General features: G+C 65.1%; 43 protein-coding genes (1 of these 43 cut by a window edge). 26 read left to right on the forward strand and 17 right to left on the reverse strand.

Annotated features, from left to right (window positions below; all coding sequences use genetic code 11):
• The 4 genes from JNM03_RS03985 to JNM03_RS04000 form a co-directional block, all read right to left on the reverse strand.
• A protein-coding gene (locus JNM03_RS03985; RefSeq protein WP_294034575.1) for an alpha/beta fold hydrolase crosses the window boundary here: on the reverse strand, positions 1-319 show its beginning. The gene continues 422 nt to the left of window position 1, outside the view; the window shows 319 of its 741 coding nt (coding positions 1-319); the start codon lies at positions 317-319; its stop codon lies beyond the left edge, outside the window.
• Positions 320-349: 30 nt separating this feature from the next.
• On the reverse strand, positions 350-1,525 hold the full coding sequence (locus JNM03_RS03990; protein ID WP_294034577.1) for a PQQ-dependent sugar dehydrogenase: 1,176 nt from the start codon (positions 1,523-1,525) through the stop codon (positions 350-352).
• 70 nt (positions 1,526-1,595) lie between these two features.
• Positions 1,596-2,246 carry a sigma-70 family RNA polymerase sigma factor gene (locus tag JNM03_RS03995; RefSeq protein WP_294034579.1) on the reverse strand — a complete coding sequence of 217 codons (651 nt, stop codon included), beginning with the start codon at positions 2,244-2,246 and terminating at the stop codon, positions 1,596-1,598.
• On the reverse strand, positions 2,246-2,512 hold the full coding sequence (locus tag JNM03_RS04000) for a NepR family anti-sigma factor (protein WP_294034581.1): 267 nt from the start codon (positions 2,510-2,512) through the stop codon (positions 2,246-2,248). The genes JNM03_RS03995 and JNM03_RS04000 overlap by 1 nt, the downstream gene beginning before the upstream one ends.
• 173 nt (positions 2,513-2,685) lie before the next feature.
• Here JNM03_RS04000 and JNM03_RS04005 point away from each other — a divergent pair, with 173 nt between their 5' ends.
• Entirely contained in the window at positions 2,686-3,090 is a 405-nt protein-coding gene (locus JNM03_RS04005; protein WP_294034582.1) for a BLUF domain-containing protein, read from the forward strand.
• Between the two features lie 76 nt (positions 3,091-3,166).
• Positions 3,167-3,787: a sigma-70 family RNA polymerase sigma factor gene (locus tag JNM03_RS04010; protein ID WP_294034644.1), complete on the forward strand. Its 621-nt coding sequence runs from the start codon at positions 3,167-3,169 to the stop codon at positions 3,785-3,787.
• 16 nt (positions 3,788-3,803) lie between these two features.
• Here JNM03_RS04010 and JNM03_RS04015 read toward each other — a convergent pair whose 3' ends face one another.
• The gene (locus tag JNM03_RS04015; protein ID WP_294034583.1) at positions 3,804-4,595 is read right to left on the reverse strand and encodes a response regulator; all 792 of its coding nucleotides are present in this window, start codon (positions 4,593-4,595) and stop codon (positions 3,804-3,806) included.
• A 206-nt stretch (positions 4,596-4,801) separates the two neighbouring features.
• Here JNM03_RS04015 and JNM03_RS04020 point away from each other — a divergent pair, with 206 nt between their 5' ends.
• The 7 genes from JNM03_RS04020 (at position 4,802) to JNM03_RS04050 (ending at position 13,945) form a co-directional block, all read left to right on the forward strand.
• Positions 4,802-6,340, forward strand: coding sequence for a GAF domain-containing protein (locus JNM03_RS04020; RefSeq protein WP_294034584.1), 1,539 nt, complete (start codon positions 4,802-4,804; stop codon positions 6,338-6,340).
• A gap of 50 nt (positions 6,341-6,390) precedes the next feature.
• The gene (locus tag JNM03_RS04025; RefSeq protein ID WP_294034585.1) at positions 6,391-7,641 is read left to right on the forward strand and encodes a putative DNA modification/repair radical SAM protein; all 1,251 of its coding nucleotides are present in this window, start codon (positions 6,391-6,393) and stop codon (positions 7,639-7,641) included.
• Positions 7,638-9,065 carry a UdgX family uracil-DNA binding protein gene (locus tag JNM03_RS04030; RefSeq protein WP_294034587.1) on the forward strand — a complete coding sequence of 476 codons (1,428 nt, stop codon included), beginning with the start codon at positions 7,638-7,640 and terminating at the stop codon, positions 9,063-9,065. Before JNM03_RS04025 ends, JNM03_RS04030 begins: the two co-directional genes overlap by 4 nt.
• On the forward strand, positions 9,065-10,078 hold the full coding sequence (locus JNM03_RS04035) for a ligase-associated DNA damage response exonuclease (RefSeq protein WP_294034589.1): 1,014 nt from the start codon (positions 9,065-9,067) through the stop codon (positions 10,076-10,078). Before JNM03_RS04030 ends, JNM03_RS04035 begins: the two co-directional genes overlap by 1 nt.
• Complete coding sequence (locus tag JNM03_RS04040) at positions 10,075-11,643, forward strand: cisplatin damage response ATP-dependent DNA ligase (RefSeq protein WP_294034591.1); 1,569 nt, start codon at positions 10,075-10,077, stop codon at positions 11,641-11,643. The genes JNM03_RS04035 and JNM03_RS04040 overlap by 4 nt, the downstream gene beginning before the upstream one ends.
• Positions 11,644-11,742: 99 nt before the next feature.
• Complete coding sequence (locus tag JNM03_RS04045) at positions 11,743-12,357, forward strand: superoxide dismutase (RefSeq protein WP_294034593.1); 615 nt, start codon at positions 11,743-11,745, stop codon at positions 12,355-12,357.
• 208 nt (positions 12,358-12,565) lie between these two features.
• Positions 12,566-13,945, forward strand: a complete 1,380-nt coding sequence (locus tag JNM03_RS04050) for an L-serine ammonia-lyase (RefSeq protein ID WP_294034594.1) — start codon at positions 12,566-12,568, stop codon at positions 13,943-13,945.
• Between the two features lie 20 nt (positions 13,946-13,965).
• Here the strand turns inward: JNM03_RS04050 and JNM03_RS04055 are convergent, their stop codons facing one another.
• Together JNM03_RS04055 and JNM03_RS04060 are read right to left on the reverse strand one after the other, a co-directional pair.
• Entirely contained in the window at positions 13,966-14,169 is a 204-nt protein-coding gene (locus tag JNM03_RS04055; RefSeq protein ID WP_294034596.1) for a hypothetical protein, read from the reverse strand.
• Positions 14,170-14,559: 390 nt separating this feature from the next.
• Entirely contained in the window at positions 14,560-15,450 is an 891-nt protein-coding gene (locus tag JNM03_RS04060) for a LysR family transcriptional regulator (RefSeq protein WP_367235634.1), read from the reverse strand.
• Between the two features lie 99 nt (positions 15,451-15,549).
• Here JNM03_RS04060 and JNM03_RS04065 point away from each other — a divergent pair, with 99 nt between their 5' ends.
• The 5 genes from JNM03_RS04065 to fghA all read left to right on the forward strand — a co-directional run bounded on the left by JNM03_RS04065 (position 15,550) and on the right by fghA (position 19,409).
• Entirely contained in the window at positions 15,550-16,662 is a 1,113-nt protein-coding gene (locus JNM03_RS04065) for an S-(hydroxymethyl)glutathione dehydrogenase/class III alcohol dehydrogenase (protein WP_294034598.1), read from the forward strand.
• 89 nt (positions 16,663-16,751) lie between these two features.
• Positions 16,752-17,615, forward strand: a complete 864-nt coding sequence (gene purU / locus JNM03_RS04070; protein WP_294034600.1) for a formyltetrahydrofolate deformylase — start codon at positions 16,752-16,754, stop codon at positions 17,613-17,615.
• 55 nt (positions 17,616-17,670) lie between these two features.
• The gene (locus JNM03_RS04075; RefSeq protein ID WP_294034601.1) at positions 17,671-18,051 is read left to right on the forward strand and encodes a VOC family protein; all 381 of its coding nucleotides are present in this window, start codon (positions 17,671-17,673) and stop codon (positions 18,049-18,051) included.
• Between the two features lie 9 nt (positions 18,052-18,060).
• Complete coding sequence (locus tag JNM03_RS04080; protein ID WP_294034602.1) at positions 18,061-18,564, forward strand: prolyl-tRNA synthetase associated domain-containing protein; 504 nt, start codon at positions 18,061-18,063, stop codon at positions 18,562-18,564.
• Positions 18,561-19,409, forward strand: a complete 849-nt coding sequence (gene fghA / locus JNM03_RS04085; protein WP_294034604.1) for an S-formylglutathione hydrolase — start codon at positions 18,561-18,563, stop codon at positions 19,407-19,409. Before JNM03_RS04080 ends, fghA begins: the two co-directional genes overlap by 4 nt.
• Before the next feature lie 29 nt (positions 19,410-19,438).
• Here fghA and JNM03_RS04090 read toward each other — a convergent pair whose 3' ends face one another.
• From JNM03_RS04090 to JNM03_RS04110, 5 genes are all read right to left on the reverse strand, one after another.
• Positions 19,439-20,425 (reverse strand): quinone oxidoreductase, encoded by a 987-nt coding sequence (locus JNM03_RS04090; RefSeq protein WP_294034606.1) that lies wholly within the window; start codon positions 20,423-20,425, stop codon positions 19,439-19,441.
• A gap of 96 nt (positions 20,426-20,521) precedes the next feature.
• A complete protein-coding gene (locus tag JNM03_RS04095) occupies positions 20,522-22,390 on the reverse strand; it encodes a DEAD/DEAH box helicase (protein ID WP_294034608.1) in 1,869 nt (622 codons plus the stop codon).
• A 146-nt stretch (positions 22,391-22,536) separates the two neighbouring features.
• The gene (locus JNM03_RS04100; RefSeq protein WP_294034610.1) at positions 22,537-23,709 is read right to left on the reverse strand and encodes an NAD(P)/FAD-dependent oxidoreductase; all 1,173 of its coding nucleotides are present in this window, start codon (positions 23,707-23,709) and stop codon (positions 22,537-22,539) included.
• Between the two features lie 6 nt (positions 23,710-23,715).
• Positions 23,716-23,895: a hypothetical protein gene (locus JNM03_RS04105; protein ID WP_054724496.1), complete on the reverse strand. Its 180-nt coding sequence runs from the start codon at positions 23,893-23,895 to the stop codon at positions 23,716-23,718.
• Positions 23,892-24,368 (reverse strand): GreA/GreB family elongation factor, encoded by a 477-nt coding sequence (locus JNM03_RS04110; protein WP_294034616.1) that lies wholly within the window; start codon positions 24,366-24,368, stop codon positions 23,892-23,894. Before JNM03_RS04110 ends, JNM03_RS04105 begins: the two co-directional genes overlap by 4 nt.
• Positions 24,369-24,490: 122 nt before the next feature.
• Here JNM03_RS04110 and JNM03_RS04115 point away from each other — a divergent pair, with 122 nt between their 5' ends.
• Both JNM03_RS04115 and JNM03_RS04120 read left to right on the forward strand, forming a co-directional pair.
• Positions 24,491-25,234, forward strand: coding sequence for a head GIN domain-containing protein (locus JNM03_RS04115; RefSeq protein WP_294034618.1), 744 nt, complete (start codon positions 24,491-24,493; stop codon positions 25,232-25,234).
• A gap of 43 nt (positions 25,235-25,277) precedes the next feature.
• The gene (locus JNM03_RS04120) at positions 25,278-25,991 is read left to right on the forward strand and encodes a head GIN domain-containing protein (protein ID WP_294034620.1); all 714 of its coding nucleotides are present in this window, start codon (positions 25,278-25,280) and stop codon (positions 25,989-25,991) included.
• A 37-nt stretch (positions 25,992-26,028) separates the two neighbouring features.
• Here the strand turns inward: JNM03_RS04120 and JNM03_RS04125 are convergent, their stop codons facing one another.
• A complete protein-coding gene (locus JNM03_RS04125; protein ID WP_294034622.1) occupies positions 26,029-26,832 on the reverse strand; it encodes an SDR family oxidoreductase in 804 nt (267 codons plus the stop codon).
• A gap of 92 nt (positions 26,833-26,924) precedes the next feature.
• Between JNM03_RS04125 and JNM03_RS04130 the strand changes: the two genes are divergently transcribed.
• From JNM03_RS04130 to JNM03_RS04170, 9 genes are all read left to right on the forward strand, one after another.
• On the forward strand, positions 26,925-27,455 hold the full coding sequence (locus JNM03_RS04130; protein WP_294034624.1) for a hypothetical protein: 531 nt from the start codon (positions 26,925-26,927) through the stop codon (positions 27,453-27,455).
• A 9-nt stretch (positions 27,456-27,464) separates the two neighbouring features.
• Complete coding sequence (locus JNM03_RS04135) at positions 27,465-28,469, forward strand: energy transducer TonB (protein WP_294034625.1); 1,005 nt, start codon at positions 27,465-27,467, stop codon at positions 28,467-28,469.
• Positions 28,470-28,558: 89 nt separating this feature from the next.
• A complete protein-coding gene (locus JNM03_RS04140; protein WP_294034627.1) occupies positions 28,559-28,828 on the forward strand; it encodes a hypothetical protein in 270 nt (89 codons plus the stop codon).
• Between the two features lie 115 nt (positions 28,829-28,943).
• The gene (secA, locus tag JNM03_RS04145) at positions 28,944-31,679 is read left to right on the forward strand and encodes a preprotein translocase subunit SecA (RefSeq protein WP_294034628.1); all 2,736 of its coding nucleotides are present in this window, start codon (positions 28,944-28,946) and stop codon (positions 31,677-31,679) included.
• A gap of 115 nt (positions 31,680-31,794) precedes the next feature.
• Positions 31,795-32,529 (forward strand): sulfite exporter TauE/SafE family protein, encoded by a 735-nt coding sequence (locus tag JNM03_RS04150; protein ID WP_294034629.1) that lies wholly within the window; start codon positions 31,795-31,797, stop codon positions 32,527-32,529.
• A gap of 146 nt (positions 32,530-32,675) precedes the next feature.
• On the forward strand, positions 32,676-34,115 hold the full coding sequence (locus JNM03_RS04155; RefSeq protein ID WP_294034631.1) for a circularly permuted type 2 ATP-grasp protein: 1,440 nt from the start codon (positions 32,676-32,678) through the stop codon (positions 34,113-34,115).
• Between the two features lie 13 nt (positions 34,116-34,128).
• Positions 34,129-35,073: an alpha-E domain-containing protein gene (locus JNM03_RS04160; RefSeq protein ID WP_294034633.1), complete on the forward strand. Its 945-nt coding sequence runs from the start codon at positions 34,129-34,131 to the stop codon at positions 35,071-35,073.
• Positions 35,074-35,081: 8 nt separating this feature from the next.
• Positions 35,082-35,885, forward strand: coding sequence for a transglutaminase family protein (locus tag JNM03_RS04165; protein WP_294034634.1), 804 nt, complete (start codon positions 35,082-35,084; stop codon positions 35,883-35,885).
• A gap of 58 nt (positions 35,886-35,943) precedes the next feature.
• Positions 35,944-36,675, forward strand: coding sequence for a peptidase (locus JNM03_RS04170; RefSeq protein WP_294034636.1), 732 nt, complete (start codon positions 35,944-35,946; stop codon positions 36,673-36,675).
• Positions 36,676-36,736: 61 nt separating this feature from the next.
• Here the strand turns inward: JNM03_RS04170 and acs are convergent, their stop codons facing one another.
• Positions 36,737-38,671, reverse strand: a complete 1,935-nt coding sequence (gene acs, locus JNM03_RS04175; protein ID WP_294034648.1) for an acetate--CoA ligase — start codon at positions 38,669-38,671, stop codon at positions 36,737-36,739.
• A 129-nt stretch (positions 38,672-38,800) separates the two neighbouring features.
• On the opposite strand from acs, the gene JNM03_RS04180 reads away from it, so the two are divergent.
• Positions 38,801-40,303 (forward strand): aldehyde dehydrogenase family protein, encoded by a 1,503-nt coding sequence (locus JNM03_RS04180; protein WP_294034638.1) that lies wholly within the window; start codon positions 38,801-38,803, stop codon positions 40,301-40,303.
• Positions 40,304-40,414: 111 nt separating this feature from the next.
• Here JNM03_RS04180 and JNM03_RS04185 read toward each other — a convergent pair whose 3' ends face one another.
• The 3 genes from JNM03_RS04185 to JNM03_RS04195 form a co-directional block, all read right to left on the reverse strand.
• On the reverse strand, positions 40,415-41,911 hold the full coding sequence (locus JNM03_RS04185; RefSeq protein ID WP_294034650.1) for an acetyl-CoA acetyltransferase: 1,497 nt from the start codon (positions 41,909-41,911) through the stop codon (positions 40,415-40,417).
• 4 nt (positions 41,912-41,915) lie between these two features.
• Positions 41,916-42,713, reverse strand: coding sequence for an enoyl-CoA hydratase-related protein (locus tag JNM03_RS04190; protein WP_294034640.1), 798 nt, complete (start codon positions 42,711-42,713; stop codon positions 41,916-41,918).
• Positions 42,714-42,847: 134 nt separating this feature from the next.
• Positions 42,848-43,251: transaldolase family protein (locus tag JNM03_RS04195; protein ID WP_294034642.1), on the reverse strand; the 404-nt coding region annotated here is incomplete at its 5' end.

Below are 43,251 nucleotides of genomic sequence, written 5' to 3' on the forward strand. Positions count from 1 at the left end.
CATCGATCCGATCGATGATATCGGCGGTCGCGCCACGATTGAAGCCGAGGCCCCAGGCGTAACAGCGGAATCCCGAGCGGCGGAGGTCGGCGCGCAGGGCCTTCGTCGCCCAGTCGCCCGACAGGAAGCCGGGAAGCACCATGACCGGCGGATGTGCGCTGTCGGGATTGGGTTCGGGCGGCATCGCGCGGATGCGGCCGGCCATCGCGCGCGCGAGCGCCCCGATCTCGCGCCACAACAACGAGAGCGGCGGCGGTGCGTCCGGATCGGGTATGCGCGCCGGCCATTCGGCCCGCCGGGCGAGGAAGCCGCGGATCATGAAAGGGTCAGCCCCATAAACGTCCCGACCCTAGCCCTTCGGTACGAGCTTCAGCAGCTTGCCGCCCGCGCCATCGGTGAGCAGCCAGACGGTGCCGTCCTCGCGTACTTCCACCTCGCGGATGCGCTGGCCGAAATCCCAGCGATCCGCCTTGTGCAAGGTGTCGCCGTCGATGGCCATGCGGATGAGCCCCTGGCCCGAGAGCGCGCCCATCAGCAGGCTGTTCTTCCAGCCGGGATAGGCATCGCCGCCGTACCAGACGAGTCCGGCGGGCGAAACCGAGGGGTTCCACCACAGTTTCGGCGCGGCGAATTCGGGGCGGGTCGGGTGGTCCGGGATATCCCGGCCGTCATAATGGTCGCCGTTCGACACGATCGGGTAGCCATAATTGGCCTTTGGTGCGACGAGATTGACCTCGTCGCCGCCCTTCGGCCCCATTTCCTGCTGCCAGAGCCGGCCACCGCCATCGAAGGCGAGGCCGAGGATGTTGCGGTGTCCGAGCGACCAGATTTGTGCAGTGACGCCGCCTTGCGACGCAAAGGGATTGTCGGCGGGGATGCTGCCGTCGGGTTTCAGGCGAAGGACTTTGCCCAGATTGGCCTTCATGTCCTGCGCGGGGTCGAACTTCTGCCGCTCGCCCGATCCGATGAAGAGATACTGGCCGTCGGGCGAGAAGGCGAGGCGGTGCGAGAAATGGCCGCGCCCGGGGACCTTGGGGTCCTGTTTCCAGATCGTCTGCAGGCCTTCGATCCGCGGGCTGGCGCCATTCACGAATCTGGCCTTGCCGACGACGGCGCCGAAGGTATCGCCGCTGCCGGCTTCGACCCAGCTCAGGTAGATCGTGCCGCTGGTCGCGAAATCGGGCGCCAGGATCACGTCGCCGAAGCCGCCTTGACCGCCATAGGCAACCGCGGGAACGCCCGCGACATCGAGCGTCGGGCTGTCTTCTCGCCACAGTTTGAGCTTGCCCGCTCGTTCGGTGACCAGCGCCTGCCTGCCGCCCGGCAGAAAGGTCATCGCCCATGGCTCGTTGAAGCTTGCGATCTCCCGCACGGTGAACGGAGCGCTGGCGAGCGGGGCGGCGGGCTGGGCGCCCGAGGCGTCCAATCCGGCACCATCGGTGGGCGCCGCGCCGCTGGGCGAACCGGCCGAACAGGCGGCAACGATCATCGCCGTCGACAGGGCGAGGGTTGGTATCTTTCTCATTGGAAGCTCGCTTTGCTGGGGGGAATACCGATCATACTGACAACCCCTCTCGGCAAAGTCGAGAGGGCGATCAATGGTCGGGCGCCTCGCGGCGGGCCGTGATTTCCTCGACGCTGTCCATGATCGCGTCGATCGCTTCGCTGGCGGGTGGGGCGTCGGCGCGTTTCTGGACAAACTGGCCGCTGTTCATGATCTCTTCCAGCGCGGCGCGCGCGCGAGAGACGCGGCTTTTCATGGTGCCGAGGGCGCAGTCGCAGATGTTAGCGGCTTCTTCGTAGGAAAGGCCACCGGCGCCAACAAGAATCAGGGCTTCGCGCTGGTCCTGCGGCAGTTCCATCAGCGCACGCTGGAGGTCGGCCATCTCGCCGCTTTCTTCCTGCGACGCCGGGGTCGAGAGCGTGCGTTCGACCGTCACTTCGTCATATTCGCCGTGAAACTTGTTGCGGCGCATCTGCGACAGGAACGTGTTGCGCAGGATGACGAATGTCCACGCCTTGATAGACGTGCCGCGTTCGAAGCGGTCGCGCGACGCCCATGCCTTGACCATCGTGTCCTGCGTCAGGTCGTCGGCGAGATCGGGGTTACCCGACAGGCTGCGGCCATAGGCGCGCAGATGGGGGATGACGCCCGCCAGCAGCGCCTTGAACTCGTCGTCCGGCAAGGCTTTGTCCGATCGAATCTGTTCGGCCTGCGACCGCGGCGCAGCTTGGGTATCCGCCATTATTGCTTCGGGCTTTTCGATGGCGTCTTCCGGTCGAGTTCCGACAAGAGGTCGAGCATGGTGTCGGGAAGCTGTTCCGCGACGATATTGCCATAGATCATGCGCAGCTTCGCACTCACGGGTTCGGGCGACTGACGCCCGGTCAGCGTCCGGTGCCACTGGTCGCTGCCGGTGCCGGGAAAGGTTCCCTGCCGCCGCCGAGCGCCATCGCTTTCGGCGAAGGGCCGATCCTTTCCGTTGAGCCTGTTGTTGCCGTGCGTAGCCATGTCCTGAGCAACGAGGAAAGACGGCTGCGGTTCCACGGCTCATCGCTTTTTGCGCGGAATGCGTTGCCAAGAAACCACAGTCTTCCTAACCTGATCCCGGCGCGGACCGTCCGGCACGCGGCGAGGGGTCTGGGAGATGTCCGCCGCAAGGTGGAGCCGGGAGGGCGTGCCACTTGCTGTCCGTCATCTATGTCAGTGTCGCCGACCCGCTGATCCGCGACGAGGATATCGCCGCGATCCTGCTTGCCGCGCGGCGGAACAATCGACGCGACGACCTGACCGGCGCGTTGATCTATAACGGCCATAATTTCATGCAATTGCTGGAGGGGCCGGCGAAGAAGATCGAAGCTTGCCTCGATGCGATCCGCCGCGACCCGCGGCACAGCGGCATGACCGAAGTGCGCCGGCGTAACGTCGAGACGCGCGACTTCGCCGATTGGTCGATGCTGTATAACCCCGATTTCGACGGCCACGCCGAGGATCTGGCGCGGCTTGCCGCCGACGGGCGGATCGACGCGCAGGACGAACGGATGATCGGCAATTTCATCGCCCTTGGCCGGCACCGTCCTTCCCGCTGATCCGGCCGGCGCTTGCATTGAGATTTCAAGGCGCTAAGCCTGATGTAAGCTTATCGTCCGACGCCGCAGCAAAGGCATATTTATCAGCGAAGACACACCTCAACCGCTCGACGATGCCAGCTTCAAGCAGGAATTGGCGACGATGCTCCCGCACCTGCGCGCGTTCGGGCGCAGCCTTACGGGCAATGCCGATCTGGCCGACGATCTGGTCCAGGAAACGATGTTGAAGGCCTGGAAGGCGCGCGCGAGCTATATTCCCGGCCCGGCGAGCATGAAAAGCTGGGCGTTCGTTATCTTGCGCAACTGCTTCCTGTCGCAGATGCGGCGCAAGAAGTTTACCGCCGAATATGACGAACTCGCCGCCGAGCGGCTGCTCGTCGCGCCCGACGACCAGACCGACAGCCTGCACCTCGCCGATGTCCAGCGCGCGCTGCTGATGCTGCCCGTCGACCAGCGCGAGGCGTTGATCCTGATCGGCGCGGGGCAGCTTTCCTATGAAGAGGGCGCCGAGATTTGCGGCTGCGCCGTCGGCACGATGAAAAGCCGCGTGTCGCGTGCGCGGGCGGCGCTGCATGCGATCCTCGACGGCAGCGACATGCCGCTGCGGAGCACCGACCCGCTGGCGCCGAGCGATGCGTTCGCGTCGATCATGGGCAATGTCGATCGGCTGACCGGCGGCGGGCCTTCGCCCGACTGACGGAGTCCGGCCCCGTTCAGGCGGCCAGTTGCGGGGTGAACAACAGGCTCTGGCTGATCGCCGCGCGGACGGTATTTTCGCCGAAGGGCTTTGAGATCAGGAAAGTCGGTTCAACGCGATTGCCGGTGAGCAATCGTTCGGGAAACGCGGTGATGAAGATGACCGGCACCGGCGCGATCGCCAATATGTCCTGCACGGCGTCTATTCCCGATGACCCGTCGGCAAGCTGGATGTCGGCGAGGACAAGCCCGGCATCGGTGTCGCGGAACGCCGCCACGGCATCGTCGTGCGTCGTCGCGACGCCGGCGACCTCATGCCCGAGGCTGCGGACGATCTGTTCGAGATCTATCGCGATCAGCGGCTCGTCCTCGATGATCAACACCGACGTACGCGCTTCGCGATCCATCTCGCCGACGGCTTCGGCAAGCAATGTTTCGACCATGTCGCAGTGGGTACCGGTGATCGTTGCGGTTTCGGAAACCGAAAAGCCTTCGAGCGCGGTGAGCAGCAATATCTGGCGACCCAGCGGCGTGATGCGCGCGAGGCGGCGGTTGGCGGCGCGGACGAGCGGGTCGCTCTCGTCGTCGCCCTCGCCGTCGGACAGGAAGGCGCTTTCCCAGATGCGGTGGAAATTGCGGTAAAGATCGATGCGCGTGTCGGGGCCGGTGCGGAATTCGTCGGGGGCGGCGACGATGACTTCCAGCGTCGTGTGAACGAAATTGTCGCCATGTTGCTGGCTGCCCGTCAAGGCGCGCGCATAGCGGCGCAGGAACGGCAAATGCCCGCGGATTTCTTCACCCAAGCTCATGCGCGCTCTCCCTCTTTCAAGCTGTCATACGCGGCGACGGGCGGTCGGTTCCGGTTCCGGTCCGAAAAAGCGGGGTTTCGGATTGCAACTGTTGTCGCCGCAGTGCGTAGAGTCAGCCGGGACGCGATCGGGCTTGCGCATAGGGGACGGATTTTATCCATTTTCCTTCGCTGCCGGGCCACCACGCTTTTGTAGGGACCATTTTCATGGCAGAGCGGCCCGCAATGAAGATCGATGCGTCGGCATCGGCAGGAGGCGAGGGGCGGATCTTGCAGGAAGGTGGCGAACGCGATCCGGTGCAGCGCGAACGCTGGCGACTGGATACGCTGCACGAATACCGGATCATGGATACGGAGCCCGAAGCAGGGTTCGACCGCGTGACCAAGCTGGTCGCCGACCTGTTCGACGTCCCCATCGCGCTTGTCTCGCTCATCGACGATTGCCGCCAGTGGTTCAAATCGGCGCACGGGCTGGATGTTCCCGAAACGACGCGCGATATCAGTTTCTGCCAGTTCGTCGTCACCGAGGAAAAGCCGATGGTGGTGGCCGACGTCCTGGGCGACGCGCGGTTCGCCGACAATCCGCTCGTCACCGGAGATCCCTTCATCCGCTTTTATGCCGGGGTTCCCCTGCGCGCCTATAATGGAGCGATCCTGGGCACGCTGTGCATCATCGACCGCAAGGAGCGCCAGTCGCCCGACGTCCGCGAGATGGAGCGGCTGGAAGACTTTGCCGCGATCATCATGGCCGAGGCGGAGCTGCGCCGGACGAGCGCCGAGCGCGATCATGCGCGCCGCGCGCTTGAACGCGCGCTGGATTTCGCGGGCATCGCCACGTGGCAATATGATCCGCGGACCGATCGGCTGCGCACGCAGGGCGCCGGCGCCGAGCTGTGGGGGTCGGAGTTCGGGGCGACGCTTGCGACAGGCGACGGCTTTTTCGACCTGGTCCATCCCGACGACCGGGCGACGGTGCGCGCTGTCCTTCAGGAATCGGTCGCGAATGGCACGCCCTATATGGCGGAATATCGGGTTCTGAACCCCGAACGCGGCGTCCGCTGGAACGCGGTCCGCGGGGACTGGGACGTGCGGTCGAACGACGCCATGCTGACCGGCGTCAGTATCGACATCACCGAACAGAAAAGCCGGCAGGAAAATGCCAATCTGTTGATGCGCGAGTTGCATCACCGGATGCGCAACCTTTTTGCGACGGTGAGTGCGATCATCTCGCTGACGCGCCATGCGGCGGTCGACGTCGACGATTATGTCGAGCGGATCGGCAGCCGCCTCGATGCGCTGAACCGCGCGCAGAATGTGCTGCTCAGCGCGAATTTCATGACGGGATCGATGCATGCGCTGATGCGCGAGGTCGAAGCGGCCTTTCCCCGTGTCCACTGGTCGGGTCCCGACCTTCTGCTGCCCGAGAATGCACTCGTCGCGATGGCGCTGTTTTTCAACGAGCTCGCGACCAACGCGGCGAAACACGGGGCGCTGACCGGCGACAAGGGCCGTGTCGAGGTAAGCTGGACGCAAGAGACCGAAGGCGCGGACGATCGCATGTTCCGTCTGACCTGGACCGAAAGCGGCGGCGACCGGACGGTGATCGCGCCCGAACGGACGAGCTTCGGCACCTTGCTGATGGAACGCAGCGTCCGCAACAATCTGGGCGGCACGATCGAACGGCATTGGGAGCCGGCGGGATTGATCGTCGAGATTGCCCTTCCGGCGCGCTGGCGCGAGGCTTGATCGCGACGGAAGTATTTGTTCTCTTTATGTTCGCATGATAGGCAGCGGACATGGCAGCCAAACCGATTCTCGAAAAGCTGGCGGTGCTGGCCGACGCGGCCAAATATGATGCGTCATGTGCCTCGTCGGGCACCGTCAAACGCGATTCGGTCGCCAGCAAGGGGATCGGGTCGACCGAGGGAATGGGCATCTGCCACAGCTATGCGCCCGATGGCCGGTGCATCTCGCTGCTCAAGATCCTGCTCACCAATTTCTGTATCTATGACTGCCGGTTCTGCATCAATCGCGCGTCGAGCAATGTGGAGCGGGCACGGTTCAGCCCGCAGGAGGTCGTTCGGCTGACGCTCGATTTCTACAAGCGCAACTACATCGAAGGATTGTTCCTGTCGTCGGGCATCATCCGGTCCGAGGATTATACGATGGAGCAGCTTGTCGAAGTCGCGCGCATCCTGCGCGAAGAGCATCGCTTTGGCGGCTATATTCATTTGAAGACGATTGCGGGCGCCGATCCGGAACTGATCGCGCTGGCGGGTCTGTATGCCGATCGCCTGTCGACCAATGTCGAACTGCCGACCGCAGCGGGATTGGAGAGCTTCGCGCCCGAGAAAAGGCCCGAGACGATCCGCAAGACGATGGCATCGGTGCGCGTCGGTACCGAGGATGCGATCGACGCGGCGAAGAGTCGGCTGATCGGCAAGGCGAAGCCGCCGCGTTTCGCGCCCGCCGGACAATCGACGCAGATGATCGTCGGCGCCGATGCGGCGCGCGACGACGACATTCTGGAATCCGCGACGAGCCTCTATTCGGGGTACCGGCTTCGCCGCGTCTATTATTCGGCGTACAGTCCGATCCCCGACGCGAGCAGCGACCTGCCGCCTGTGCGGCCGCCCCTGATGCGCGAGCACAGATTGTATCAGGCCGACTGGTTGCTGCGCTTCTATGGGTTCGAACGCGCGGAGATCATGGAGGGCGCGCGTGGGGGAATGCTCGATCTTGCGATCGATCCGAAGCTCGCCTGGGCGCTCCAGCGGCGCGAGGTCTTTCCGGTCGATATCAATCGTGCGCCGCGCGAAATGCTGCTGCGCGTGCCGGGGCTCGGGACACGCGCGGTCGACCGTATCATCGCGGCGCGGCGTCTTGGCAGGCTGCGGCTCGGCGATCTGGCGAAGGTGACCGCAACGGTGAAGAAGCTGCTGCCCTTCATCGTCACCCCAGACTGGCGGCCGGGTAACCTGACCGACAGCGCCGGCCTTCGCGCGCGCTTCGCACCGCCGGCCGAACAACTGGCGCTCGCGCTGTGAGGGAGGTGATCCTGAAGGCGCCCGGCGATTTTGCCGAATGGCGGTGCGCGGCGCGCGGGCTGCTCGCGAGCGGCGTGACGCCCGACGAGGTAAGCTGGCGTGGCGGCGTGGAGGGGGCTTCGCTGTTCGGCGATGTAGGGTCGGGAGCGCCCGCGGGGCCGCTCAGCCTGCCGCGCGAATTGGTCGAGATTGCCGAACGGGTGATTTGTCATCGCGACCCCGAGGTGCCAGCGCGACTTTACCGGATCGTCTGGCGCGGGGCGCGCGACCGGCAACTTCTCGCGCGGACGACAGACCGCGAAGTCGCCTGGCTGCGCAGCGCCGACAAGGCGATCCGCCGCGACGTGCATAAGATGCATGCGTTCGTGCGTTTTCGGCGGCTGGGCGAGGAAGCGGGGCGCGAGAGTTTCGCGGCGTGGTTCGAGCCATCGCATCGCATCCTGCGGCTGACCGCGCCTTTCTTCCAGCGGCGCTTCTACGGCATGGACTGGGCGATCGTGACGCCGGATGCACGTGCGATCTGGCAGGACGAAACGCTCAGCTACGGCCCCGGCGGGTCGAAGGACGAGGTGCCCGAGAGCGATATCGTCGAGGACCAGTGGCGGACCTATTACGGCGCGATTTTCAATCCCGCGCGGGTCAAGGTCGATGCGATGCGCGCCGAGATGCCGAAGAAATATTGGAAGAATCTGCCTGAGGCGCGGGATATCGCACCGTTGCTCGCGGGGGCGGAGGCGCGGGTGGAACGCATGCGCGAAGCGGCCGTTTCCATCGCGAACCCTCTGACCGACAAATGGCGGACGCGCGTGCCCGACGAACTGCTGCTCGACGATGATGTGAAGACGCTGGACGATCTCGCGCGCGCCGTCGATCGCTGCACGCGCTGTCCGCTGCACTGCCGTGCGACGCAAGGGGTGTCGGGTGAAGGGCCGGCGGATGCGCGCATCATGGTCGTCGGCGAGCAGCCGGGCGACCAGGAGGATTTGCAGGGGCGGCCCTTTGTCGGCCCCGCCGGGCAGGTGCTGGACGCGGCGCTGGAGGAAGCGGGGATCGACCGGAGCCGGCTGTTCCTGACGAACGCGGTCAAGCATTTCAAGTTCGAGCCGCGCGGCAAACGCCGTCTCCACCAGAACCCGACGACGGGCGAGATCGACGTCTGCCGCTGGTGGCTCGACAAGGAACGGGCGTTCGTCCGGCCCGCACTGATCGTCACGCTGGGCGTGAGCGCGCTGCGCGGGGTAACGGGCAAAAGTGCGCGCATCGCGTCGATGCGTGGCGCGGTGCATGGACTGGAGGGCGGAAGCAAGTTGGTCGCGACGATTCACCCGTCCTTCCTGCTTCGCCTGCCCGACCGCGAACGCGCGGCCGAAGAGCGTAAGGCCTTCGTTGCCGACCTGATCCGCGCACGGCGGCTCGCCGCCTGATGGCGCAGGCGAAAACCTGGATCGAGCCGCATTCGGGCGGCATTTACGTCAAGCCTGCCGACCTGTGGATCGACCCCTCGCGCCCGGTCGAACGCGCCGCGGTGACGCACGGCCATGCCGACCATGCGCGCAGCGGCCATGGCGCGGTGTTCGCGACCCCCGAAACGCTGGCGATCATGGCCCTGCGCTATGGCGTCGATACCGAGGCGAGTCACAATCAGGCCTTCGTCTATGGCGACGGCTTCGAGCGCGGCGGGGTGCGCTTTTCCTTCCACCCCGCCGGGCATGTCCTCGGCAGCGCGCAGATTTTGATGGAATATGCGGGCGAGCGGATCGTCGTGACCGGCGATTACAAGCGGCGTCCCGACCCGACCTGCGCGCCGTTCGAGGTCGTGCCGTGCGACATCTTCGTCACCGAGGCGACCTTTGGCCTGCCGGTGTTCCGCCATCCGCCGACGTCGGGCGAGATCGCCAAGCTGATCGGCGCGGTGCGCGCCGAGCCGGACCGTTCGGTGCTTGTCGGCGCCTATGCGCTGGGCAAGGCGCAGCGGGTTATCGCCGAACTGCGCGGCGCGGGGTGGGACGCGCCGATCTTTATCCACGGCGCGCTTGATCGCATGTGCGCGCTCTATGCGATGCACGGCGTCGACCTTGGCGAGCTGCGGCTGGTGAGCGAGGCCGACAAGGGCGAGATGGCCGGGCAGATCGTGCTGGCGCCGCCCTCCGCGCTGAACGACCGCTGGTCGCGGCGGCTGCCCGATCCGGTCACCGCGATGGCGTCGGGGTGGATGCGCGTGCGCCAGCGCGCGCGGCAGCGGATGGTCGAACTGCCGCTGGTGATTTCCGACCATGCCGACTGGGACGAACTCACCACGACGATCGCCGAGGTGAACCCGGCGGAAAGCTGGATCACCCATGGCAGCGAGGACGGGCTGCTGCGCTGGTGCGAACTCACCCAGCGCAAGGCGCGCGCGCTGCACCTTGTCGGGCGCGATCTGGAGGAAGAGGCGTGAAGCGTTTCGCGGCGCTGATCGACCGGCTGGTCTATACGCGATCGCGCAACAGCAAGCTGGCGCTGATCGTCGATTACCTGCGTCATACGCCCGATCCCGACCGCGGCTGGGCGATCGCCGCGCTGACCGAGAGCCTCGACTTTCCGGCGGTGAAGGCGGGCACGGTGCGGGCGCTGCTGGCGACGCGGATCGACGAACAGTTGTTTCGCCTGTCGCGGCACTTCGTCGGCGATACGGCGGAGACGGCGGCGCTGCTCTGGCCCGATGCGGCCGGGCCGAAAGCCGATCTTGGCGTCACCGAAGCCGTCGAAGCCCTTTCCGCCGCGACCCGCAGCGACGCCCCTGCGATCCTCGCCGCGCTGCTCGACCGGCTCGATGCCGACGGGCGCTATGCGCTGCTCAAACTGGCCCTCGGCGGAATGCGCGTCGGGGTGTCGGCGCGGCTGGCGAAGCAGGCATTCGCGCAGGCGTTCGCCGTGCCGGTCGACGATGTCGAGGAACTGTGGCACGCGATCCCGCCGCCCTATGCGCCGCTGTTCGCGTGGGGCGAGGGGCGGGCGCCGCGGCCCGATCTTGCCGACGTCGCCTTCTTTCGCCCTTTCATGCTCGCGCATCCGCTGGAAGAAGAGAGTATCGACCTCGCCGACTATGCCGCCGAATGGAAATGGGACGGCATCCGCGTGCAAATTGTCCGCGGGGGCAGCGAGACGCGCATCTACAGTCGCGGCGGCGAGGAGATCAGCGGGGCGTTTCCCGAGCTGGTCGCGGCGTTCGATCAGGACGCGGTGATCGACGGCGAACTGCTCGTGCGCGGCGATGTGCAGGGGGGTGAGGCGGCGAGTTTCAACGCGCTCCAGCAACGCCTTGGGCGCAAGACGGTGTCGAAGAAAATGCTCGCCGATTATCCGGCCTTCGTGCGCGTTTATGACCTGCTTGCGGTTGACGGAAACGACCTGCGCGCGCTGCCGTGGACCGACCGGCGGCGGCAACTGGAAGCTTTCGTTCCGCGCCTCGCCGACAGTCATTTCGACCTGTCGCAGGTGATCGACGCGACCGACTTCGACGACCTCGCCGAACGCCGCGCCGGAGCGCGCGATGCCGCGATCGAGGGGGTGATGCTCAAGCGTCGCGACGCGCCCTATGTCGCGGGACGCCGCGCGGGGCTGTGGTACAAGTGGAAACGCGACCCGCTCGTCGCCGATTGCGTGATGATGTATGCCCAGCGCGGCAATGGGCGCCGCGCCAGCTTCTATTCGGATTATACATTTGGTTGCTGGTCGGATGCGGGCGAACTGCTGCCGGTCGGCAAAGCCTATTCGGGCTTCACCGACGAGGAACTGAAATGGCTCGACACATTCGTGCGCGACAACACGCTGAACCGCTTCGGCCCGGTTCGCGAGGTCGAAAAGACGCTCGTGCTCGAAGTCGCGTTCGATTCGATCCATGCGTCGAAGCGCCACAAGTCGGGGCTGGCAATGCGCTTTCCGCGCATATCGCGCATCCGCCGCGACAAGCCCGCCGAAGAGGCCGACCGGATTGCGACGCTGCGCGCGATGGTGACGTGAGTTGAGGGCGAGGAAGGAAAAATTGCCGGCGTGGGGCTTGCAACCATCCGGTAGAGGGCCGAATTAAGGGGCCATCCAAACAGAATAATGGAGACTGCCATGACGATCGCTTTCCCGCCGCTGCCCTACGCCCAGGATGCGCTGGCGCCGCATATTTCGGCCGACACGCTCGCGACTCATCATGGCAAGCATCACAAGGCCTATATCGACAAGACCAATGCCGCGATCGAAGGCACCGAACTTGCCGACAAGAGCCTCGAGGAAATCATCCATCACGCCGAAGGCGCGGGCAACAAGGGGCTGTTCAATAACAGCGCCCAGTCGTGGAACCACGCCTTTTACTGGCACAGCCTGTCGCCAACCAAAACCGCTCCGTCGGGCGACCTGGCCGCCGCGATCGATCGCGATTTCGGCTCGCTCGACGACCTCAAGAAGAAGCTGAAGGAAACCGCGGTCAACCACTTCGCCTCGGGCTGGGCGTGGCTGGTTGCCAAGGACGGCAAGCTGTCGGTCACCGACACGCATGACGCCGGCACCGAAGTGACCGCCGGGATCAAGCCGCTCGTCGTGATCGACGTGTGGGAACATGCCTATTACATCGACCGCAAGAACCTGCGTCCGGCCTATGTCGATGCGGTGGTCGACGAACTGCTCAACTGGGATTTCGCCGCCGAGAATCTCGCGCGCGATGGCGCCTGGACCTATCCTGCGTAACAAGGTGATCCTCCCTGCCGCGCAGCGGTGGGGAGGGGGACCGCCCGCGTAGCGGATGGTGGAGGGGCCGCGCCATGGTCCCTCCGTCAGCCCTTCGGGCCGCCACCTCCCAAGGCTTCGCCGTAGGGAGGATTCTTATTGCGCGCCGTAACGATAATTGGCCCGTCCGGGCCTATCCCGGCGATCGCTATCCGCCTATAGCGCCGACATGACGATCAGCCTCTTCGAACTCTTCAAAATCGGTGTTGGTCCTTCGAGCTCGCATACGGTGGGCCCGATGGTCGCGGCGCGGCGTTTTGCCGTCTGGCTGGAGGAACACGGCCTGTTGACTCAGACCGCGCATGTCGAGGCCGATCTCTATGGCTCACTGGCGCTGACGGGGAAGGGGCACGCCGCCGACACGGCGGTCGTTGCGGGCTTGGCGGGGGAAATCCCGGCCTCGACCAGCTTTGCCGCGATCAAGGCGCATTGGGACCGGGCGGTCGGTGAGGGGTTCCTCTATCTGCTCGGCCGCATCCGCGTGCGGTTCCAGCCGGCGCGCGACCTGCATTTCCAGATGAAGCAGCGTCAACCTTTCCACAGCAACGCACTGTCGTTCACCGCGCGCGACGGTGGGGGAGAAATTCTCGCCAAGCGGATGTATTTCTCGATCGGTGGCGGCTTCGTCGTCGATGAGGATGAGGCGGGCCGCAACAGCCGCGGGGCTGAGGATGAGGTCGAACTGCCTTTCGCCTATACCTCGGGCGCCGATCTGCTGAAAATGGGCGAGGCTTCGGGCAAGAGTTTCGCCGAAATGATGCTCGAGAACGAACTGGCGCATCGCAGCCTCGCGGAAGTCGAGGCGGGGCTGGACGCAGTCGCCGAGGCGATGGATGCATCGATCGAGGCCGGCTGTTCCAGCACCGGAATCCTGCCCGGCGGCCTGAAGGTCAAGCGCCGCGCGCCGCAGATCGCGGCCGACATCCGCGAACGGCACGAGGCGAACCTGTCCGATCCGATGGCGATGATGGACTGGATCAACCTGTGGGCGATGGCGGTGAACGAGGAAAATGCCGCGGGCGGCAAGGTCGTCACCGCGCCGACGAACGGCGCGGCGGGGATCATCCCGGCGGTGATCCGCTATTACAAGCGCAGTTATCGCGGCGATGCTGCGGGCGTGCGGACCTTCCTGCTCGCCGCGGGCGCGGTCGGCGCATTGTACAAGCGCAACGCCAGCATCTCGGGCGCCGAGGTCGGCTGCCAGGGCGAGGTCGGCGTCGCCTGTTCGATGGCGGCGGCGGGGCTGACCGCCGCGCTCGGCGGTACCAACGCGCAGGTCGAGAATGCCGCCGAGATCGGCATGGAGCATAACCTCGGCCTCACCTGCGATCCGATCGGCGGGCTGGTGCAGATCCCGTGCATCGAGCGCAACGCGATGGGCGCGATCAAGGCGATCGACGCGAGCCGTATCGCGATGATCGGCGATGGCACGCATGTCGTCAGCCTCGACACGGTGATCGCGACGATGCTGCAGACCGGCCGCGACATGCGCGACAAATATAAGGAAACGTCGAAGGGCGGGCTGGCGGTGAGCGTGGTGGAGTGTTGAGCTAAGCCGTGGCTGCTTAACTAGCCGAAAGTTACGCCCCGCCGCTGGTAAAAGCCTTCCCAATTGGCCGGCTCGGGGTTTTGTTCGGCATAACGCCGCTTTGCGTCGGCATGTTTGCGAGCGAACCAGCCATTAAATTCGACCATGTACGCTTCGCCGTCCCCCATACGCCAGCCAATAGAGCCAGCTTGAATATTAGGATGAGTTTTCCATGGCGGTATCATGGTATGGGACTAGCCCAAATCAAAGTTAGCTTGCAACTGAGGCGCAGGGAGAGCCCGACCTCACCTTCATCGTCATCCCGGACTTGATCCGGGATCCATTTCAGCGCCGAGGTCATGGACCCCGGGTCAAGCCCGGGGTGACGAAAGGGGCGGGCGGCAAAAGCTGCTTTCCTACATTATCCCGCTGTGCCAGCCTCCAATTTCGCTCTTTGACCAGTTTGATATTCGCGCCTTCGCTTAACGCGACAAAGGAGACAGTTTCACGCTGTCTGTCCGTATCTTTTGTCTCCTTAAGCGCCGACGTCCCATGCCGCTAAAGCCACAAAGGACACAGTGTCGATGCGCGCATGCGGGGCTTTTGTGGCTTTAAGCCCGAAATGACGAGCACAGCTACGCTGCCTCACTCCGCGACAACGCCCCCGGCAATTCCTCGCGCAGCTTGTCGATCAGCAGCCGTACCTTCGGCAGCAGATGCCGGCGCTGCGGATAGACAGCCCAGATCGGTTCCTCCTGCGGGCGGAGCGGGTCGAGGAGCGAGACGAGGGCGCCGCTTTGCAGGTGCGGCATCACGTAGAAATCGGGAAGCTGGCACACGCCATGGCCAGCGAGCGCGGCTTCGGTGACCGCGGTACCGCTGTTGCAGCGCCAGCGGCCGGCGGGGCGGTGGGTGATCTCTTTGCCCTGCGACCGGAAATGCCAGGCGGGGGCGGTGCCGAGCAGGCATTCGTGGCGCGCGAGGTCGTCGATCGACGCCGGCGTTCCGGCGCGCGAAAGATAGGCGGGTGCGGCGCAGAGATAGAGGCTGCGCGAGGCGATGCGCGTCGCGACGAGCCCCGAGTCCGGCAGCGTGCCGGTGCGGATCGCGAGGTCGAACCCTTCCGCGAGCAAATCGACGACGCGGTTGGTGAGTTCAAGCGTCACCGTCACGTCGGGAAAGGCGAAGGCGTAATCGCGCGCGATCTGCGCGACGAAGCGCTCGCCCATCGCGATCGAGCAGGTCATCCGCACCTCGCCGCGTGGCGCGCCGTCGTCGCTGACCGCCGACAGCGCATCGTTGCGCGCGGCGATGAGGCTGCGGAACTGTTCGATCAGCGTGCGGCCTGCCGGGGTCGGGACGACGCGGCGCGTCGTGCGCACGAAAATCTGCGCGCCGATGCTGTTTTCGAGGCGGATGACCGCGCGGCTGATGTGCGAGGTCGAGGTGCCGAGCCGCGCCGCCGCCGCGACGAAGCTGCCCCCGTCGGCGATCGCGACAACCTCTTCGATGCCCTCCCAGCCCATTATCCCTCCAGCGCAATAATATATTCCCGATTGGCCCCTTTATCGTGCTTTGGATCGGTGTACAGCGGGCGCAATCCATTTTCCGTGAGGAGCATTCCCATGAAGACCCGCGCCGCCGTTGCGTTCGAAGCGAAGAAGCCGTTGGAGATCGTCGAACTCGATCTGGAAGGCCCGAAGGCGGGTGAGGTGCTGGTCGAAATCATGGCGACGGGCATCTGCCACACCGACGCCTATACGCTCGACGGTTTCGACAGCGAGGGCATCTTCCCGAGCGTGCTGGGGCATGAGGGCGCGGGCGTCGTGCGCGAGGTCGGCGCGGGCGTCGCCAGTGTGAAGCCGGGCGACCATGTGATCCCGCTCTACACGCCGGAATGCCGCCAGTGTAAGTCGTGTCTCAGCGGCAAGACGAACCTCTGTACCGCGATCCGCGCGACGCAGGGCAAGGGGTTGATGCCCGACGGCACGACGCGGTTCAGCTACAAGGGTCAGCCGATCTTCCATTATATGGGCTGCTCGACCTTCTCGAACTTCACCGTGCTGCCCGAGATCGCGGTCGCGAAAATCCGCGAGGACGCGCCGTTCCAGTCGAGCTGCTACATCGGCTGCGGCGTGACCACGGGGGTGGGAGCCGTCATCAACACCGCCAAGGTGCAGGTCGGCGACAATGTCGTCGTCTTCGGGCTCGGCGGTATCGGGCTCAACGTGATCCAGGGCGCGCGGCTTGCCGGCGCGAACAAGATCATCGGTGTCGACATCAACCCCGACCGCGAGGAATGGGGCCGCAAGTTCGGCATGACCGCCTTCCTGAACTCGAAGGGCATGAGCCGCGAGGATGTCGTCGCGACGATCGTCCAGATGACCGACGGCGGCGCCGACTATACCTTCGACGCGACGGGCAACACCGAAGTGATGCGGATCGCACTCGAAGCCTGCCACCGCGGCTGGGGAACCTCGATCATCATCGGCGTGGCCGAGGCGGGCAAGGAAATCGCGACGCGCCCGTTCCAGCTCGTCACCGGGCGCAACTGGCGCGGCACCGCCTTCGGCGGCGCGAAGGGCCGCACCGACGTGCCGAAGATCGTCGACATGTATATGACCGGCAAGATCGAGATCGACCCGATGATCACCCACGTCATGGGGCTGGAAGAGATCAACAAGGGGTTCGACCTGATGCACGCGGGTGAGAGCATCCGCAGCGTCGTCGTCTTTTGATCTAATACTTTTTTCCCTGCCCCATATGCTTGCCGCGGCGCGTGTCTTCCGCCATGCGAAGCGGCGCCACCATGGGGCGGGGGAGTGATATGTTGACCGGACCATATGTTCTGACCTTCAGCTGTGTCGACGCGGTGGGCATCGTGTCCGCCGTGACGGGGCTGCTGGCCGAACGTGACGGATTCATCCTCGACAGCCAGCAATATGCCGATCTTGGGTCGGGGCGCTTTTTCATGCGGGTCGAGTTTCGCGGCGCGGGTCAGCGCTTTCCTGAGGATTTTGCCGGCGTGCAGGAAGCGTTCGCGCCGATCGTCGCCCGCTTTGCCATGGATGCACGGATCAGCGACGGCGCCGTCAAGCCGCGCTTCGTGATCGCGGTGTCGCAGGGCAGCCATTGCCTCAACGACCTGCTCCATCGCTGGTCCACGGGGAATCTCGCGATCGATATCGTCGGCGTGGTGTCGAACCACGAGGCGCAGCGACGGCTGTCCGAATGGCATGGCGTGCCGTTCCATTATCTGCCCGTGAGCGACGCCAATCGCGCCGAACAGGAAGCGGCGATCCTTGGCGTGATGGACCGCGGCGGCGCCGAATATCTGGTGCTGGCGCGGTACATGCAGGTGCTGTCGCAGGATCTGTCGGCCAGGCTGGCCGGACGCTGCATCAACATCCACCACAGCTTTCTGCCGGGTTTCAAGGGGGCGAAACCCTATCACCGGGCGCACGAGCGCGGGGTCAAGCTGATCGGCGCGACCGCGCATTTCGTCACGAGCGATCTCGACGAAGGGCCGATCATCGAACAGGCGGTCGAGCGCGTCGATCATCGCGATTCGGTGGAAGAACTGATCCGGATCGGACGCGATACCGAGGCCCAGGTTCTGGCGCGCGCGGTGCGCTGGGTCGCCGAACAGCGTGTTTTGATCGACGGGCGCAAGGCCGTGGTCTTCCGCTGATCGAGCGAAGAGTATAGGTAGCGATTCGCAACCAAAACCAGAGGAGCAAAAGGCGATGTACAGTCACAATATGGTCGGGTCGAACGACATCGACGCATCGAAGAAATTCTATGATGCGACGTTCCAGGCCATCGGCGGCAAGCCGGGGATCCAGGACGACAAGGGCCGCCTGATCTATATGCACAACGGCGGGCTGTTTCTGGTGACGGCGCCGATCGATGGCCAGCCGGCGACCGCCGGCAATGGCTGCACGATCGGCTTTGCCATGGAAAATCCCGAGCAGGCGAATGCCTGGCACGCGGCGGGCGTCGAAGCGGGCGGCACCTCGATCGAAGATCCGCCGGGCGTTCGCGAAGGCGGGTTCGGGCAGCTTTACCTTGCCTATCTGCGCGATCCGTCGGGCAACAAGCTCTGCGCGCTGCATCGCGTCGCATAAGGCACGAACATGCGTGGCGAAGAGGGATTGCTTGCCGATCTTGGCGTGCTTGCGATCCCCTTCGCCGCATATGAGCATGTTGCCGTCTTCACAGTCGCCGAGAGCGATGCCGTCAACGCGGCGATCCCCGGCGCGCATACCAAGAACCTGTTCCTCAAGGACAATGGCGGCGCCTTTTGGCTGGTGACGGTGCCGTCCGACGCGCGCGTCGACCTGAAAGCGTTGCCCGCCGCCATCGGCAGCAAGCGCGTGAGCTTTGGCAAGGCCGAGGACATGCAGCGGCTGCTTGGTATCGTGCCGGGTTCGGTGACACCGCTCGCGGCGATCAACGCGCCACCGGGCAGCATAGCGGTGGTGGTCGACGAGGCGCTGGCAGCCGCCGACACCGTGAACGTCCATCCGCTTCGCAACACCGCAACGCTCGGGCTTTCGGGCGCGGCGATCCTCGATCTGTTGCGTCATTGGGGGCATCGCCCCCTTGTCGCGCCCATCCCCATGCAGGACATGCCATGACCTTCGAAACCCTGTCCACGAACCGCAGCCACGGCGGCACGCAGGGCGTGTACAAGCATGCCAGCACGACCACCGGCACCCACATGACCTTTGCGGTTTTCGTCCCCGACCATGCGCCGGGGACGAAGCTGCCCGTCCTCTGGTATCTGTCGGGACTGACCTGCACGCACGCCAATGTGATGGAAAAGGGCGAATATCGGGCGGCCTGCGCCGAACATGGCGTGATCTTCATCGCGCCCGATACCAGCCCGCGCGGGGAGGGCGTCCCCGACGATCCCGACGCAGCCTATGATTTCGGTCTGGGCGCGGGATTCTATGTCGATGCGACGGTCGATCCGTGGGCGAAGAATTATCGGATGCGCAGTTATGTCGAGGATGAACTGCCCTCGCTGGTGCTGCGCAATTTCGCGAGCGCCGACCTGTCGCGGCAGGCGATTACCGGCCATTCGATGGGCGGCCACGGCGCGCTGACGATCGGGCTCCGCAACCCGGACCGGTTCCGTTCGGTATCGGCCTTTTCCCCCATCGTCGCGCCGTCACAATGCCCGTGGGGCGAAAAGGCGCTCGGCAATTATCTGGGCCCCGACCGGGAGGATTGGCACGCCTATGACGCCTGCGCCCTGCTCGATCAGGGGTCGCGCGTGCCCGACCTGCTTGTCGATCAGGGCGATGCCGACAACTTTCTGGACGAACAGCTCAAGACGCACCTGTTGCGGGAGGCGTGCGAGCGCGCTGGGCAGAAGGCCGAAATCCGCATGCAGCCGGGGTACGACCACAGCTATTATTTCATCTCCACCTTCATGGCCGGACATGTCGCCTGGCATGCCGAGCGGTTGAAGGCGTGACCTCCTCCCTCCCGCAGGTGGGAGGGGAGCTATGCGTGTTCGGGAATGAGCAGGCTCGACCCCGTCGTGCGCCCGGCCGCGAGGTCGGCGTGCGCGCGCGCGGCATCTTCCAGCGAGTAGCGCTGGCCGACGGTGATCTTCACGCCGCCGCTTTCGATCATGGCGAACAATCGCTCGGCCCCCGCCGCGCGCTCAGCCGGGGCGAGATAATAGTCGAACAGGGTCGGCCGGGTCACGAACTGCGATCCATGCTGCGCCAGCACGCCCAGATTGACGCCTGACACGGGTCCGCCGGCGTTGCCGTAGCTGACGATCAGGCCCCGGCGCGCCGTGGCCTTGAGCGAGGTTGCCCAGGTGGTCATGCCGATCCCGTCGAACGTCACGGGTACGCCCTGACCGTCGGTAATCTCGCGGACATGCGCGGCGACGTCGGCCTCCCTGTAGCGGATGACATGGTCGGCGCCGGCGTCGCGCGCAGCCTGTTCCTTCGCCTCGGTGCTGACGGTCCCGATCACCGTGGCGCCGATCGCCTTCAGCCACTGGACAAGGATCAGCCCGACGCCACCCGCGGCGGCATGGACGAGCACCGGCCATCCGGCCTCGACCTTTGCGCAGCGTTCGACCAGCATTTCGACTGTCGCCGCCTTGAGCAGCGCGGCGGCCGCCGTTTCGTCGTCGATCGCGGCGGGAAGCTTGAACAGCGACGCAGCCGAAACGAGGCGCGCGCTGGCATAGGCGTTGCGCTGGGGGCCGAAGGTCGCGACGCGGTCGCCGGGCTGGAAGCCGTGGACGTCCGCGCCGACTGCAATCACTTCACCCGCGGCTTCGATCCCGAGGCCGCCGGGAAGGTCGATCGGATAGGTGCCGTCGCGGTGATAGATGTCGATATAGTTGAGGCCAACCGCAGTCTGCCGCACGAGCAACTGGCCCGGACCGGGCGCGCCGAGCGTCACCTCGCGCCAGTCGATGACATCTGGCCCACCCTGTCTTTCGATGAACGCCTCGATCGCCCGCATATGCCTCACTCCTGCTGTCCGGTCCATCTGGTGAACCGGACCGCCGGGCGCAAGGGCACGGCGTTCAACGCCGTTCGTGCGAGAGGCGCGGCGGCATTATTTCGGTCGGCGTGGGCTGCGCTGGCCGTATGGTTTGGGTTTGTAACGATCGGTCTTGCTGGCAGGGCCGCGCGGGCCCGCACGATCGCCGAAACCCCGGTCGCCACCCGGTGCGCGGCTGGGCGTCGCGCGCGATGCGCCCTTGTGCCCGCTCTTGTCGTGTCCGCCCTTGCTGTATCCGCCCTTATCGCGGCGCGGGGGATAGGTCGGGCCGTCAGGGGCGGGGGTGATTGCGACGCCGCTGTCATCCTCGCCATCGGCGTTCGCGCTGCGCATGACCGCCTCGGCAAAGCGATCGGCGATCGCGCGCGGAATGTTGAACATGGTTTCCCGCGGACCGATGCGGATCGCGCCGATCTCCCCCTTCGTCACATGCCCGCGACGGCAGAGCAGCGGCAGGATCCAGCGCGGGTCGGCGTTCTGGTGGCGACCGATATTGAGACGGAACCAGACGCTGTCCTCGAACCCTTCGCGGCGGTCGGCACTGCCGCGTTCGCCCCGGTCGCCAGTCTGACGTTCAAAGCGATCGTCCCGTTCGGGCCGCTCGCGGCCGCGCGGGCTGTTGTCGAGCAGGTCCTCGGGCGGTGGCATCAGCGCGCGGTGTGCCCGCACAAGCGACGCCGCGATATCTTCGGCCGAGCGCTCTGCCATCAGGCGCTGCGCGAGTTCCAGATCTTCGGGTTCATGCTCTACCGGTGCGAGCAGTTTCTCGATCAACCGTTCCTGATCGCGCGCCCGCACGTCGGCGGCGGTCGGGGCGTCCATCCACTCCGCATTGATCCGCGCGCCGCGCAGCATGCCATCGACGCGGCGGCGGCGCGGATAGGGGACGATGAGGACCGCTGTCCCCTTTTTGCCCGCCCGGCCGGTGCGGCCCGACCGGTGCTGGAGCGCCTCCGCATCGCGCGGGATTTCGACATGGATCACGAGGCTGAGCGTCGGCAGGTCAATGCCGCGCGCGGCGACGTCGGTCGCGACGCAGACGCGGGCGCGGCGGTCGCGCAGAGCCTGCAACGCCTGATTGCGCTCATTCTGGCTATGCTCGCCCGACAGCGCGACCGCGGCGAAGCCGCGTTCGACGAGGCTGGCGTGAAGGCGGCGGACATTGTCGCGCGTCGCGCAGAACAGCATCGCCGTCTCTGCCTCGTGAAGGCGCAGCAGGTTGATCACCGCACCTTCGATATCGGCCGGCGCGACGGTGACGGCCTGGTAGGCGATGTCGCCATGGCCGCGGTCTTCCCCGACGGTCGAGATGCGCAGGGCGTCGCGCTGGTAGCGCTTGGCAAGCTGGACGATCGGCTTCGGGATCGTTGCCGAAAACAACAGCGTCCGCCGCGTTTCGGGCGTGCCGTCGAGAATTTCCTCGAGGTCGTCGCGAAAGCCCATGTCGAGCATCTCGTCGGCCTCGTCGAGCACCGCGACGCGCAGCGCGGCAAGGTCGAGCGCGCCGCGTTCGAGATGGTCGCGAAGACGCCCCGGGGTGCCGACGACGATCTGCACGCCCTGGTTCAACGCGCGGCGCTCCTTGCTGGCGTCCATGCCGCCGATGCAGGTCGCGATGCGCGCGCCGGCCTTGGCATAGAGCCAGCCCAGTTCGCGGCTGACCTGCAGCGCGAGTTCGCGGGTCGGCGCGACGATCAGGGCGAGCGGGGAAGTCGCGAAGGGCAGGCGGCCGTCCTCGATCAGTTCGTCGGCCATGGCGAGGCCGAAGGCGACGGTCTTGCCCGATCCGGTCTGCGCCGAGACGAGGAGGTCGCGGCCCTTGGCTTCGGCTTCGACGACGGCGGACTGGACGGGGGTGAGCGCTTCGTAGCCGCGCGCGGTAAGGGCGTCCGAAAGGACGGGCGAAAGATGATCGAAAGGCATTTTGTTCTTCTTGTCCTGTGCGGCCGTGCGCGGCCGATTCTCTGTTCGTCACCCCGGACTTGATCCGGGGTCCATCGCCCAAGGTTCAGCAATGGCGCGTGGATGCCGGATCGGGTCCGGCATGACGATGGTTTTTAAGGCTTTTCCTAAAGGGCCTGGCCCGCCGCGTGTCCGCTGGCCCATGCCCATTGAAAATTATAACCGCCCAGCCACCCGGTGACGTCCACGGCTTCGCCGACCGCATAGAGGTTCGGGACGGTTTTGGCCATCATTGTTTGCGAGGACAGGTTCGCGGTCGAAATCCCGCCCACCGTGACTTCGGCTTTCGCGAAGCCTTCGGTCCCGTTCGGGTGGAAGGGCCAGCGCCTGAGCCGCGCCTCGGCGTCGGCGAGCTTGCGGTCGGTCTGCGCCGCAAGTTCGCCGGAGAGCGCGAGCCTGTCGGACAATGTCTGCGCCAAGCGGTCGGGCAGCGTCAGCACCGACGCGAGCGTTGCGCGCGGCTTTGCCCGCTTGGCATCGAGCAGCCAGCCCGCGGGGGCATCGGGAAGGAAATCGATCGTCACCGGATCGCCGTGACGCCAATAGCTGCTGACCTGCAGGATCGCCGGACCGGACAGGCCACGGTGCGTGAACAGTGCAGCCTCGCGGAACGCCGCCTTGCCCGCGCGCGCCTCGACCGGGGCGGCGATGCCCGACAGTTCGCGGAACAGGACATCGTCGCCGCCGAGCGTCAACGGAACCAGCGCGGGGCGCGGTTCGACGACTTTCAATCCGAACTGACGCGCCAGGTCATAGGCGAAACCCGTCGCCCCCATTTTCGGGATCGAGGGGCCGCCCGTCGCGATGACGAGGCTGGCGGCGGAGAAGCGTGCGTTGCCGAATTGCACGGCGAATTTGCCGTCGGCGTGGGTCACTTGCCCCACCGGCTGGCCGGTGCGGATATCGACGCCGCCCCTTGCCGCTTCGTCGATCAGCATCGTGACGATCTGCCGCGCCGAGCCGTCGCAGAAAAGCTGGCCCAGCGTCTTTTCATGGTACGCGATGCCATAGGCCTTCACCAGCGCGATGAAGTCGGCGGGCGTGTAGCGCGCCAGCGCCGATTTCGCGAAATGCGGGTTGGCCGAGAGGAAGCGGTCGGGCGCGGTGTTCACATTGGTGAAGTTGCAGCGTCCGCCGCCCGAGATCAGGATTTTCTTGCCCACCTGGTCGGCATGGTCGAGCAGCAGCACGCGCCGACCGCGTCCGCCCGCGACCGCAGCGCACATCAGCCCGGCCGCGCCGGCGCCCAGCACGATGGCATCATAATCGCCAGCAGTCATCGACGGTCAGTGCAGCTTTGCAATCGAAAGGCCGTCGGCCTTGGCGCGGACTTTCACCGATTCCTCGCTTCGCGTCAGTGCCTTGGCGATCGCCTTCAGCGCCATGCCCTTTTTCGCCAGCGTGTGCAGCTTGTCGATTTCGGCCGCCGTCCATGGCTGCTTGTGCCGTTCGAACTTGTCCTTCATGCCATGACCTCCCGATCGGCCGTCGCGGCAAGGATTTCGATGGCATCCTCGCGGCCCTGAAATTCGACGAACTCGCCCGTCTCGGCACCCATCAGTGCGCGGCCGAGCGGCGCGGTAAAGGCGATCAGGCCGGCGGCCGGATCGGCTTCGTCGTGCCCGACGATCGTGATCGCGCGTTCGGTTCCGTCCATCCGGTAGCGTACATGGCTGCCGATACCGACGATGCCCGCTTCGGGCGCGGCTTGCACCTCCGCCGTTGCGTGGCGGGTGCCGGCATAGCGGAGGCGGCGCTGCAGCTTCTTGCGCGCGTCCTCGTCGGTTTCCATGGCGACAGCGGCTTCAAGGCGAACGACCTCCTCGCCGAGCAGGCGTGCTCCGCGCGGCGTCACGCGGTTCGGGCCGACGGGGATCGGCCATTCGAACGCCGGCTCCATATGCTCGTCGTCGCTCTCGCGGCGAAAGGCTACGCTCATCTTCCTGCTTTCCAGTGGTGATCGCGCGCTCTGGCGTGCGAAGGTGGCGACAAGATGGCAGGGCGGGGTGGACAGGCAGTGCGCATGTGTGTTATGTGTGTAACACACGAAGGAGATTCGACATGCGCAACTGGACGATGGCGGCTTTGCCGCTGGCACTCGCACTGACCGTTACCGCCTGCAGCGCCGAAGTGACGAGCGACGGCAAGCGGACCGTGGAGGCCGGCCCGACGACGACGCAGAGCTTTGACCTCAAGGGGTTCACCGGCGTCAAGGTCGCGGGGCCGGACGATGTGACCATTCGCCAGGGCGACGCCTTTTCGATCACCGCGAAGGGACCGAAGGGCGAAATCGACGAACTGGAGATCAAGCTCGACGGCGACGTGCTGTCGATCGGACGCAAACGGTCGGGCTTCAGCTTCAACCACCATGACAGCAAGGGATTGCAGATCGAGATCACCCTGCCGAAGCTCAGCACGCTGCGGCTCACCGGATCGGGCTCCATCGATGCCGACACGGTCGATGGCGATGCGGTCGAGGCGGTCGTCACCGGATCGGGCGACCTCAAGGTAGCGAAGCTTACGGGCAAGAGCGCCGAGCTGACGGTTTCGGGATCGGGCGACATAGAGATCGGGGCAGGGACGATCGGGACCGGCGATTACAACATCACCGGTTCGGGCAATATCGATGCCGACGGCCTGATTGCCGACACGCTCGACGTGTCGATCACGGGATCGGGCGATGTCGACGGGCAGGCGACCGGTGCCGCCGATATCAGCATCATGGGGTCGGGCGACGCCACGATCAGCGGCGGCGGCAAATGCACCACCAAGGCGATGGGTTCGGGCACCGCGAACTGCAAATGATGCGGCTATGGTGCCGCCGCGGCGAAGCGGCTAAGGCGGCACCATGACCAGCACTCTCCGTCTTGCCGCGCTTGCGGCCGTCGCCTTGCTCGCCGCCGGTCCCGCATCGGCGGCCGAGAAGCGGTTCGGTCTTTCCAGCTTCGAGGCGATCGAAGTCACCGCCGACGTCGATGTCGAAGTGATGGCGCGCGCGCCGGTGAGCGCGATCGCGAGCGGACCGCAGGGTGCGCTCGACCGGCTTGTCCTCGAAACGCGCGACGGGCGGCTGGTGATCAGCGAAAAGAAATATGCGGGCGACGAGAATCGCTCGACTGCGCCGGGCGGGGTGACGATCCGCGTCAATGCGGCCAACCTGCAATCGGCGACGCTGGTCGGCGCGGGATCGCTACAGATCGACAAATTGAAGGGCGCGCGTGTCGCGATCGGGCTGCGCGGTCCGGGCAAGCTGGTCGTCGGTCAGGTGAACGCCGACAGGCTCGCGGTCGCGATGATCGGCAACGGGACGATGACGCTGGGCGGCACGGCGAAGCAGGGCCAGTTGACGCTGTCGGGCGCCGGCGTGGTCGATGCCGGCAAGCTGGCGATCGACGAGCTGACCAGCGACAGCGAAGGCGCCGGCGATCATCTTTTCAACGCGATCAAGAGCGCGGCGGTCACGACGCGCGGTATCGGCAAGACCGTGGTGCTGGGCCGCCCGATCTGTACGGTGCGAAACATGGGCAGCGGCAGCGTGACCTGCGGGCCGGCGAAGAAGTGAAGCTGATCCTCCGCCCTCCTGCAGGGTGGAGCCCAGATCAGTGTCCTGCGGTGCCCAATCCGTCGATCTTTTTCGACTGCTTTGCGATCAGCCCCGGAAAGAAGCGCGCGAGGCGGGACAGGCGTTTCGCCATCTTGCCCACGGTGACGTGGACCTTCGCCCCATGGACCGCCTCCCACGCCGCCTCGCCGACACGCTCGACCGGCACGATCTCGAACCCGCTGGCCGACAGGCGATTGCGGGCGGGTTCATTGCTGTCGGCACTGACCTGGTCGAGCAGGGGCGTGTCGATAAAGCCCGGCATCAGCGAGCGGACCTTGATGCCATATTTGGCAAATTCGATTTCAAGCGCTTCCGTCAGGCCGCGGACGGCGAACTTGGTCGCCGAATAGACCGCCAGTCCCGCGACGCCGTAGAAACCCGAGGCCGAGCCGGTGTTGAGGATCGTCGATCCCGGCGTGGCGCGAAGCAGCGGCAACCCCGAGTAAATCCCGTTGACCACGCCGCCGAAGTTGATCGCGATGATGCGATCGGCTTCCTCGGGCGGCATATCGACATATTGGCCGCCGGTTCCGATGCCGGCGTTGTTGAAGAGCACGTCGAGCCGTCCGCCGCTCGCGAGAGCAAAGGCGTCGAGTGCCGCCTTCCACTGGTCGCGGTCGCGCACGTCCATCACATGGCGCGAGGATGCACCCTCGGGCAGCAGTGCGGCGGTTTCGTCGATGCCCTGAGCGTTGACGTCGGCGAGACCAACGAACCAGCCCTGCGCCGCGAAGTGGCGTGCTGTCGCGCGGCCGATGCCCGACCCGCCGCCGGTAATGAAAATCGCCTTCCGTGCCACCCGCTCTCTCCCTGACATTCTTGTCAGTGGAGAAGAGGGCAGGCTGACGTAAACGTCAAGCGGCAATCGCGGCTTGGCAAGCGCCCGCGCGCATGGCTATCAGGGCGCCGATGTTTCGCCTGCGCTTGTGGTTCCTCGCCCTGCTGATCTGTTGCCTCGGCGCCGGGCTTCCCGCGCGCGCGGCGGTCACCGTCAGCTTTTACAGCCACGATTTCGGCGACCGTTTTCCGCATGCTTTCATCGTGGTGAAGGGCAAGCTCGACGGCAGCGGGCAGGCGATCGACAATAATTTCGGCTTCACGGCGAAAAACGTCAGCCCCGCGATCCTTCTCGGTTCGGTGAAGGGCTATGTCCAGACGTCGCAGCCCGACTATATTGCGAAAAGCGACCGCCAGTTCAGCGTCGTCGTCGACGATGCGACCTATGCGCGGCTGATCGCGAAGGTTCGCGAGTGGCAGGATCGCAAGCAACCGAGCTATAGCCTGAACAAGGCGAACTGCGTTCATTTCGTGATGGAGCTGGCCGAGGTCGTCGGGCTGAAGGTCAACCGGAAGAGCAGCTATTTCAAGAAGCCGAAAACCTTCCTGCTCGAGGTGAAGGAACTGAATCCGGCGCTTGGATAGGGAGCGGAAATGACGATTGCGATGCTGATGCTGCTGATGGCGTCCGGGACGGTGCAGCCGCCGCCCGTGCCGCATGCTGACGAGCCGATAAAGCCGGTCACCAATCCGGGCAGCTGGGTCACGACTGCCGATTACCCGCCCGCGGCGCTTCGCGACAGCCTTGAAGGGACAACGGGGTTCCGGCTGACGATCGGTCCGGACGGCCTGCCGCGACGGTGCGAAGTCGTCGCGTCGAGCGGGTCGGAGGTTCTGGATACCGCAACTTGCCGCCTCATCATGGAGCGGGCGCGGTTCCAGACCCGGCGCGATGCCAACGGCGTCCGCATCGGCGGCACATACAGCAACCGCATTCGGTGGCAGATACCCGACAATTATCTGGAGCAATTGGCCCGGTCGGGTTTCCAGCTCGATACCAATCGCCCGGTCTGGCCGCGCGGACCCGTGCCCGACCCGGAGATGGTGACGCTCGATGCCGCCGCGTATTATCCGGCCGGGCCGCTGGCGGCGCGGCAGGAGGGCGACGTCGTCATGACGCTGACCGTCGATCCGCTTGGCAAGGTGACCGACTGCGCGGTGATCAATACCAGCATGGTCAAGGAACTCGATGCTGCCGCCTGCGCCTTGATGCGCGCGAGCGGCAAATTCGATCCGGCGCTCGACAGCACCGGCAAACCCGTGAAATCGGTCGTCCCCGCGACCTTCAACTGGGTGTTGCCGCGCGCCGATGGCGCAGCGCCGCACCCGGACCCGGCGATCCGCGAATTCCCGATGAGCGAGGCGGGCATGCTCGAGGCGACGGTACGGATCGGTACCGACGGGCGGGTGCAGGATTGTCGGTACAAGAACGCGGGCGTCGGGGCGCAGATGCCAAATCCCTGCGACACGATCGGTGGCAAGCTGCGTTATATCCCCTTCACCGACGCGAACGGGCAGCCAGTCACCAAGCGCGTCACCTTCCGGACCGAAGTGAAGGTCGAGGACGACGTATCGGCGCCGGCCGCGCCCGCCAAATGAGCAACCTCTGGACGAGGCGGCACTTTCACCCTATGTTCAGGGAACGGGGCGCAATAATCTGTACTCCGGATGTGTATTAGGGGCGATTCTTGCGGTTATTTCTGACCCTTTTGGCGCTGCTGACCGGTCTGGCGACAGCCGACCGGGCTGTTGCCGCGCCTGCCGTTCCGGCGGCAATGGGGTCGCTCGTCCTGCTCGCCGAAAGCGCGGGCAAGGTCGAGGCAGCCGACAACGACCGCCGTCCCACTGCCACGACACCGACCCGGCGCACGACCAGCGGCGGCAGCGGCAAGCCGCGCAAGGCGGGCCCGCCGCACCTTCCCGGCCTCCTCACCGGCAGCGACCGCGCGCTCGAATAGCGTCGAGCGCTGACGCCCTTTGGGGCCCGGCTCCCGCGCGTGCGGGGGCCTTTTTCATATCTTCCGCGCGGTGCGTCCGCCGCCCCACCTTATCGAAAATCCAAGGAACCCAGCTATGTTCGGCAGCATTGCCAAGAGCCTCTTCGGCTCGTCCAACGACCGTTATGTCACCTCGATGCGCAAGGTTGTCGCCAAGATCAACGCCTTCGAGCCCGAGCTTGAAGCTTTGAGCGACGACGAGCTGAAGGCGCAGACGCCGAAACTGCGCGGCCGGCTCGAGGCCGGCGAGACGCTGGATGATATTCTTCCCGAGGCTTTTGCGACCGTGCGCGAAGTGTCGAAGCGCACGCTGGGGATGCGCCATTTCGACGTCCAGATGATCGGCGGCATCGTCCTTCACCGCGGCGAGATCGCCGAAATGGCGACGGGCGAAGGCAAGACGTTGATGGCGACGCTGCCCTGCTACCTGAACGCGCTGGAAGGCAAGGGCGTCCACGTCGTGACGGTGAACGACTATCTGGCGACGCGCGACGCCGAATGGATGAGCGCGGTGTACAGCTTCCTCGGTCTGTCGACCGGGGTCATCGTCCCGAACCTCAATGAAACGCAGCGGCGCGAAGCTTATAACAGCGACATCACCTATGCGACGAACAACGAGCTGGGCTTCGACTATCTGCGCGATAATATGAAATTCGACCGCCAGCAGATGGTCCACCGTGAGTTCAATTTCGGCATCGTCGATGAAGTCGATTCGATCCTGATCGACGAAGCGCGGACGCCGCTGATCATTTCGGGGCCCACCGATGACAAGTCGGAACTCTACATCCGAGTCAACGAGGTCGTGAACCAGCTCGTCGAGGACGATTATGAGAAGGACGAAAAGACCAAGTCGATCAGCCTGACCGAAGAAGGCACCGAGCATGTCGAGCGATTGCTCGAAGCCGCCGGCCTGCTGCAGGGCAGCAACCTGTACGACATCGAGAACACCCAGATCGTCCACCACGTCAATCAGGCGCTGAAGGCGATCGTGATGTTCAAGCTGGACATCGATTATATCGTGAAGGACGGCAAGGTCGTCATCATCGACGAATTCACTGGCCGCATGATGGATGGCCGCCGCTGGTCCGACGGCCTGCACCAGGCGGTCGAGGCCAAGGAAGGCGTGCAGATCGAGCCCGAGAACCAGACGCTGGCGTCGATCACCTTCCAGAATTATTTCCGCATGTATCCCAAGCTTTCGGGAATGACCGGCACGGCGGCGACCGAAGCGGCCGAATTCTTCGACATCTACAAGATGAACTGCGTCACCATCCCGACCAACCGCCCGATCGCGCGCAAGGATGACGAGGACGAATTCTACAAGAATATCACCGACAAGTTCGGCGCGATCGCGCGCACCATCCGCGAAGCGCAGGAGCGCGGTCAGCCGGTGCTTGTCGGCACCGTGTCGATCGAGAAGTCGGAGTTGCTGTCGTCGTTCCTCGAAAAGGAAAAGGTCGCGCACAGCGTCCTCAATGCCCGCTTCCATGAAAGCGAAGCGCATATCGTCGCGCAGGCGGGCCGCACCGGCGCCGTCACCATCGCGACGAACATGGCGGGCCGCGGTACCGACATCAAACTTGGCGGTAACGAAGAGTTCCGCATCGACGACGAGTTGAAGGATCTGCCCGAAGGCCCCGAACGCGATGCCGGCATCGCGCGCATCAACGCCGAAGTCGCCGCCGAACGCGAAGCCGTGCGCGCCGCGGGCGGGCTGTTCGTGCTGGCGACCGAGCGTCACGAAAGTCGCCGCATCGACAATCAGCTACGCGGTCGTTCGGGGCGCCAGGGCGACCCCGGCCTGTCGAAATTCTATCTGTGTCTCGACGACGACCTGCTGCGCATTTTCGGTCCCGACACGCTGTTTTCCAAGATGATGAACAAGAATCTGGAAGACGGCGAGGCGATCGGGTCCAAGTGGCTGTCGAAGGCGATCGAGACCGCGCAGAAGAAGGTCGAGGCGCGCAACTACGACATCCGCAAGCAGGTCGTCGAATATGACAACGTCATGAACGACCAGCGCAAGGTCATCTATGAACAGCGCGGCGAGATCATCGATAGCGAAACCGTCGACGAGGTGATGCTGGCTATGCGCGCCGAGACGGTGAATGCGATCGTCGCCGATGCGTGCCCGCCGGGCAGCTATCCCGAACAGTGGAATATCGAGCAGATGAAGGAGCGGGTCGCGAACATCCTCGACCTTGCGCCGCCGATCGACGACTGGATGAACGAAGATGCGGTCGATCCCGAAATCTTCGAGGAACGCATTCAGGAAATGGCGGATGCCGCCGCGGCCGGGAAGGCTGCGCAGGTCGACACCGAAAGCTGGCGCGGGGTGGAAAAATCGATCCTGCTCCAGACGCTCGACCATCACTGGAAGGAGCATCTTTCGACCCTCGACGCGCTGCGCCAGGTCGTGTTCCTGCGCGCCTATGCGCAGAAGCAGCCGATCAACGAATATAAGCAGGAAGCCTTCGCGTTGTTCGAGCGCATGCTGTCGAACATCCGCGAGGATGTGACGCGCACCGTCGCGCGGATCGATTTCCAGTTCCAGGAGCCGGAAGCGATGCCGCTTCCCGACCTGCCCGATTTCCTGACGACGCACATCGACCCGTTCACCGGCGAGGACAACAGCGGCGACATCGATGCCGGCGGCTTGGGCGTGATCGCGAATACGCTGCCGCCGATGCAGTCGCCGCGCCCCGATCTGCCGGAGGGCGAGAATCCCTATGCGGCACTCGAGATCAGCCGCAACGCGCCGTGTCCGTGCGGGTCGGGAAGCAAGTACAAGCATTGCCACGGCCAGCTTTGACGGCTGCCGGTCCTTATCCTAATCGTCATTCCGGCGCAGGCCGGGATCTCGCGGGCGCTTAGGGGGCAAGGTCGAGACTCCGGCCTTTGCCGGGATGACGGGATAGGGGATAATCATGACCAGCCTTGCCGCCCTCTTCGGATTGACCGCGCTGCTGTACGCTGCGGTCGGTTTTGGCGGCGGGTCGACCTATACTGCGCTGCTGCTTCTGGGCGGCGTCGCGGTGGGACTGGTTCCCGCGATCAGCCTTGCGTGCAACGTCATCGTCGTCACCGGCGGCACGATCCGCTTTGCCCGCGCGGGCGTGATGCCCTGGGCGAAGGCGCTGCCACTGATCCTGGTCGCGGCGCCGCTGGCTTTCCTTGGCGGGCTGACGCCGGTCAAGCAGGGCGTGCTCGTCATCCTGCTTGGTCTGTCGCTGCTCGCCTCTGCGCTGGCGTTGATGTTCCAGCCGCAGACGGCGAAGCCGGTCAACCTGTCGCCGACGCTGTTGCTGCCGATCGCGGCCGGGCTCGGCTATCTCGCGGGCGTCGTGGGCATCGGCGGCGGTATCTTTCTCGCCCCGATCCTCCACCTTATCCGCTGGGCGGAAGCCCGGGCCGTCGCCGCAACCGCAAGCCTGTTCATCCTCGTCAACAGTCTGTTCGGACTGACCGGCCAGCTCATTAAGGGCAAGGGCGGCGAGATGATCGCGGCGGTGGCGGGGCATTGGCCATTGCTGATCGCGGTGCTGATCGGCGGGGCGATCGGGACGCAGCTCGCGGTGAAGACCGGACCCGCGACGCTCATCCGGCGGCTCACCGCGCTGCTTGTCGGGTTTGTGGCCATCCGTCTTCTTTTTGGTTTTTAAGGGCTTTCTGCGCTCTTGCCTTCCCGCGCGGCAGTGCTAGCATCCAACTCATAAGCTTGGCGGCCGCGTAGCCAGACAAGCGACGCAGCAGGCAGGAACTATGGGGCCGCGCATTCCCGTACGGTGAGCGCGGCAGGACCGGTGGCATGTTGCGTGGAAAGGGCTGGGGCATTTCCTTTTTCGATGAAATGATCGGGCAAGACAGCGAAGTCCGTTCGCCCTATCGCGACTATCATGACTGGTTCGAACGCGAGGACGCGGCACGCATCCAGCGCAAGGCACAGCAGGCCGAAGCCTTTTTTCGCACCACCGGCATCACCTTCAACGTTTATGGCGAGGACGAGGCCGACGAACGGCTGATCCCCTTTGACGTCGTCCCGCGCATCATTTCGGCGAGCGAGTGGCGGCGGCTGTCGCGCGGCATCGAACAGCGCGTGCGCGCGCTCAACGCTTTCCTCCACGACATTTATCACCGGCAGGAAATCCTGCGCGCTGGCCGAGTGCCGACCGAACTGATTGCGCGCAACGAGGCTTTCCTGCCGATGATGATGGGCATGGATCCGCCCGGCGGGGTCTATACGCATATCAGCGGTATCGACATCGTCCGCACCGCTGCCAATGAATTCTATGTCCTCGAGGATAATGCACGCACGCCGTCGGGCGTGTCGTACATGCTCGAAAACCGCGAGACGATGCTCCAGATGTTTCCTGAGCTGTTCGCGAAGATATCGGTGCGCGAAGTCGGCGACTATCCGCTCAATCTCCTGAAGTCGCTGTCGGCCTGCGCGCCGCCGCAGTGCAATGGAACGCCCACGGTCGCGGTGCTGACACCGGGCATCCACAACAGCGCCTATTTCGAACATAGCTTCATCGCCGATCAGATGGGGGCGGAACTGGTCGAGGGGCATGACCTGCGCGTCGTCGGCGGCCGGGTCGCGATGCGGACGACGCAAGGCTATACGCCGATCGACGTCCTGTACCGCCGGGTCGATGACGACTTCCTCGACCCGCTCAATTTCCGGCCGGATTCGATGCTGGGCGTTCCGGGGATCTGGGACGTCTATCGCGCCGGCGGGATCACCATCGCGAACGCGCCGGGCACGGGGATCGCCGACGACAAGGCCCTTTATTCCTATATGCCCGACATCATCGAATTCTACACGGGCGAGAAGGCGTTGCTGCCCAATGTGCCGACCTGGCGCTGCAGCGAACCGGAACATCTGAAGGAAGTGCTCGACCGCCTGCCCGAACTGGTGGTGAAGGAGGTTCACGGGTCGGGCGGCTATGGCATGCTCGTCGGTCCCGCCGCGAGCAAGAAGGAGATCGCGGCGTTCCGCGCCAAGCTGGAAGCGAATCCGCGAGGGTATATCGCGCAGCCGACGCTTTCGCTTTCGACCGTGCCGATCTTCACCAGGGCGGGACTGGCACCGCGCCACGTCGATTTGCGACCTTTCGTGCTGATGTCGCCGCAGGGGATCACGATCACCCCCGGCGGGTTGACACGGGTCGCGATGACCAAGGGTTCGCTGGTCGTGAATTCGAGTCAGGGCGGCGGGACGAAAGATACCTGGGTGCTGGAGGATTGATGGGGATGTCCTCATGCTAGGCAAGACCGCAGGCAGCCTCTTCTGGATGGCGCGATACCTCGAGCGCAGCGAGAATAATGCGCGCCTGATCGATGCCGGCTTCCGGATCGCGCTGACGCGCTCCAGCACCGCGCAATCCGAATGGCGATCGGTGCTTGTCACCGCCGGACAGGACCATGCCTTTCGGCAGGCGCACGGCGAAGACTATACCTCGCAGCGCGTGGTGGATTTCCTGCTGCGCGACCCTGCGAACCCGTCGAGCATCCTGTCGGTCGTCAAGCAGGCGCGCGACAACGCCCGCACGGCGCGGACCTATCTGACGCGCGAGGTCTGGGAGGCGGTCAATACGAGCTGGATGACGCTTGGCGGCTTGCTGAAGCGACAGGTTCGCGAGGATGACCTGCCCGACGTGCTTGCGGGAATCCGGCGGCACAGCGCGCAAGTGGCGGGTGCCTTTTCGGGGACGATGCTGCGCAACGATGGCTATAATTTCGCGCGGATCGGCACGTTCCTGGAGCGCGCCGACAACACGGCGCGCATCCTCGACGTCAAATATTACCTGCTGCTGCCGTCGGTCGCCCATATCGGGAGTTCGATCGACAATGTGCAGTGGGAAACGATCCTGCGATCCGTATCGGCGCACCGTGCTTATCATTGGCTTTACGGGACAGAGATCAGCGCGTTGAAGATCGCCGAATTCCTGATCCTGTACAAGCAGATGCCACGCAGCCTTGCCTTTTGCTGCGAGCAGATGACCGACAATCTGGACCTGCTCCGGCGCGCTTATGACGACGAGACGGAGGCGGTACGGATGGGCGGCGCGATCTGCCGCGACCGGTTGTCGCGCCCGATCCAGTCGATCTTCGACGGCGGCCTGCACGAATTCATCACCGATTTTCTTCGCGCCAATGCCGCGCTCGCGCAGCAGATCGAGCGCGATTACCGCTTCGTGGAATAGGGGATCGCATGCGTCTTCGCGTCGAACATACCACCCGCTATCTCTATGACAGTCCGGTCGCCTATGCCCTCCAGCAGTTGAAGCTGGAGCCAAAGGAACGGCCAGGGCAGCAGTTGATCCACGATTGGTCTATCGAGGTCGATGGCGGAGAACGGCAACTGCACTATACCGATCATCACGGCAACGGCGTTGACCTGATCGCGGTGCAAGGCGGCGCGAAGGAACTGGTCATCCGCTGTGCGGGCGAGGTCGAACTGGTCACATGGGACGGCGTGATCGGCGCGCACCGCGGGGCGATGCCGCTGTGGACCTTTTTGCGGCCGACACCGCTGACGCGCGCATCGCGCGGCGTTCGTGCGCTGACGGCCCAGTTGGGGCGCGACTATGCATCGGACATCGAACGCGCGCATGCGCTGTCGGCGCTGATCGTCGACCGGCTACCCTATCGGATTGGCGTGACCCGGGCGGAGACAAGCGCCGAACAGGCGCTCGCGGGAGAGGGCGGGGTGTGCCAGGACCATGCGCATATCTTCATCGCCGCGATGCGGCACCTGGGCCATCCGGCGCGCTATGTCTCTGGCTATCTGATGATGAACGACCGAACGCAGCAGGACGCGACGCACGCCTGGGCCGAGGCACATTTCGAACATATCGGCTGGATCGGTTTCGACGTCAGCAACGGCCACTCGCCCGATCAGCGCTATATTCGCGTCGCGACCGGCCTCGACTACCACGACGCCGCCCCGGTTCGCGGCATGCGTTATGGTGCAGCGCAAGAAAATCTGGTTGTCCAATTGCAGGTCCAGCAATAAGCGGAACCAACAAGCGGGCCGGGGCGAACGGATATCCGCGGCGGGGAAACGGGATTCGATGACTTATTGCGTTGGCATGCGTTTGAACAAGGGGCTGGTGTTCATGTCGGACACCCGCACCAACGCTGGCGTCGACGACATCTCGCAGGTCCGCAAGATGCGGAGCTGGCATGTACCGGGCGAGCGTGTGATCACCCTGATGTCGGCCGGCAACTTGGCGACGACGCAGGCGGTGGTGAGCCTGCTCGACGAGCGCACCAAGGCGCCCGAGGAACGCCATCCCTCTATCCTCGCGGCGCCCTCGATGTTCGCGGTGGCGACGATCATCGGGGAAACGCTGCGGCAGATCGTGATGCGCCACAATGACGAGGGTCCGGCCGCCGAATCGCTGTTCCGCGCATCGCTGATCGTCGGCGGGCAGATCGCAGGCTCCGAACCGCGGCTGTTCCTGATCTATCCCGAAGGCAATTTCATCGAGGCGGGCGAGGACAATCCCTTCTTCCAGATCGGCGAGACGAAATATGGCCGGCCGATCATCGTGCGCTCCTATGATCCGGCGATGTCGTTCGAGGACGCGGTAAAGCTGCTCTGCGTCTCGTTCGATTCGACGATCCGTGCGAACGCCGGCGTCGACCTGCCGATCGACCTCAAGGTGCACGAACGCGACGATTTTTCCGGCGTGCGCGAGCGCCGGTTCGAACGCAACGATCCCTATTATGAAAGCGTCGCCGACGGCTGGGCCGAGGCGCTGGGGATCGCACTGGCCGAATTGCCGGACTTTCATTTCTGATCGCGCGGCGCCCGGCGAAGGCAGGGGCCTTCGCGGGAGCGACGTTTCTCCGTTTTGAGGCTTACCGGTTCTTTCGCCCCTCGATCAGTCCGTCGACGAGGCTCGGGTCGGCGAGGGTCGAGGTGTCGCCCAGCGATCCGAAGTCGTTTTCCGCAATCTTGCGCAGGATGCGGCGCATGATCTTGCCCGAGCGCGTCTTGGGGAGTCCGGGCGTGAGGTGAATATGGTCGGGCGTCGCGATCGGGCCGATTTCCTTGCGCACCTGCTGTTTCAGCGCGGCCGCGACCTCGTCGCTCGGTTCAACCCCGGCGTTCAGCGTGACATAGGCGTAGATGCCCTGACCCTTGATGTCGTGCGGGAAGCCGACGACCGCGGCTTCGGCGACAAGATCGTGCAGGACGAGCGCGCTTTCGACCTCGGCGGTGCCCATGCGGTGCCCCGATACGTTGATAACGTCATCGACGCGGCCGGTGATCCGCCAATAGCCGTCACCGTCGCGGCGGCAGCCGTCGCCGGTGAAATATTTGCCCTTGTAGGTCGAGAAATAGGTTTCCGCGAAACGGCCGTGATCGCCATAGATGGTGCGCGCCTGACCGGGCCAGCTATGCGTGATGCAGAGGTTGCCTTCGGCCGCGCCGCCGGTCTGTTCGTCGACGAGCACCGCGCCTTCGGCATCGACGAGTTGCGGACGAACCCCGAAGAACGGGCGCCCGGCGCTGCCCGGTTGCATCGCATGGGCGCCGGGAAGCGTGGTGATCATGATCCCGCCCGTTTCGGTCTGCCACCAGGTATCGATGACGGGGACGCGGTCCTTGCCGACGGTCTGGCGATACCAGCGCCATGCCTCGGGGTTGATCGGCTCGCCGACGCTGCCGAGCAGGCGGAGCGACGACAGGTCGTGGCGCGTCACATAGTCGTCGCCCTCGCGCATCAGCGCGCGGATGGCGGTCGGCGCGGTGTAGAGGATGTTGACCTTGTGCTTGTCGACCACCTGCCAGAAGCGGTCATGGTCGGGGTAGTTGGGTACCCCTTCGAACATCAGGCTCGTCGCGCCGTTCTGCAAGGGGCCATAGACGACATAGCTGTGCCCGGTGACCCAGCCGATGTCGGCGCTGCACCAGAAGATTTCGCCCGGCCGATAGTCGAAGCCATAGAAAAAGGTCGACGCGACCCATACCGAATAGCCGCCGACGGTGTGGACAACACCTTTCGGCTTGCCCGTCGATCCGGAAGTGTAGAGGATGAACAGCGGGTCTTCGGCCCCCATCGGTTCGCACGGACAGTCGCTTCCCACGTCGGCCGAAACTGCATCATACCAATGATCGCGGCCTTCCTTCATCGCGACGTTGCCGCCCGTGTGCGCGACCACGAGCACCGCCTTCACGTCGACGCGCTCCAGCGCCTTGTCGACATTGGCCTTCAGCGGCACGACCTTGCCGCCGCGCAGCCCCTCTTCGGCGCAGATCACCCAGTCGCTGCCGCAATCCTCGATACGGCCGTGGATCGCCTCGGGCGAAAAGCCGCCAAAGACGACGCTGTGGACCGCGCCGATGCGTGCGCAGGCGAGCATCGCCACCGCGCCTTCGGGGATCATCGGCATATAGATGGTGACACGGTCGCCCTTCCGGACGCCCATCTTCTTCAGCGTGTTCGCGAAGCGGATGACGTCGGCGAGGAGCGCGGCATAGCTGATCGTGCGCGTTTCGCCGTCGGGAGCATCGGGTTCGAAGATGATCGCGGTGCGGTTGCCATGGCCCGCGGCGACGTGGCGGTCGACGGCGTTGTGGCAGAGGTTGAGGACGCCGTCCTCGTACCATTTGATTTCGACCGGGTCGAACGACCAGCCCGCGATCTTCGTCGGCGCTGTCACCCAGTCAAGGCGCTTTGCCTGTTCGGCCCAGAAGGCATCGGGGTCCGAGATGCTCTGTGCATAGAGCCGGTCATAGTCGGCCGCAGTGCAGTGCGTGTTTGCGGCGGCGTCGGCGGGAACGGGGATGAGCGGTTCGGAGGGGGGCAATTCGGACGACACGGCGACTCTCCCAATAGGCTTTGCTTTGCTCTCTGGAGTCGATAACCCGCCAGCCACAAGTTGCAAGGCGCGAGGGCGCCTGTGAAGGGACGTAATATGATTGAACTGGGCCAAGAGACAGGCCGGATCCTCGATGAGCTGGGCGTCGACCGCGCGGCGTGGACTGGCGGGTCGATGCCATCGCGCTCGCCATTGACCGGCGAACAGATCGCGGCGGTCCGCACCGTCGATACCGCCGATATCGATGCCGCGCTTGGGCAGGCCACCGCCGCCTTTCGCGCCTGGCGCACCGTGCCAGCTCCGCGCCGCGGCGAACTGATCCGGCTGCTTGGCGAGGAACTGCGTGTGGCAAAGGACGATCTGGCGAAGCTGGTCACGATCGAGGCCGGGAAGATCCCGTCCGAAGGCGCGGGCGAAGTGCAGGAAATGATCGATATCTGCGATTTCGCGGTCGGGCTGTCGCGTCAGCTTTATGGCCTGACCATCGCGACCGAGCGGCCGGGGCACCGGATGATGGAGGTCTGGCATCCGCTGGGCGTCGTCGGGGTGATTTCGGCGTTCAATTTTCCGGTCGCGGTGTGGGCGTGGAACGCCGCTCTTGCGATCGTCTGCGGCAACAGCGTCGTCTGGAAGCCGTCGGAGAAGACGCCGCTCACCGCTCTTGCGACGCAGGCGATCTTCGAGCGCGCGGCGGCGCGGTTCGGCGACGCGCCGGCGGGGCTGTCGCACGTGCTGATCGGCGGGCGCGAAGCGGGTGAGGCGCTGGTCGACGACGCGCGCGTCGCGCTTGTTTCGGCGACCGGTTCGACGCGGATGGGCCGATCGGTCGCGCCGCGGCTTGCGCAGCGTTTTGCGCGCGCGATCCTTGAACTCGGCGGGAACAACGGCGTGATCGTCGCGCCCTCGGCCGACCTCGACCTTGCGCTGCGCGGCGTGGCGTTCGGGGCGATGGGGACCGCGGGACAGCGTTGCACGACGACGCGGCGATTGTTCCTGCACGACAGCATTCATGACGGCTTCGTCGCGAAGTTGAAGGCGGCCTATGCGAGCGTGGGTGTCGGAAACCCGCTCGACGGCGATGTGCTTGTCGGACCGCTGATCGACCGTGCGGCGTTCGAGATGATGCAGGAGGCGCTGACGGCGGCGCGGGCGGCCGGTGGTGTGGTGCATGGCGGCGAGCGCGTCGGCGACGGCGCGAGTTTTTACGTGAGACCCGCGCTCGTCGAGATGCCGGGGCAGGTCGGACCCGTGCTTGAGGAGACCTTTGCGCCGATCCTGTATGTGATGCGCTATTATGACCTCGACGCCGTGATCGAATTGCACAACGACGTCGCGGCCGGCCTGTCGTCGGCGATCTTCACCACCGACATGCGCGAGGCCGAGCGTTTCCTGATCGCGAGCGATTGCGGTATCGCCAACGTCAATCTGGGCACGAGCGGCGCGGAAATCGGCGGAGCGTTCGGCGGCGAGAAGGAAACCGGCGGCGGACGTGAAAGTGGCTCGGATGCGTGGCGGCAGTATATGCGGCGCGCGACCAATACGGTGAATTATTCGGATGCGCTGCCGCTCGCGCAGGGGGTGAGTTTCGATCTTAGCTGACAACAACGTCATTGCGAGCGAAGCGAAGCAATCTCCAGCTATCGGCCTTGCGCAAGGTCGATAGCTGGAGATTGCCGCGTCGCCTTCGGCCCCTCGCCATGACGAGATTTGTCAATTGGCTCGCCACCCATAGCCTTCGTCGAGCGCGACGATTTGCCCGCTCGTCCCCACCGGTTCCGCCGTCCCCTCGGTCAGGAAGGCCAGCATCGCGGCGTCGCCGATATCGACATGGGCGAGCGTGCGCTGTCCGTCCGGCGTGCGCGCCACGACGACCCCGGCTTTCGGCGTGCCGTCGCGCCCGTAAAATACGGTGTAGCTTTCGATTGTCGCCGGCCCCGCATATTCCTCGACCAGTTCGGGCACGACCCCGCGCTTCTGTTCGGCTTCGACCTGATAGTCGAAATCCTGCGGAAAGTTCGCGGCGGCGATTGGCCGATTGCCCAGCACGATGCAATGATTGTCGGTCGCGAAGCCACCGTTGGCGAAGAGGAAACCGTAGCGGCCTTCGCCGCGCAGCTTTTCGACCATAGAGACGACGGCGTGGCTCATGTAATTGGCGATCGGGCCGCCGCCAAAGGTCAGGCCGCCGAACACCGTCGCGGGCCTGTCGGCGGGCCATCCGAGGATGCGCCGCGCCATCTTCGGTACACAGGGGAAGCAGCTATAAAGTTCGACGCAGTCGAAGTCGTCGACCGTCATGTCATTGAGCGCGAGCGTGCGTGTGATCGACGTTTCCATGCTGACGCTGCCGTCATAGCGGTCGCGGCGGAGGATGCTGGCCGGTTCCTTCGCCGCGGCGCCCATGCCGACATAGATCAGCCGGTCCTCGGCGATGCCGCGGCGGCGCGCTTCGGCAAGGCTGGCGACAAGAAAGCCCGCGCCCTGGTTCACCGACGAATTGGCGACCATCAGTTTCGAATAGGGAAAGGCGATCGGACGGTTGCGTTCATCGACGCGGAGGATGTCTTCGGGCGTCGCGGGCTTGCGAATCCATGCCCCGTCGTTCGCGGTCGCCACTTCGGAAAAGCGCGACCAGATTTCGGCGCTTTCCGATTGCGCTGCGGCCAGGCTTTGGCCCCACGCGGCGCGCGTTGCGTTTTCGTAGAGCGGATAGACGTCGACGGGCGCGGCCAGACCATGCTTCTGGGCATAGTTGGGCTCGCGCCGGGTCGCGACCTGCCGGACCGCATTGTAACTCTTGTCTTCGCCGCTTGCGGCCTTGGCGGCGCGGCCGGCGGCGGTGCGCAGCGCCTCCGCACCAACGACGGCCGCGAGTTTGACTTCGCCCGCACCGATACGGTTCGCGGCTTCGTTGAGCAGCCGCACAGGCGTGTCGCCGTGCGGAGCGGCCGACTGGTAATTGATCGCGGGCGTCGCGCCGATCGCGGCGGCGAGCGGTTCGGGGAGCTTGCCAAGCTGGTGGAAGCTGATCTGGTCGACGATCGCGAGGCTGTCGATGTCGGCGAGCGGCACGCCGGCGTCATCGGCCGCGACCTTGAGCGCTGCGACCATCAGGCCGAGCGAATCGAGCCCCCGATCGGGATCGTCGGGGCGGTCATTGACCTGACCGACGCCGATGATGACGGGAATGCGTTCGGGATCGGACATCATCCTAGCGGGCTTTCCACTCGGGCTTGCGCTTTTGGGCGAAGGCGAGGGGCCCCTCACGCGCATCCTCGCTTGCCATCAGGACCTTGCGTTCACGACTGTTGTCGGCCCAATGCGCGTCGTCGCCGGCGATCTGGCCATCGATGATGCGCAGCGCCACCCGCTTCGATGCCTGTACCGACAGCGGCGCGTTGCCGGCGATCTTCTCGGCCAGCGCGAGAGCGGTCGGCATCAGGTCGGCGAGCGGAACGACACGGTTGGCGAAACCATAGCGCAGCGCGGTCGCGGCATCGAAGGGGTCGCCGGTCAACAGATGTTCCATCGCGACTTTCTGCGGCAATTGCTTGACGATACGGAACGCACCGCCCGCTGCCGCGAACAGCCCGACCTTGACCTCGGGCAGGCCGAACTGCGCATTTTCGGCGGCGACGACAATGTCGCACATCAGCGCAAGTTCGCAGCCGCCGCCAAAGGCAAAGCCGTTGACCGCGCCGATGATCGGCTTTGAAATCGGGTGCGCCGCGAAACCGCCGAAGCCCCACGCCTGCTGCGCCTTGTCGTCGGGGGCCAGTGCCCCGCCGCGCGAAAGGGCGACCAGATCGGCACCTGCGCAGAACGCCTTGTCGCCTGCACCGGTGACGATGACGACGCGGATTTCGGGATCCGTCTCCGCCTCTTCAAGCGCGGTGCCGATGCCGACATGCACGTCCGCGTTGACGGCGTTGCGTGCCTCGGGCCGGTTGATTGTGACGATCAGGATATGGCCCTGACGTTCGGTGAGGACGGCGGCGGTGTCGGTCATGCGAATCTCTCCCTTTCGGCAAGAGTATCGCGGCAGGTTGACGTTTACGTCAACTGCTAACCATGGTTTTCCAACCGCCGTCGTTCCGGTGACACCCCGGCCTTCGCCGGGGTGACGGATGACAGCGGAGGGGATCAGATGGCCTGGCCGGTTTTTGCCCAGTCGGCGAGGAAGCCTTCGATGCCCTTTTCGGTGAGGATATGCTTGAACAGGCCCTTGATGACGGAGGGGGGCGCGGTCATGACATCGGCGCCGATCTTGGCGGCTTCGAGGACGTGGATGCCGTGGCGGACGCTCGCGACGAGGATTTCGGTGTCATAGGCATAATTGTCATAGATCAGGCGGATGTCGGCGATAAGCTGCATGCCGTCGAAGCCATTGTCGTCGTGGCGGCCGACGAAGGGCGAGACGAAGGTCGCCCCCGCCTTCGCCGCGAGCAGCGCCTGCGCCGCCGAGAAGCAGAGCGTGACGTTGACCATCGTGCCGTCGCCGGTCAGCGCCTTGCAGGTCTTGAGCCCGTCGATCGTCAGCGGCACCT

Source organism: Sphingopyxis sp. (assembly GCF_016793825.1).
Taxonomy (GTDB): domain Bacteria; phylum Pseudomonadota; class Alphaproteobacteria; order Sphingomonadales; family Sphingomonadaceae; genus Sphingopyxis.

Excerpts from the sequence above, each read along its gene's own strand:
- JNM03_RS03990 (WP_294034577.1), bottom strand. The coding sequence starts at position 1,525 with ATGAGAAAGATACCAACCCTCGCCCTGTCGACGGCGATGATCGTTGCC.
- JNM03_RS03995 (WP_294034579.1), bottom strand. The coding sequence starts at position 2,246 with ATGGCGGATACCCAAGCTGCGCCGCGGTCGCAGGCCGAACAGATTCGA.
- JNM03_RS04000 (WP_294034581.1), bottom strand. The coding sequence starts at position 2,512 with ATGGCTACGCACGGCAACAACAGGCTCAACGGAAAGGATCGGCCCTTC.
- JNM03_RS04015 (WP_294034583.1), bottom strand. The coding sequence starts at position 4,595 with ATGAGCTTGGGTGAAGAAATCCGCGGGCATTTGCCGTTCCTGCGCCGC.
- JNM03_RS04020 (WP_294034584.1), top strand. The coding sequence starts at position 4,802 with ATGGCAGAGCGGCCCGCAATGAAGATCGATGCGTCGGCATCGGCAGGA.
- JNM03_RS04025 (WP_294034585.1), top strand. The coding sequence starts at position 6,391 with ATGGCAGCCAAACCGATTCTCGAAAAGCTGGCGGTGCTGGCCGACGCG.
- JNM03_RS04035 (WP_294034589.1), top strand. The coding sequence starts at position 9,065 with ATGGCGCAGGCGAAAACCTGGATCGAGCCGCATTCGGGCGGCATTTAC.
- JNM03_RS04045 (WP_294034593.1), top strand. The coding sequence starts at position 11,743 with ATGACGATCGCTTTCCCGCCGCTGCCCTACGCCCAGGATGCGCTGGCG.
- JNM03_RS04050 (WP_294034594.1), top strand. The coding sequence starts at position 12,566 with ATGACGATCAGCCTCTTCGAACTCTTCAAAATCGGTGTTGGTCCTTCG.
- JNM03_RS04055 (WP_294034596.1), bottom strand. The coding sequence starts at position 14,169 with ATGATACCGCCATGGAAAACTCATCCTAATATTCAAGCTGGCTCTATT.
- JNM03_RS04060 (WP_367235634.1), bottom strand. The coding sequence starts at position 15,450 with ATGGGCTGGGAGGGCATCGAAGAGGTTGTCGCGATCGCCGACGGGGGC.
- JNM03_RS04065 (WP_294034598.1), top strand. The coding sequence starts at position 15,550 with ATGAAGACCCGCGCCGCCGTTGCGTTCGAAGCGAAGAAGCCGTTGGAG.
- purU (WP_294034600.1), top strand. The coding sequence starts at position 16,752 with ATGTTGACCGGACCATATGTTCTGACCTTCAGCTGTGTCGACGCGGTG.
- JNM03_RS04075 (WP_294034601.1), top strand. The coding sequence starts at position 17,671 with ATGTACAGTCACAATATGGTCGGGTCGAACGACATCGACGCATCGAAG.
- JNM03_RS04080 (WP_294034602.1), top strand. The coding sequence starts at position 18,061 with ATGCGTGGCGAAGAGGGATTGCTTGCCGATCTTGGCGTGCTTGCGATC.
- fghA (WP_294034604.1), top strand. The coding sequence starts at position 18,561 with ATGACCTTCGAAACCCTGTCCACGAACCGCAGCCACGGCGGCACGCAG.
- JNM03_RS04090 (WP_294034606.1), bottom strand. The coding sequence starts at position 20,425 with ATGCGGGCGATCGAGGCGTTCATCGAAAGACAGGGTGGGCCAGATGTC.
- JNM03_RS04095 (WP_294034608.1), bottom strand. The coding sequence starts at position 22,390 with ATGCCTTTCGATCATCTTTCGCCCGTCCTTTCGGACGCCCTTACCGCG.
- JNM03_RS04100 (WP_294034610.1), bottom strand. The coding sequence starts at position 23,709 with ATGACTGCTGGCGATTATGATGCCATCGTGCTGGGCGCCGGCGCGGCC.
- JNM03_RS04105 (WP_054724496.1), bottom strand. The coding sequence starts at position 23,895 with ATGAAGGACAAGTTCGAACGGCACAAGCAGCCATGGACGGCGGCCGAA.
- JNM03_RS04110 (WP_294034616.1), bottom strand. The coding sequence starts at position 24,368 with ATGAGCGTAGCCTTTCGCCGCGAGAGCGACGACGAGCATATGGAGCCG.
- JNM03_RS04115 (WP_294034618.1), top strand. The coding sequence starts at position 24,491 with ATGCGCAACTGGACGATGGCGGCTTTGCCGCTGGCACTCGCACTGACC.
- JNM03_RS04120 (WP_294034620.1), top strand. The coding sequence starts at position 25,278 with ATGACCAGCACTCTCCGTCTTGCCGCGCTTGCGGCCGTCGCCTTGCTC.
- JNM03_RS04130 (WP_294034624.1), top strand. The coding sequence starts at position 26,925 with ATGGCTATCAGGGCGCCGATGTTTCGCCTGCGCTTGTGGTTCCTCGCC.
- JNM03_RS04135 (WP_294034625.1), top strand. The coding sequence starts at position 27,465 with ATGACGATTGCGATGCTGATGCTGCTGATGGCGTCCGGGACGGTGCAG.
- secA (WP_294034628.1), top strand. The coding sequence starts at position 28,944 with ATGTTCGGCAGCATTGCCAAGAGCCTCTTCGGCTCGTCCAACGACCGT.
- JNM03_RS04150 (WP_294034629.1), top strand. The coding sequence starts at position 31,795 with ATGACCAGCCTTGCCGCCCTCTTCGGATTGACCGCGCTGCTGTACGCT.
- JNM03_RS04155 (WP_294034631.1), top strand. The coding sequence starts at position 32,676 with ATGTTGCGTGGAAAGGGCTGGGGCATTTCCTTTTTCGATGAAATGATC.
- JNM03_RS04160 (WP_294034633.1), top strand. The coding sequence starts at position 34,129 with ATGCTAGGCAAGACCGCAGGCAGCCTCTTCTGGATGGCGCGATACCTC.
- JNM03_RS04165 (WP_294034634.1), top strand. The coding sequence starts at position 35,082 with ATGCGTCTTCGCGTCGAACATACCACCCGCTATCTCTATGACAGTCCG.
- JNM03_RS04170 (WP_294034636.1), top strand. The coding sequence starts at position 35,944 with ATGACTTATTGCGTTGGCATGCGTTTGAACAAGGGGCTGGTGTTCATG.
- JNM03_RS04180 (WP_294034638.1), top strand. The coding sequence starts at position 38,801 with ATGATTGAACTGGGCCAAGAGACAGGCCGGATCCTCGATGAGCTGGGC.
- JNM03_RS04185 (WP_294034650.1), bottom strand. The coding sequence starts at position 41,911 with ATGTCCGATCCCGAACGCATTCCCGTCATCATCGGCGTCGGTCAGGTC.
- JNM03_RS04190 (WP_294034640.1), bottom strand. The coding sequence starts at position 42,713 with ATGACCGACACCGCCGCCGTCCTCACCGAACGTCAGGGCCATATCCTG.